Raw genomic sequence first — 57671 nt, forward strand, 5'->3', positions numbered from 1 at the left:
TCTTTCTGTAAATAGCTTTTTTGTCATTTTGAACTTTCTCCGATCCCAATTTTCTCTCATTATACAAGAAATACCCTATAGAATAGACTTTTTTTCAGTGTCTATTCTATAGGGTACATTTTAAATTGTCATGCTTTTTCTTTTATATCTATATTTTTAAACCTAATACAGAACATTTTACTCGGGAAAGAGCTTTTTCATTTGTTGAAACCACTTATGTCCTTATATAAAAAGCTCTTTACTAATAAGTAATGTAATTACTGCGTTTTTCAAATTAGTAAAGAACTTTTTATCCCGGCTCAATTTTTCGTAAGATGTCTTTATTACTTGATTGGAGGCTATTTTTGCTTTGTTCATATCTCCTAATCAGCCATTTCCCAAAATTGAGATGCTACTTTGGAAATTCTTTGGTCTTTTAATTTTACTATTACAGGCTCTAACTGAAAATCAAATTGTTTCAATTCAAAAAGCGTTGTATGTTCTAAAAATGATGATGTGTAATCCATTCTTGGAATAACGGATAATCCTAGTCCTCTACTAACAAGTGCTACAACCATCCTTATATCTTTACACTCGATAATGATATTTGGCTTGACTTGATGTTCATCAAATACTTTGAAAAGGTCTTCATTGAAGGAGAGTCCTTCCATTGCTCCTAGCATAATGAATGGAAACTGGGCAATCTGTTCAATCGTCACATGCTGTGATGAAAACGATGCTGCCCAACTTGATGGAATAATCACAGCGGTTGGTTGTTTTTTTAATATTTTCATCGCATATTGTTCACTATTGCCCAATCGTAAAAGTAAGGCAACATCAATTTCTCTTTGTTCTAGTCTTTTTAATAATTCTTCTGAATTTCCAGTTACTATTTTTATTTTGACATTAGGGTATTGTGTTCTAAACGTACTAACATAGTCAATGAGCATATTCGAACATGTAGACGATACACCGATACTTACTGTTCCGCCTATACCTTGTTCAATTTCTTGAATTTGCTGCTTTACATCTTGAATTTGCATTAACATTTGATTGGCATATTGGTATAGTATTTCACCTGTTGCTGTAAGCTCCCATTTTTGACGATATCGATGAATTAAAGTTGTGCCAAAATCAGTTTCAAGCTTTTTTAATAATTGGCTAAGTGGGGGCTGCGCGATATGGAGCACTTCTGCTGCCTTAGAAATGCTTCCTTGTTTCACAATTTCTTTAAAGTAATATAATTGCCTGAAATCCATTGTATCTCTCCATCATATGTTTTTTGATATAATTAGTTTATCATATATATATTTTTCATATGTCGAATTTAGCGTTATATTTAATTCTATAGCTATAGTCTTTATATTGATAATATTAACTAGAAAGTGAGAGATACTATGAATCATTGGAGCAGAACCTTGAAGCGCATCATCTTATACGTGCTCGGGTTATTTTTTATGTCGATTGGCATTAGCATGTCGATTCAAGCAGGATTTGGTGTATCGCCTGTGTCATCATTAGCATATGCAAGTACGCTAACGATTGGTTTATCGGTTGGTGTGACAATGGCGCTTGCAAATGTTTTATACATTATTATTCAAGTGATATTAAGTAAACGAATGGAGTTAAATGAATTTGTGAGTCAATTCATTATTTCGTTTTTATTTGGTTTTTTCATGGATGCAACGCTCTTCCTTGTACAACTTTTCCCTCCACCTGAAACTCTCCTTGCTCGAAGTGTATATTTAATTGTTAGTTTATTTGTTATAGCGGTCGGTTTAATGGGCTATACAACAGCGAAACTGCCATTAATGCCGTATGATGCGTTAACTTATGCAATTAGTGAAAAATTTAACTTAAAATTCGGTAAAGCAAAAATTTTGAGCGATTTAATAAACATTTGTGTGGCTGGTGCAATCTGTATAGTTTTCATTCAATCATTAGGCTCAATCGGAATCGGCACATTAATTGCCGCCTATTTTATCGGCAAAATTTTAGGGTGGATGATACCGTATTATCAACCACCTCTCCAACAATGGGTATTTAAAACAGAAAAGGCTGTCTAAGGAATCATAATAAAGTACAGGAAAAATAGATGAATCAAATTCCTCAGCCGAAATCAAATAATGAATTTTACACCTTACCAAGTATCAGTCCACATTAGGAATGGCACTTCTTTATTACTGCCTTTTCTTTGACCTTCTATCACTTTGGTTAAATGATAAAACAAACATTGTATTAAAACTAACCTGCCGTTTAGTTAAAGAAGGATCTTTAAACAACTTTTTTATATTTTAAAAAACTTTATTGCTACTTAACACTATTTCATACCATCTTTTCAAACAATTATTTCAAATAAATTTTAGTGCTAGTATACAAAACTCTGTAATTATAAAATAAAAAAGCATGACATAAAATTGTCATGCTTTTTCTTTTCTATCTATATTTTCAAACCTAATACAGCACATTTTACTCGGGAAAGAGCTTTTTCATTTGTTAAAACCACTTAATTCTCAAACACAAAATTAATCTTATTATCTTTCCACTCTAACTTCGCATCAAACGTTTTCTCGCCTTTTTTAAAGCCTTTAATTAAATCGGTCTTCTCACCTTTTAATAGTTTCGTCATGTTTTTTTGCGAAATAGCTTTGCTTAAAATCTTCTTCGAGATGGTAAAGTCACATTGTGTTGTATTGTAGTTAGAACAACCGTAAAACGTCGACTTATCAATAACATCGCCATCGCATTTTTTACAGTTCCCGACCTTTTTACCTGTTGTAAATTTCGATCCTTTTCGTTCAATCGATTCAACATGTAATCCGGTGAAATCCCATTTCTCCGACATTTCTACCGCATCTTCAATAATTTTAGCTGATAGCTTTTTCGTTTGCTCCATAAATGTCGCTGGTGAAGCTGTACCTTCTCCAATTTCCGCAAGGCGTTGCTCCCATTTTGCTGTCATTTCTGGTGAAGCTAGTATTTTATCACCGATTGCTGTAATTAATACTTTCCCTTTATCGGTTGCGTACACTTGGTTTTTCTGTACATCTATATATTTACGGTCTTTCAGCATCGTAATGATACCGGCGCGAGTCGCTTCCGTACCTAAACCTTCTGTTTTCTTCAATACTTTCTCAAGCTCTTCATTCTCTAAATACTTACCGGCCGTTTTCATTAACGTAATAAGTTGTCCTTCTGTATAACGTTTCGGTGGCTGTGTTTTCCCCTCTTTCACTTTCACCTTTACAACTTTCCCTTGTTCACCTTCAGCTACAATTGGAAGAATCGTTTCGTCATCTTTATCGTCTTGGAAAATGACTTTACGCCATCCTTCTTGAATTTGTTGTTTTCCTTTCGAAATGAACGCAGCACGTTCGTCTACAAGAGTTGTAATCGTTGTGTAGTCAAAGATTGCTACTTCATAATGCGCCGCAATCAGCCTTCTTACGATCATATCGTAAATTTTCTTTTCATCACCTGATAGTTTGCTTGGATTTGTAACTTGCTCTGTCGGTATAATTGCGTAGTGATCTGTAACTTTCTTTTCATTCACATAACGCTTATTATTCATAATCGATTCAATTGGTGCTGGCAATAAACCTTTATATTCATCAAACTGACTTAACTTCTGTAAAATATCAGGGAACGTCGCTGCCTCTCCTTGTGTAACATAGTTAGAATCCGAACGAGGGTAAGAGACTATCCCTTTTTGATATAGTGCTTGTGTTATATCAAGCGTCTTTTTCGGTGAAAATTTAAAGGCTTTATTCGCTGTCGCTTGCAGTGCTGATAAATTAAATAAAAACGGCGGCTGAAACTCTTTACGCTCCGTTTTCATTTCTTTTACTACAGCCAGTTTATTTTGACAAAACGCTGCAATTTTATTTGCCAAATCAGGATCATTTAAGCGGGACTCATTATCTTTCTCCCATTTCCCCTCATACTTCTTTCCTTCTATATTAAAGGTTGCGAATACTTCCCAAAACGGCTCTGATTTAAAGTTTTCAATTTCCTTCTCACGCTTTACAATGAGTGCTAATGTTGGTGTTTGTACACGACCAGCGGAAAATACATCGTTCATTCCTTTTTTCTTTAGCAAAATACTAAAGACACGCGATGCATTCATACCAACGACCCAGTCGGCGCAAGATCTTGTATATGCTTCGTAATACGTATTAATCGTATCTGCTTCATCTAGTAAGTTTTTAAATCCTTGATAAATAGCTTGTTTCGTTAAAGATGAAATCCAAAGACGCTTCATTGGCTTTTGCACGTTGCAAAGATTAATAATGTTTCGTACGATCAATTCCCCTTCACGACCAGCATCGCCCGCGTGAATAATTTCTGTTACCTGAGGATTATGTAACAGCTGTTTCACAACGTTAAATTGCTTATATTTTGACTTTGTTACTTCAAATTGAAAACGTTCTGGAATCATTGGTAACGTATTAAGTGACCATTTTTTCCACTCTGCATGATAATGTTCTGGATTACATAACTGCGTCAAATGACCAATTGCCCATGTACAGTACGCTCCATTTGGAAATAACTCATTTGCTTCTACTTCTAAATACCCATCTTTCCGGCGATATTTAAACTGTGAAACAAGAGCCAAACCTTGATCTGGTTTCTCGGCGATAATTAATTTCATTTTATAACTCCCTATCTGTATTCCAGTGTTACTTTCATTGTCTATATGTTTAGAAGCGATGATAAAACAACAATCTTATTTATCATTCGCGGTTTGCCTCACAAATGTGAGACCTATAATATTATACGCTTATTCTTAAGAGCTTCACAATAGAAACTCATTATATAACAACCTCTTTCGCATACTCACAAACAAAAAAGACGTCCAAAAATCGAGCGTCCTTTCCATTCACTACTATTTGCTTTCATATATTCTATAAAATTTTAAATATAACAATTTGTTATGAAGTATCGTCTGCAAAGATAACCATCATTATTTGAAAATTATATTGAACTTACCTTTTTTTTAATTGTGCAGATAATTTGCAGATATAAATAAGCATAAGTATTCTCCATTTGAACATATGATGAAATGAACGATAGGACAGGGAGGTATCATGATGCTTGCTTATACGTTAACTACCTTAACACTTTGTTGTATCTCGATTATTATTACATCATATATTTCTAAACGTAAGGATACCCTAATGGAGTATATGGTATTTATTATGTCTTTTAGTATGAGTATCGGTTTAAGCATTGGTTTTTATTTAGGTATTCTATTTAAAGGAGAATTACTATATTCTACTTTGCTTGCTATTTTGATTAGTGGTTTTATTGGTTTTTTAGTCGGTCTACGTTTTCACCTGTATACTGCCTTAGAAGGAATGTTCTCTGGATTAATGGCAAGTATGATGGGAGCTATGATTACAGAAATGCTAAACGCTCAACAAGCTCATAGTATACTGTTCATTAGCCTCTTACTTACTATAACGATAACTATGTCATGTATGATTCAGCTTTTATCTGAAACCTTCTCTACTTATATCCATCGTGGGTTTCTATTATTGCTCTCAATTGGCGTAGTAATCATTGTTTCTGTATTTATAACATTCCCAGATTATGCTCCTCCACCTTCATCCGGACACAATCAACATATGCATTAACACTTGCAAACAAAATTAATAAAGCAGACGCTTTACAAGAGGCGAATATTTTAGGTATGCAAGATGCTTTCCTTGTAACGACTGTATTAGCAATTCTCGTATTTATTATGACGTTGTTTCTTAAGAAAAAATAACACTGTGACTTCTAAATAAGAAAAAATCAGCTGCAATGCTCTTCACAAAAAAAGGTAGGTTTGTGTATAATAAGAACTAATGTTCTTTCTAGAAAGACACTAAACCTGAATTACACTCATATATCAAAAAGAAGAGGATTGATATACTATGAAAATTGATAGACCAAAAATTTCACCAGAGTTATCTTCACGGAATTTTCAAGATATTTTTTATGAAGAAGATCCAACATTAGAAATGTGTGAAATTATAGACTCCACTTTCGAAAATGAATCTGTAGATAAAGTGCGCTTATATAATGCAGTGATAAAGAATTGTAAGTTCACTAATACAGACTTTAGCAATATTGATATCACAGATGTTTGTTTTGAAAACTGCGATTTATCAAATGTTAATTTAAGCAATTCTTCTGTTCACAGAGTTGAATTTAAAAATAGTAAATTAATTGGAGTTAACTTTACAGAATCTAGCTTAGGAAATGTTAAATTTGAGAATTCAATTTTGAATTTAGCGGCATTTGGAAATTCTAAACTAGAAAAAATTATATTTAATGAAACTTCATTAAATAATGCAGATTTCTTTGACTGTAAACTAAAAAAAGTTGAATTCCAATTATGTAGCCTTGACGAAGCTAATTTTGATCAAACATCACTGAAGGGGATAGATATTAGTTCTTCTAATTTTGATACACTTACAGTTTCAGTGAACGATTTAAGAGGATGTAAAGTATCAACATATCAAGCTGTTCAGTTCGCAACTCTATTAGGATTAATAATTAAAGATTAGTATTTCGAAGGTAGCACAGAACTCTATCCCGAATCATGGACTTTTTTAAGTGTCCACGATTCGAGGTGAAGTTCAAATACATTAGTGGTTACCTTTTTCTTATTATTTAACTACGGCCTGATTTCCCTTTATATGTTCATTATTTTCGCTCATAAACTCTTCGATTTCTTCAACTGATCTAATAATATCTTTTGACAAGTTTTCATACCCGTCTTTCGTTACAAGAATATCATCTTCAATACGAATACCAATTGATTCTTCCTCAATGTAAAGGCCAGGCTCTATCGTAATGACCATACCTGCTTCTAATACTCTATCTTTATACGTTCCTACATCATGCGTATCTAAACCTAGGAAGTGACTTACTCCATGATAATAGTATTTAGATAATTCCTCGTCTTCTTGAATTAAACCAATTGCTTTACACTCTTCTGCTAATACTTTTTTTGTATGCTCATTTAATGCAGCAAACTTTAATCCTGGCTTAATAAGTTCAGTTGTTTCTTTCAATGCTTTTAACACGATATTATATATTTGTTTTTGGCGACTCGAAAACGTTCCGCTAGCTGGGAATGTGTAACTAATATCAGCATTGTAATAGTCTTTTTGAGCACCTAAATCAAGCAGTACTAAATCACCATTTTGAATTTGTGCATCATTATCTTCATAATGAAGGACTGTAGCATTTTTACCACTCGCCAAAATTGTATTGAATGCATGATGTTTAATTCCAGATGATTTAAGCCTAAAATCAAAATGAGCTTCTAATTCATATTCCATCACATCTGCTTTTGCATGCTTCAGCACGTTATAAATACCCTCTTTAGTTACAGCAATCGCTTCTTTAATGATTTCAATTTCTTCTTCCGTTTTAAACACTCGTAATTCACAAATATGCGGATATACATTACCAATTAAAACGTGTGGATACTGTTCTCTTACATATTTAGCAAACGCTAACGTTTTCGTCTCAGTACCCTTCCACTCACGACGCTCTAAATCTAAATACAGATGCTTCACATTTTCTGTGAAAAGTGTATTTGCCATTGTCTTCTCAAAGCTTTCTATATATACAACTTTTTTTATGCCTGAAATTTGTTCTGCATCTTCTTTAGAAACTGTTTTACCGTCCCATTTTTCCATTACTGGATCTGATTTTTCAATGAAAAGAGTTTCTTCCACACTATTTCCAAACTTTTTCAACATGAAAATAACATTTGGCTCATCGATTCCCGTTAAATAGTAAAAATTTCGATTCGGCACAAATTTATAATGTGCATCGGCTGACATATGAGGTGCTTGCCCAGCAAATAAAATAGTAATAGATTCATCCGGTAATGTGTTTACTAATCGTTCTCTATTTTGAGCAAAAAATGTTGATTTCATAATAATCCCCCTAGCGTTCTATGTATAATTTTGAAACTAATTATCCAATATAATTCATTCTATTATTGTTATAATTTTCCGTCAATTAATAGTGCTCATAGAGAAAAGAAAATCTTCATTACTAGGGCCCCTTCCACTCTAAATTATGCATACCACTCCACAATTTCTTGACATTTATTCCATATACTTAAAATCTCATATATATGGAAAGGAGTCTACAAAAGTGAAACATTATGTAGCAACAGGGTTAGCAATTACTTCTTTATTAATAATTACAGGATGTTCTAGCAATGCTGAAACAGCACCAGCTAAAAAAGAAACGGTGCAATCTCAGCCAAAAAATAAAGAAACAGCAACTACGATTCCGCAAAACTTCTATAAAGAAATTACATCTGGAAAAATCGAGCACATTCATGGAATTGGCTACGCGGGAAATATGCCTGGGGTTTCTATCGCAACTCACAGTGGTATAAAAGTTTATCAAAATGGTAAATGGTTTGAAACTACGACTGAGCTACATGATTACATGGGATTTCAGGCAACAAAGAATGGATTCGTTGCCAGCGGTCATCCTGAACCAGGTGCAAATTTAAAAAATCCTTTAGGGTTAATGAAAAGTTCTGATGGCGGTAATACCCTCGAAAAGCTAGCGTTTTATGGAGAATCTGATTTTCATAACCTTGCTGTCGGATATAATACGGAAGCAATTTATTTATACAATGAGCGTCCAAATTCTAAATTACAACAAGGTTTTTATTTCAGTACGAACAACGGACAAGATTGGAAAAATAGTAAATTAAACGGTCTTTCAAGTACAATTCATTCCTTTTCAGCACATCCAGATCAATCTAGTGTAGTCGCGGTAAGTGCTAAAGACGGTGTATATTTGTCTACAGATTATGGAAATACATTTGAACTATTTTCTAAACCAGTTGAATCGACCGCAGTTACATTAAGTAATGAAGACATTATCTATGCCTCTATTAATAAGCAAACTGAGCAACTAATTACGAAGAAATCAATTGCTACAAATGAAGAAACAAACTTACAGATTCCATCTTTAGATTCTAAAGATACAATTATGTACATATCACAAAATCCTCAAAATTCAGCTGAAATAGTTTTTGCTACAATGAAAGCAAATGTCTTTCTTTCTATGGATGACGGTAAAACGTGGAAGCAGATTACTAAAAATGGAACATTACAATATAACTAGTTAGAAAGGTGAATATAACGTGTTTTCAACAGTTAGCGAGTGGAGTTATCAACTCATGTCTCCTTTAATGGATATCGCGAATGCTACGAAATCAATTCCTCTTTTATTTGCGTTTTTATTAGGCATTGTAGGTACCCTTTCTCCTTGCCAATTAACAGGAAACATTAGCGCTATTACACTTTATCCCGCATTAACGGGCAGTAAAACTCCCACCTCAAAATTCGGATAGTACAAAGAAGTTAGGTGGATATCAACTGCCCGTAAATGCCCGATTGGTTCAACTAATAATCAGTGGGGGATGAACAACCCCCCCCACTGATTAAAGTTTCACTTTATGGCAATCAATCTTTACAAAAGGGACATGCATGGAAACATATATTGTTATTCATTTTAGGAAAAATAATAGCTTTTACGACACTTGGACTATTAGTATGGTTCTTAGGAAAAGAGATTCAGCAAATATTAACTTTGTATTTCCCATGGTTACGAAAAATAATTGGACCTTTATTAATTTTAATGGGGCTAATGTTGGCAGGTATTATAAAAGGAAGAAGTTTCTTCTCGATCAAATTTATACGAAAACAAAATGAGGTTGGCTCATTTTTACTTGGATTCTCTTTTCCTTAGCCTTCTGTCCGACTATGTTCGTTCTATTTTTCGGAACGTTAATCCCTTTATCTTTCTCATCTAATTATGGATACTTGTTTCCGACATTCTTTTCGATAGGAACTGCTCTACCTATCGTTGTACTTATGTTCATCATCTCCTACCTTGGATTAAATGGGACTTTACTGAAAAAGAGCCGAAAAATAGGAAAAAACATTCAGCGTATAGCCGGTGTTCTCCTTATATTAATCGGGCTTTATGATACTGTCCTATATTGGTAATACACACAAAAGGTAAGCTTCAGTGAAATGAGCTTACCTTTTGTATCATTTTATTCATTTTTTCTTTTGTTGTAGTTGGCTTAGTAAATTCGTAACAAACGCCAGAAACAGTGCGTCATTTTCTTTTTTAGGTGACCATTGCATAATAAGTTGTCGTGGAATTTTAATTTCTATCGGTTGCACGATGAAGTCATGAATAATTTGTTTATGAAGTCCTGATAATGGAACGATTGTTATTCCTTTAACTTGTAAAGCCAGTGCTAACGCCGAACTAATTGTCTCTGATTCCATCACTTTATTAACTACTATTTCATTTTTCATCAAATATGGTTCAAGTACTTCTTTACAACCAGAGAGCGGCATTATAAAAGGATAATTTTTCAACTCTTTCATTGTAAGACCAGATGGAACTGACTTAGAAGAAACCATAACATACGGATCTTCACCAATTACATCATAATGAAATCCTGGTATTAAATTTTCTTTTATAGAAATAGAAAAATCTGCACTTCCAGAAGACAGCCAATCTAACACTTCTTGATAGCTTCCTTCTCGAACTGCAAGCACATACTGACTTTGATCAAAATTACCTAGTTCGATACACTCCGCCAAACAATATACAGTAACTGAAGGATATGTAGCTAATACAATCTTATACAAGTTATTATTTTTTAATTGTAAAGCTGTTTCTTCAAGGTTTTCATACTCCATTAGAAGTCGATCTACACAAACTAAAAATTCTTTTCCATTTTCAGTTAAAACAGTTCCTTGTCTAGAGCGATCAAATAATGTTATAGCATATCGTTTCTCTAATTTGTTTACGATATGAGTTATAGCCGGCTGTGTCATATGTAACTCCTTAGCTGCTAAACTAATGCTGTTCAAACGAGCCACGTATTTAAAAACTTTAAAATCAAAAACGTTCATTCTGTTCTCCTTATATAAAAGTTATTTATATCACCTATAAATAAGCTTCATTATATTTATCAATCCACTTCATATACACTAATTATACATCATCAATATTACGAAAAAATAAACATATAAACATTAGAGGAGTGTTGATTAAATGAGTACTTACGTTTTAGTACATGGAGCATGGCAAGGTGAATGGGCATGGGATTTAGTAAAACCTCAACTAGAGGCTTTCGGACATACAGTTATTACACTAGACTTACCTGGAAGTGGGAAAGATATGACTCCCTCTCAGAATGTAACGTTAGATTCCTATGTTGATGCAGTAACTGATGCTATACATCAACAAAATGAAAATGTTATTCTCGTTGGACATAGTATGGGCGGCATTGTTATTACACAAACAGCTGAATATATACCGAATAAAATCGATAAATTAGTTTATCTTTGCGCATTCTTACCACAAAACGGTGAAAGTCTTGGTAGTAAACTAGCCGGAGAGGCTGGCCCACAATTCTCTGTAAATGAGAATGACATGACTGCAGAACTTATACCTAATCTGATTGAACAAACATTTTTAAATGCTACAGAAGACGAAGCGATTAAAGAAGCTTCTTTCAAACAAATGCGTCCTCAACCGTTAGGACCATTCCAGCAAGAGCTAAAAATTTCTGAAGAAAGCTTCGGAATTATAGATCGCATTTATATTGAAACAACTCTAGATAGAGCGATTCCGATTGATTTTCAGCGCCGAATGAATACAGAAACTCCTTGCACAAAAATAATTACTTTGGAAGCTGATCATTCACCATTCTTTTCTAAAACAACAGAACTTGTGAATCACTTACATGAATTAAGCTAAATCTTATATCTACCTTGTAGACACCCGCTTACTTTAATACGGGTGTCTACTTTTTTACACTTCTTGACATAGTCAAATAAAAAAGTTAAAATAACTATAAATTAGTAAGTAACTAATTTAAATTAAAATTAGAGGTGAACAAAATGAATAACATTTTATTCCGTATTAACGAATTATCAAAAAAAGAAAGAACATCTGGATTAACTGTTGATGAAAAACAAGAACAACAAATGTTACGTCAAAACTACACAAAAACATTTCGTGGAAGTTTAGATTCCATTTTATTAAACACAAAAATTGTCGATTCAAATGGTTTTAATGTTACACCAGTTGCATTACAAGATGCTCAAATTCGTTTGAAATTAAGCAAATGAAATCAAAGCTAAATAAACAATTGTATATAACATAAAAGAGCTGGACTTTTCATAATGAAATTCCAGCTCTTTTTCTATTTAATATTGTTGTTTTTGCAATGTAACATACGAGCGATACATTGCAATTCTCCACGATACGATCATCGCAAAGGCAAGTAAGAAAAACATCCCACTTAATTGGGTTAAATCAATCGACTGACTTAAATATGATTTCAATGCTACCCGGACAGCTAATAAACCAACTAAAATAAATATGAACGCTTTTGACGGTTTCATATATATATGTTCGCCTCTTATTTCAAACTTAGTTGTTTTAATAAGAAATATAGAGAAAATAAGTCCTACGCTAATTGCTTCTACTATCTCTAATGATGTTAACCGAAACTCTGGTAAGAAGTACATCATTGCACCGGTACTCATAAAAATTGGCGGTAATATAATTTTCTTTTTCGTTATCGGTTTTTTCGCTGACTTAAAGCGAAGAAACATTACCCCAACGGCCATACAAACTGCTACGATACTTGATAAAAGTGCTAAACTCATACTCTCCACCCCTATCTATTTAAAAGACTTTTTGAGCAAAATCATAAACCAAACAAGCCCGACACTTATAATGACATGAGCTAATCCAGCCATATGGCTTAAACCGTTAAAGTCTGTTCCGTTTACTTGTAAAATACCTCTAAATACCATTGTAGCGATTGTAAAAATTAATCCTATGTTATACACAACAAACCATGCGCGAAAACTTTTTGTTTCACGGACATTAAATACTTTAAATAGAGCCAAAGCGACCAAAAAGAATACGAAGCCGAGCACTAATACGTGTGTATGCACTAATTGCAACATAGTGGATCCTTTAATTCCTTGCGCTTTCGTATACTCTCTAGCAAATACACCTGATAATAAACCAATAATTAAGTAAATGAATGCTGCATTATATAATTTCTTCATTATATTCCTCCTGCTGTAGAACGACAATTCATATTGTCATTTTCTTTATTCACTGCAATCATTTTACGCAAAGTTTATGAACGGAATATGAACAGAAGATTACATTGCAATTTTCATACATAAAAAAGCCCTTCCACAACTATGAGTTATGGAAGGGCTTTTCACCTTATTTTAAATCTTCAATTGAGAAGGCGCCAGGCAGTAACTGTTCCACAGTCACTTCTTTTTCATCGCCTTTTACATTCGTTAGTAAAACTGGCATTTTCGGATCACAAAATTCAGCAATCACTTGTCTACAAGCACCACATGGTGAAATAGGTCCGTCCGTTTCGCCTGTAATGACTAAGTAACTAAAGTCGCGCTCACCTTCTGATACTGCTTTAAATATTGCTGTTCTTTCTGCACAGTTACATAAACCGTAAGAAGCGTTTTCTATATTACAACCAGTATAGATTTTACCTTCTTTTGTAACTAGCGCTGCACCAACAGGAAATTTAGAATACGGAATATACGCTTTCGATAACATCTTATTTGCTTCTTCGATATATTTTTTCTTATCCATATTATTTCCTCCTCAAAGTAAATGTAATTATGATTAGTCAGTAATAACTGTATGAACTAATTTAGGAGCCACTGCTGTTTCAGCGATAGAAATGTTCTCATAGATTTTTGCTTTTACATCTTCTACATTTTCGCGATTTGCATAGATCGTTACGAACGGCTCGCCTTCTTTTACTGCATCGCCAACTTTTTTACGTAACATTAATCCTACCGCTAAATCGATTTCATCTTCTTTTGTCGCACGACCTGCACCTAATAACATAGCTGCGATACCGATTTCATCTGCAACAATGTTTGAAATCACACCTGAAGTTTTTGCAGGTACATCAATTACATACTTCGCTTGTGGCATTTTTTCTGGATTGTCTACAATCGAGCTGTCTCCGCCTTGGTTGCTTAAGAACTCTTTAAATTTCTCAGTTGCTTTTCCATTTTTCATCACTTCAATTAGCATTTCACGAGCTTCTTCCAATGTATTTGCTTTTTTCGCAAGTACAACCATTTGGCTACCTAATACAAGTACTAATTCTGTTAGATCTTCTGGACCTTCGCCTTTTAAAGTATCAATTGCTTCCTTCACTTCTAGAGCGTTACCAATCGCAAAACCAAGAGGTTGTGACATATCTGAAATTACTGCCATCGTTTGACGTCCAACATTATTTCCGATACGTACCATTGCATGAGCTAATTCTTTTGCATCTTCTTCGGTTTTCATAAATGCACCAGCACCTGTTTTTACATCAAGTACGATTGCATCAGCACCAGCTGCAATTTTTTTACTCATAATTGAACTTGCAATTAGAGGAATTGAATTTACTGTTCCTGTTACATCACGTAATGCATAAATCTTTTTATCAGCAGGTGTTAAGTTTCCTGTTTGTCCGATAACAGCCACTTTGTCACGGTTTACAATATCAATGAACTGTTCTTTCGTAATTTCAACGTGGAATCCTTCTACCGCTTCTAATTTATCAATTGTCCCGCCCGTATGTCCTAAACCACGACCAGACATTTTTGCTACTGGTACATCTAAAGCAGCGACTAATGGTCCTAATACTAATGTTGTTGTATCACCAACACCGCCAGTTGAATGCTTATCTACTTTAATGCCTTCAATTGCTGATAAGTCGATTGTTTCTCCAGACTCAACCATTGCCATCGTTAAATCTGCACGTTCACGATCCGTCATATCTTTAAAGAAAATTGCCATTGCAAGTGCACTCGCTTGATAGTCAGGAATACTTCCGTCTGTATAACCGTTAATAAAGAAATTAATTTCTTCAGTTGTTAATTCTTTTCCATCACGTTTTTTCGCAATAATATCTACCATTCTCATTACAATCACCATTCCTTTTTATATTATATGAATCTGTTAAAATAATAAGCCCACGATTGTTGCTGATAAGAAACTTACTAACGTTGCACCGAAAAGTAATTTCAAACCAAATCTTGCGACTACATTCCCTTGTTTTTCATTTAAGCTCTTAACTGCCCCTGCAATAATCCCAATTGAAGAGAAGTTTGCAAATGAAACTAAGAATACAGATATAATCGCTGTCGTTCTATCTGAGAAATTAAAGTTTCCTTTTGCTAAATCTGTCATCGCAACAAATTCATTTGATACTAATTTTGTTGCCATAATATTTCCGGCATTAACTGCTTCATGCCAAGGTACACCCATAATAAATGCAAATGGTGCAAATACATAGCCAAGAATTTCTTGGAATGAGATACCGATTACACCTTTAAATACTGCATTAATGAATGCGATAAGAGCAACGAAACCAATTAACATAGCTGCTACTGTAATCGCAACTTTAAATCCATCTATAATGTATTCCCCTAATACTTCAAAGAATGTCTTTTTCTCTTCTTCTTGTACTTCTAACATATCTTCTTCTTCAGTAACTTCATACGGGTTAATGATAGAAGCAATAATGAAGCCACCGAATAAGTTAAGCACTAAAGCGGTTACAACATATTGCGGTTTTAATAACACCATATATGATCCAACGATAGACATAGATACTGTAGACATTGCAGATGCACATAATGTATACATTCTTTTCTCTGGCAATAATCCTAGTTGTTTCTTAACTGAAATAAACACTTCAGATTGTCCTAAAATCGCAGAAGCTACCGCGTTATATGATTCGAGTTTCCCCATCCCATTTACTTTACTTAATACTAGACCGATAGATTTCACAATAATAGGTAATACTTTAATGTGTTGCAAAATACCTATTAAAGCTGATATAAATACGATTGGCATTAATACACTTAAAAAGAATGAAAACTCTTTTTGATTTACTAATCCACCAAATACGAAATTCACACCATCAGCGGCATATTTTAATAATTCTCCAAAACCATCTGCTATTCCGCTAATTAATATATTCCCTACGCTTGTATTTAATAATAAAAACCCCAAAATGAATTGTAATATAACCATCGTTATGATTGGGCGATATTTGACTTTCTTTCTATCATTACTAGCAAGCCAAGCGATACCTAAAATCAATACGAGGCCTAAAACACCGATTAAGTATTTCATAAGCCGTCTCCTCCCATTCGTATCCGCTTACATTCTTTTCAATTGTTAAAGCAATAGATACACTTTACTTTAAACGTGTATCTATTGCTTTTCACACTTTATTAATTAGTAATTATCTGTAGCACCTTTTGCATCATTTAATACGATTGCAACACTAGCACTTGCTCCAACGCGAGAAGCTCCAGCCTCTACCATTTTGTCTGCATCTTCACGTGTACGAACGCCGCCAGATGCTTTCACGCCAACGTTTGGTCCAACTGTTTTACGCATTAATGCGATATCTTCTGCAGTTGCTCCGCCAGTTGAGAATCCAGTTGAAGTTTTTACGAAATCAGCGCCAGCTTTTACTGATAATTCACAAGCACGAACTTTTTCTTCATCTGTTAGAAGGCAAGTTTCAATGATTACTTTTACAAGAGCTTTTCCTTTTGCTGCTTGTACTACTTCATAAATGTCTTTTTCAACGAACTCATTGTCGCCATCTTTTAAAGCACCTACGTTGATTACCATATCAACTTCAGTTGCACCTTTTACGATAGCATCTTTTGTTTCGAATGCTTTTGTTTCAGTAGTGCTTGCTCCTAATGGGAAACCGATTACAGTACAAACGTCTACATCATGTCCAGCTAATTCTTCAGCAGCTAGCTTTACCCATGTAGGATTAATACAAACTGAAGCAAATTTGTATTGCTTTGCCTCTTCGATTACTTTCATAACATCTTCTTTTGTAGAATTTGGTTTTAAAATTGTATGGTCAATTAACTTTGCAATGTTCATTATCTTCACTCCTCATATCTTTTAACAACTTCATTCTAACTCTTAGTTGAACAAATGTAAATACACTTTTGAACTTTTGTTCATTCTTTTTTAGAAGGGAATTTCTAGTAATACATTGAAAGTAGTATAAGCTTGTAAATAAAGGATGTGAACCACTTGTTTAAGTCAAAATTCTTTATATTCACATTGCTAGTATGCACCTCACTATCCATATTTATTTTTTATAAAAGGGATGTTATTTTCCAAGAAGGAAACCCAGTTCCATTTGCTTTAGCTATGTCTAAGATGGTTATTCAAGATAAAGAAATGGTGGAAGTAGAACCGATAGATAATCAATACCCCTACTTAGTAAAGCGCGGAAAAATGGAACCTTTTATCGATATGATGGAGCAAGATGGCTGGAGTTTTGTAGATAGAGATATTATGGCTAACTCACTAATTTTTGAAAAAGGAGATCAATCAAAGAGCGTTCCTTACAAATACTTTACAAGGTACTACACATTGATTTATTCATACTAAAAATAAAAGGCTTTCTCAAAATTAATATTTTGAGAAAGCCTTTTATTTCTAACCTTTTTGATAATGTAACAATTCTTTCGCTGTATGCTGATCTATAATTAGTACATTTGCATACCCGCCACGTAACGCACCGTCAATTGCTTTTATTTTTCTATTACCACCTGCAACTAAAATAGAACGTTTCTTTAATTTAAGTTCCTCTAACTCAATTCCAATTGTACGCTTATTAATTTCTTCGCTACTAATATTTCCGTCTCCATCAAAGAAACGTGAACAAATGTCACCGACAGCTTGTTCTTTCAAAATGTTCGTTTCATCCTTATCTAAATATCCTAATCGGAATAATAACGCTTCATCACGCACTGTTCCAACAGTGAAAATTGCAATATTTGCTTGTTTCCCCATTTCAATAATGTGATGAATATGTCTATCTTGCTCCACTAATTCTTTTGTCACCGCATTATCAAATATAACTGGAAGAGGTAGATTTCTTGGCGTCGTTTGAAAAGCATCTGCAAATAACGCGATCGTTTCATTCGCATATGTATTTACACTTGAGTGACTAATGCCACCTTTTAACTGGACAACCTCTACACCTTTCACATGTTGCGGTACGATTTTTCTAGCGATTTCATACATCGTCATTCCCCAGCTTACACCAACGATATCACCAGTTTTCACTGTCTTTTCCATATACTCAGCTGCATATTTACTAATATACTCCGTAATCGTTGCATATTCTGGTACTGGAGAAAATACGACATGCGCTTCTAACAGGTTATACTTTTCTTTAAGTAAATTCCCAACGTTATCTAAGTCAGCAAATGGATCAGCTATACTAATTTGAACAAATCCTTTTTCTTTCGCATACTTCAATAATCTAGAAATCGTCGGTCTTGAAATATTTAATTTATTAGCAATTTCTTGCTGACTATAATCTGATTGATAATATAATCTTGCAACTTCAACGCTTAATTGTTGTTTATCCTTATCCATAGTAACTCATTACATATCCTTTCCTGTATTTCCTTTTCGTTACAAGCATTATACAGCTTTATGCAAAAAAATTCGACTCCCTTATTTATCAACCTAAACTTCTACTCCACTTAGGATTTACAATGAAACTTTTATTTTTTAGCTTCATACACTCGATACAAATGATCTTGAATCAGATAAAGTGAAACTTTAATCAGTGGGGGTTTTGTTCATCCCCCACTGATTATTAGCCCTCACCAATCGGGCTTTTACGGGCAGTCCGACTCCCACCTAACTCCCTCGTATTCGCCGAATTTTGAGGTGGGAGTCTTACTGCCCGCAAATAGCGGGATAAATCGATTCATATTTAATTCATTCTTTTTGTTCTTTCTGTAGTAACAATAACAAACATTAAATATCGTTTATGGAACTTCCTTAACGTACGGTAAAGCCAAGTTTTTTAATATAGAAATTCCTTAGCGTGCGAAATTCACGTTTTGATGGCGAGACCCCATCGCCATCAAGCTAAAATTTTATAGTACCCCCAGAACGAAATTTTGTGCTACTTGTAACAAAAAAGCACATTTTTTCGTTTTGGGGAGCAACCAAATTCTTAACTTGATGGTGATGGGATATTTACTTTTCTAAGCTTGATAGCGATGGACGATATCCCTATTACGTAATGATTGTTAGACGTCCAATTTGATTACACTCTTCAGCGAACCAAAGATCGCCATCCGGACAAAACGTGATACCATGTGGCTCTGCATTATTTGTAGGTATCGTATATTCCGTAATAACTCCTTCAACTGTAATACGGCTGATTTTGTTACCTCCCCATTCTGTGAACCAAAGATCTCTGTTCTTCCCAGGTATTATGGCATGAGGACGAGTGTTCGGCGTCGGTATAACAAATTCTTTGATCTCACCTTCGAACGTAATTCTACCAATTTTATTGCCTATGATTTGCACAAACCATATTGCTCCATCTGGGCCGCTCGCAATTCCAACTGGCCCGGAGTTGGGTGTTGGGATTGGATATTCTTTGACCTCACCTTTAGTGGTTATTCTCCCAATCCTATTGTTCTGATTCTGTGTAAACCATAATGCACCGTCTGATCCCAGAGTAATAAAAGAGGGAAATGATTTGGAGTTAGACAATTCAAACTCGGTGATTTCCCCTGACTTTGTTATTCTTCCGATCCTACCATTATTCATTTCTGTAAACCATATTGCTCCATCTGGTCCTTCCGTTATGCCAAAAGGTGCGGCGTTCGTTGTAGGGAGTACATATTCTTCAAAAAGACCGTTCATCGACATTTTACCGATCTTGCTTGAGTTATATTCCGTAAACCATAAGTCACCGGTCTGGTCCGAGATAATTGACATAGCTCCTGCATTTGCTGTCGGAATGGGAAAAGAATTTATTTCACCAGTAGCATTTATTCTACCAATTCGATTCCCTTTCTGTTCCGTAAACCACAATGCTCCGTCTTTTCCTACGGTTATTCCATATGGTCCTGAATCTATTTCATTGACCACATATTCTTGTATCGTGATCCTCATATCATTTCCTCCCATTGAAAATTTTGAGTCTTGTTTTTCGGTATAATTTAGTTTAAAAAAGGACATTCCTGATATTACAGTGGATGCCCTTTTTGCTAAATTATAAGATATTTTGTTAGAATTCAAAGTCTAGAATCATTTTACTGGTTTGACCTGTAAACTTATAATTATAGGACCCTTTCAGGCTTTCTAATTCACCAGTAGCTTTGATGATTGTTGCAGGAGAATCTAGATTTCCTTTATCAAATATCCCTTGCTCTATAGCTATAAATGTCCCTCGTTTTCCCTTATAAATTCCTTCGAAATGTAAAAATCCAGAAATTTTAGCAGTAGCCAAGTGACCATCATCTATAGTTGATTCTAAATAATATAATAAATATTCAACAAAAGCTTTTCCTTTTAATTCACCGTCAATATCATATTCGACATGGGCAATATTAATAGGGAAATCTTTTCTAGTGTCATTGACTGGCTTTTCATCCCATTTACTTACTGTAAATGTTACTTCCATACGCGTAAACCTCCCTTCATCATTAGATGAGTAATCTACCTCCAGTATATCACCTAAAAAGTACCATCAATAATTATATCTCATAGGAGTGTTTCTAAAGTAACGGATGCTGCTGGTAAGACCCTGTTAAGAGCAAAAGACGACTTATTTTTTGTTCTTCTTATATGACATTGAAAGTAAATTTTTATTTAACAGTTTACTTTCATTTTTATTAAAAAAGAACACGTAGAAATTACTACATGTTCTTTATGAGACGGTTCATTTTTAAATATTACGTATCTTCTAGATTTTTCTTATTATATAGTTGTGTCCTTCTATTTCTTTTCCCTCATTTCAACAGCAAAGTTCATGATCTCTTCCTCTGTTAATTTTTCTTCAGTGGTTAAGATCGGACGGATTACTCTATACGTTTCTTAATTATTTCAATTGTACTAGAAATTGTGAATTAAAAAAGAGAGCCGTAGCCCTCACTTTCAATTAATAGCAATTAAGGATGCTTCGAGGGTATTTAATAGTCTACATTTTAAGGAATGTAGGCTAAGTAATATAAGTTAATCTGTTATTAATTTTGAATAAATACCTAGATCAATAAACTTTTCATTAGATTTTTCACACTTTCTCATTGTCCCTTCGAATGTAAAGTTTAACTTTTGTAAGACTTTTATTGAATTGATGTTTTCAGATTCAACTTTTGCTTCTATTCTATTGAATTCTAAAGTACTAAACGCATAATCCATTAAAGAGAGAATGGCTTCTGGCGCATACCCCTTACCCCAAAAAGCTTTACTAATATCGTAACCAATTTCTGCTTTGGCGTTTTTGAAATCAAATGAATTATAACCACAAGAACCGATAATTTCATTTGATTCTAATTCAATTATTGAATAACGAATAGCTCTGTTTTCCCGAGATAACTTATCAAGCATTTCAATCATATCTACCGCTTGGCTTTCATCAGTAAAACTATTGATATTCATAAATTTTGTAACTTCTGGATCCGCCCAAATTGTAAACATGCTAGCTGAGTCTGATACTTTCATTTTTCTTAAAACTAATCTTTCGGTTTGTAGTTCTGTAATCAATATTTTTACCTCCATTATGTTTTTATTTTGGGGTCAAGATATTGATATCTGCGCATAGTTCAGTCCCTTCGTGTTTCAAGATAATATTATTATAAAAGCTATAAAGGATGAACCAATAAATTTCAAAAATTTGGTTATGTTACAGTTTATGATAACTGCGTAATAAAGAAAAATGAAACAATTGTATTGTGATTTTTAAACATCTTTAATTTTATTCTTATTTACCGTTCGTTGAGAGCAATTATTTTTTAGTTGCTGTATTTCCCATTGCAATAGAAATTCTATTCCAACAGTTGATTTGATTAATTACCAGAACAAGGTCAACGTATTGTTTCTCGTCATAGTGTTCACGTACTCGCTTATATAGGTCTTCAGGAACTCTTTTAGTGGGAATTAGAGTAATATGCTCAGATAGTTCAAGAGCAACTTTCTCTTCAGGTGTATAAAAATCACATTCATTCCAAGCATTCAAGCAATAAATTCGTTGTTCGGTTTCACCTATCTTACGGGCATCTGATGTATGCATATCCATGCAGAAAGCACAACCGTTAATTTGAGAGACTCTAATCTTTATAAGTTCTCTAGTAATTCGATTAATTGTAGATTTCTTAGTGTACTTCTCCATATCCATCATAATTTTCATGCCATCAGGTGCAACATCATAGTAGGAAATTCTTTGACTCATAAGGCAAGACCTCCTTTGATTTTAAGATACTTATAATTATACCTTCATACGAACATTCGTGCTATTTTTTTGTTTGTAAAGCATTCGAAATCAAAGAGAATTTCAGTTATAGACAGTGTAATTAGTTGTTTCATGGTACGTAAATATCGCAAATGAGTAACCGTATTTTCCAAACAAATATTTTCACTTTTTAATTACTTTATTATTACCGTCAGAATAAATTGAATAACTCTATTAATTTTTAAATGATTTTATTATAAATGAAACAATTTTATTATCACCAAACAACTACATAATTTTGATCAAACTTTATTCGAAAGCTACAGTGTTTTTATCTTCCTATAGTTATTTATGGGGATTTTGTTAATTTTTTCGTTTTGGAGAACAACTAATTTCTTAGCTTGATAAGCATGTGACGAGACCCCCTGCCCGTCAAGCTAAAGTTTTAATGTACCCCCAAAATAAAAATTTTCTTTCACTACAGTTAATTACTTTGAGAAGTCAGCGGATTTTTTCATTTTAGGGGGATTTTGTTTTGTTAGCTTGATAGTGATGGGATACAGCCAACATTTTGGAAGTTTTATATGCTAAGCGAATTTTAACCTAAAAAAGTCGAATTCCTGTACGTTAAGTGAAGTGGCATTTCATTCACATAATCCCTATTATCTGAAGTTAATAAAGTCTGTTACACTCTCTTCTTTAAAAACGTTTCCATAATATCCTTCTTGAATCTTTTATAATCAAGCTGAAAAGCTACATTATGCGTTTTATAGCCTGGATTAGTAGCAAAACGAAAGTCTGCAATACTTTGACCAAATCCTTCTCCTTGATCAGGAATTACTTTAATGGGTACTCTTGAAAGGCCAACAGCCTCTTGATTCAGCAAATACCACACTGTTACAAAATCATGCATAGGGCTTCCACTTATACCAGGATTAGACTTAGAGTAGAATTTATAATAATAGTCTAACATAGGTTTGATGATGAGTCCTGCAAGATCCTGTGTATTCCGATGAAATGCATCGATTTGCTGGACCATTTCGGGTGTAACAATCGCATGTTGAGTCACATTTAAAGGAATAATTGTCAAGTTCTTTGCATGCTGCAGAATTAAGTTTGCTGCATAAGGGTCTGAGTAAAAGTTAGCTTCAGCCACAGCAGTTACGTTACCTGGATAGAAAAAAGCTCCCCCCATGCAAATACATTCTCTTACGTTTCGCATTGTTTCTAAATTCAACACAAAAGTCGTAGCTAGCGAAGAAAGTCTTCCTAAATTGATAATTGTAAGATCTTCTAAATTTGATTCTATAATTTGATAAATATCATTTAAAGGATAAACTGGATATGAAATTTCAGGGGGAATGATAGGTCCTAATCCGACTTTTCCATGTACCTCAGGGAAATACTGAATCAATATACCTGTCAACGGTACAGAAGCACCAAGGAATACGGGTATCTCTTCTCTTCCCGCAATGTACTTCAAATAGTTAATATTTCTTATTGCATTTTCTCTGGATACATTTCCATAATCGGCTACAATTCCTACAAGTTGAATGTCTTTACGAAAAAAAGTGTACAGTATAGCAAACGCATCATCAATCCCCAAATCTGTAAACAGGAGAACCTTTTTTTTCATATCTCTTCCTCCAAAATCTATAGAATCCTACTTTCACTAATGATGTAGTGATCAGACTAAGCTTGTATGTATATATTTTATGTATTCTTAAAGAGTGGATTCTATTCACTTGAAATAGCTTTGCTCATCTAAATTTGATATTATGTTCAAGCGTAAGTTTCTGTTCTTAAGTTCATAGGCATGGTGTGCTATCCCATGCCCATCAACTTAAGAATTTTTTAACACCCCAAAACGAAAAAACAAGTTAAATTCTCATAGATAACTATCTTATAATTAATTATATAATTTATTTTGCAATATGATAATATAAAGATATTACACTTAAAAGAGGGGATTCAAATTGGTTAAAAACTTACCTTTACTAATAGTTATTTTAATACTAGATGTAAGTTCTTCTACATTAAGTACGAACGGATACTTTTCTCCAGTTATAGAATGGTCTTTAATGATTATAAGTATTATTTTAAACATTACTGCAGTTATAGGCTTATCACTACACGTCTTTGTATATCAACCTATGAAAAGATTTGAAAAAATTAAAATGAAATCTTCAAATAAAATAATTATATTTGAGGTAACACCACCTCGCCATCGAGTGTTGATTTAGAAAAAAGTTTAATTATAAATATTTTATGATATTCAATAAATTTAACTTATAAAAATATTTTTATTCTTATTCAACTATCCTGCCCCGTTAGTTTAAGTACATTTCTTCACAATTTTTACAGTGATAGTAACATAAATACCCAACAAAAAATCATCTCACCTCTAGAAATCTATAATGGTAGTTTTAGAATAAGTGAATAAGAGAAATAACCACCATTGATTATTTCTCTTTTCATATACATATTTATTTTTGGAAAAATAACCTAACTCCAAATACTAATAATACTGTGCCAGTAATACCCTCTATTGTACGGTTCACTTTTTCTTTTCTTAAAAAAGTTCTTAATTGACGTATTAGTGAGATATAAAGTAAATACCATATTGCTGTCAAAGTCGTAAATGTGAGTCCTAACAAAAGAAATTGGAAGAGATGACTTTGATTGCTCACAATAAATTGGGGTAGAAAACTTAGGAAAAACACAGCAGTTTTTGGGTTTAAGATTGCCGTGGTAAATCCTTGTCTAAAACTTTTAATCGTTCCAATATCCTTAGAGTTCATTTCCACTGAACCTGACATATCTTCTTTTTTAGACAAGGCACTTTTAATTGACTTTACAGCTAAGTAAATTAAGTAAAAAGCCCCAGCATATTTTATAAATGTAAATAACATAGAGAATTTCATTAGGATGGCAGAAAGTCCTAGTGTAGCCATTATTGTATGAATCATCATTCCAGATACCGTTCCTAAGACGGTCTTTATCCCACCATTTTTACCATGCGAGATAGTGTTTTTTGTAACTAAGGCAAAACCGGGACCAGGCATTATTATGATTAGGATTGCTGTGAGGATAAATAACAAATAATTTTCCATGTTCTAGTATTTCCTTTCCAATTTTTAGTTTTGCCTATAGTATAGCTTTTTTACTTAAAATATTAAATATAAAAAGCGTGATCAGGAGTTTATCGAGGTTATTAGTATCAATTTGACCAAACATTATCCTAAAGTTACATTGATAAAACAAACGGCAAACTTATGGGTAAAATTACAAGCTCGGCTCTCACAAAAAACGGGATAAAAAAATAAACAGCGGAACTAGTCCACTGTTTATTTCGTCACACCCTCATGTAATTTTTCTGTATAATCTTTTACATCCTTCCAGCTATCTTTCGCTGTATTTAAATCTTCTTTTATAAAGGTAAATTCTTCAGGGCTGATTCCTTTTACGTTTTGTAGTAAATTATTATATTTCGCACCTACCGTATACCACTGATTTGATATGTTTTGCAGTGCTGTAATTGCTGCATCAATTGTTTCTGTCATATTAGTCGTTTTATTTTTCACATCTGTCAAAATTGCCACTTCTGCTTGTGCTCCTGAAATTCTATTCTTTAAACTGGCTATTTCTCGTTCTGCATTTGCAATATCTTTTTTTGCGATCGCAATCATCGGTCCGCCCGCAAGACATGTTATTAGTGCTACGCAAAGTACGCCACCAGCAATGACCATGTCGTTACTCTTTTTAATCGAATCGTTATATGTATTTATTTGTTGCTCTAGAGCTGGAATACCAGCATTCGTACTCGCCAAAATCGAGGTTAATTGATTCGTATCCTCTTTAAAACTATTTGTGTCTTTCGCCATTCTATCGCGAAAAGCTTTCAAATTCCCTAATAGTACATCTACCTCATTTTGATTCTTTAAAATATCCGCATACAACTTTTCTAAATCCGCTTTTAATTTACCGCTATCCTTTTGATCAATCGCTGCTAACATGTCATTATAATACGCTTGAAAAGTATTATTGTAATTAATAATATTTTGATCCGTTTTCATAATTTGAGGCTTCATATTATTTAACCAATACGCCGCATTAATTTTTGCATCTCTTTGATGCTGAATCATATTTCCTTTAAACTCACTATTAATTGAACTTATTTTACTCAAATCAGTCTCTTGCTGATTTTGAATTAATTTTGCATATGAATCCATTGCGAATATGCTCGATGTCGTTTGCGCCATTACATCTTGGAATCCTGCTGGACCGAGAGAATAATTTTTTGCATTTTCTTGTAATGTTTTTACGTTTTGTTCCGCTGCAAAAGGATGTAAAGGAAGTGCATTACTCGTTGCCACCCCAGCAATCATGATCGTTAAAAGACATTTTTTATAAAATCTTTTCTGCATACTTTTCACCCATTCTCTTTATAAGGATATAAAAAAGCTCCTGCTCACAACTGAACAGGAGCTTCAACTCATTCATCAATACTTAACGCTCTAACGATTCGTATTCGATTATGCTTTTTTCGTATCTACTACTTTAATATCTTCAGCATAGATTTTTTCTGCATAGTCTTTAATGTTCTTCCAGCTATCTTTCGCAATGTTTAAATCTTCTTTAATGAAAACAAGGTCATTTGGACTAATTGAATCTACATTTTGAAGTAAAGAATTGTATTTTGATCCCATTGTGTACCATTGATTTGAAATGTTTTGCAACGCTGTAATTGCTGTATCAATTGTGTTTGTTAAATATTCAGTTTGTGTTTTAATGTTCGTTAGTCCTGCCACTTCTAATTGCGCAGTTGTAACTTGTCCTGTTATCTTTTGAATTTCTGCCTGTGCATTATCAAGCTCTTTCTTCGCTAAGACGATTCCTGCAGTACCACCACCTACTGCTGCTGTTCCACCTGCAATTAATGCGATTCCTAGCGGAGTTCCTGCTCCCGTAGCAATTACAACCGCACCACCGATAATTGCAATTGGGCCTAAAGCTGTCGCAACAGATGAACCGATAATAATTGCATTATATTTACTAATTGCTTCATTATACGTTGTAATTTGATTTTGCAGAAGCGGAATTCCAGCATCTTGACTAGCCAAGATAGATGTAATTTGATTTGCATCTCCCTTGAAATTTTGAGTATCCGACGTCATTTTATTTCGGAATTTCTTTAAGTCTTCTACTAACTTATCTACTTGCGCTTTATTTTCAGTAATACTACTTGATAATCTAGTTAGACCTTTCGTAAGAGTTGCTTTATCCTTTGCATCAACCGCAGCAACTAAAGTATCATAATAGTTTTGGAATTTCGTATTGTAATTAATGATATTTTGATTTGTTGAAATAAGCTGTGGCTTCAATACATCTAGCCATTGTTGTGCATTCCCTCTAGCTGTATCTTGATGCTGAATCACTTTACCTTTTAAAGATGTATCAACTGACGTTACGTTCCCAAAGTTAACATTACCTTGTTTAATAATTGTTAAAGCGTACAGATCCATTACTAAAGCGTTAGAACCTGTTCTTTCCATCGCATCTTTAAGGCCTTCTGGTCCTAATGAATATTCGTCATAATCATTATATGCTTTTGCTACAGCATGAACTGGAGCTTGTTTCACTGTACTTTCAGCAGCATACGTATGGGCTGGCATAATATTCCCTGCTGCAAATACTGCCATAAGTGCTGATAGAGCCATTACTTTATATGGTTTTTTTGTCATTTTTCTTCTCTCCCTATATCGCTAATTATTTTTCTGTTTAATGTACTTCAACGTTTGTAACGTAATCTTCAAATTGATTTGTTTGCTTATTCATTTCATCACTTACTTTTTTAAGTTGATTGAAATGTTTTTGAAGTAAACTACTGTCTGTATACGTGCCTTCTTCAATATTTGCTTGAATTTGGATCATATTATTGTTTAAAACTTTCCAATCCGTTAATAACGTCTCTAAAGTTGCGATTTGGCGATCAATCAGTTCCGTAAAGCTACTTACTTGATCTTCAACGAATGTGATTTGAGTCGCCTCTGATTCAGTTTGTGATAACTTTTGAATAAGTGGTAGTAGCTCTTTTTGTTTTTGCTGAATACGAAGAGCTGCTTCCCTCGTTTGACTATCTGCTGCATTTACAATTTCATTACTTAACGTACCGATAGAAACAAAATCGATTGTTTTCGTTTGTGCAGTTTGATTTGTGATTGTAAATACTTGTTTACCGATATTAATAGAACCTTTAATAATTTCTTGTGGTCTATTCAAAATAGTAGTTAGTTCAGCTTGAATTTCCCCTTGAATTCTTTTTATGTCTTCTCTTAATTTCACAATATCTCCACTTGATCCTTGCAGTGTTTTTATTGCTTCATCAGCTTTAATTGATAAGTTATTACTATCTTTGTCTAATACCGTTTTAAATCGATTTAACTCTAATAAATCTTGCTCCATACTCTCTTGAATGCTTTGGACCTGCAATTGTAATTTTCCATATGCGTTTGTAAAATCTGCTTTTGCCTGTTCATCTTCATTTACTTTTCCTGCTAGTTCATAGAGCTTACTATAATAGCTATTAAATCTAGTGCTGTATCTCATCATCTCTTGATTTAAGTCGATTAGCTTCGGATTATATTCATCAATCCACTCTCGTACATTCGCCTTTGCAAATTTTTGATGATTCGTCAAACTACTCATCGCATTTACCTTAATGTCTGGCTGTTGCAAAATAACTAATCCGTATGCTTGGATAAGTGGTGACTGTGACCCTAACATTCTAATTGAATTTGATAATGTATTTGGAGCAATTACATTTTGCACGTTTAATACTTTCACCTTTGGTTGCCCCTCTTCAGCGTAAGCGCTTACAGGAATGAAGCAACTCGTAGATACTGCTGTAACCAATAACCCTGTAATTAAAGTTTTTTTCACTTTAACCCCTCCTATGTATTAGCAACTATTACTATCGCATTTTATTATTCTATTTTCTTGCACATTATTTGAGATGGTTAAAAATAGAGAACGTTCTCACCGTGAGTCATGTACGAAACACCTCTCTCAAACTTTATTTCTACAGTACTTACTTATTGTTATAAAACATTTCATAACTTTTCACATGTGCTTAGTATGAATAACATTGTATAAAATTTCTGTTTCATCGCAATTTCCATATTCACACAGTGAATATATTACATGAAAATATTATTCATTTTAAGATAAATAACGCACGTGAATATGAAATTAAGTTTTGTTTTTATTAAAGTTTTGTACTGTAAGGTCATTTAAACACAGCTATTCATCTATCGTAAAGAAGTATTTTAATTCCCTTTATTTTCAAGACCTCATGTCCTTATTCCAAAATAAAATCCACTTAACTTCCTCCATTAAAATATCCATATATCACAACAAAAAACACTGTTTACTCACAAGAGATTATATTATAGTAATATAACTTTAAGATCTATATGCAATTATGCATAGCATATACACAAAAAGGATAGCTTCACTTTCGTGAAGCTATCCTTAAAAATCTTATTACTTTTTCAAATGATATGGAACTGTCGTAATAACAACATTTCTTTTATAGAGTAAATACGCACGAATGAGTAAACTAGACTGATTATGAAGAATGTTATGCCAACCTTTTTTCGGAATAAACTGTGGTATAACGACCGTAACTCGGTAATTTGATTCACTCGCTTTATATTGCACTGTGTCAATAAATTTTGTAAGCGGCTGAATAATGCTTCTATAATGAGAATGTAATGTAACAAGCCTTACTTCAGGTTGCCACTTCTCCCATTTCTCTTCAAATTTCTTTTCCTCTTCTCTGTCAAAAGCAACATATACAGCGATAACTTGATCTGCAGAAAGAGCCTTAGCATAGTTCAATGAATTTTCTACTACATGAGTCATACCAGCTACAGGAACGACAATTACATTCCCTTCAATCGGAACAAGTGGTTCACAAGTTTTTAAACTTAATTGATCGCCCACTGCATCATAATGCTTCTTAATTCGATGGAACAAGAAGATAATGAAAGGTAAGAAAATAAGGATTGACCAAACTTGTGCGAACTTAGTTAAAAAGAACATGCTCATAACGATAAAACTAATGACTGCACCAATTAAATTAACCGTTAATCTTAAAGCCCATCCTTCAGGCTTTTCACGAAGCCATTTTAGTACCATTCCAGTTTGAGAAAGTGTAAACGGAATAAATACCCCTACTGCATATAGCGGAATCAAGTGTTCTGTTTTCCCCTGAAAAGCTACAATTAAAATAATCGAAGAAATCCCAAGTATAATAATACCGTTTGAATAACCTAGGCGGTCTCCTCTAATCGTAAACATTCTCGGTATGAACTTATCTTTTGCAAGATTAACCGCTAATAGTGGAAATGCAGAATAACCTGTGTTAGCCGCAAGAATTAATATTAAAGCTGTTGTACCTTGTATGAAATAGTACATGAAATTACGTCCAAAAGTTTGTTCAGCAATTTGTGAAACGACTGTTACTTCCTTACTTGGATTAATTCCGTAATAATAAGCTAAAAAGACAATTCCAGAAAATAAAACTGCAAGTAATGCACCCATTGCAAGCAATGTTTTCGCTGCATTGTTAGGTGCAGGATCTTTAAAGTTTGGAATTGCGTTAGATATCGCCTCAACACCCGTTAAAGCAGAGCTTCCTGAAGCAAATGCTCGTAACAGTAAGAACAAACTAATTCCCGCAACTGGTGTTCCAATTGGCGAATGCAGCGTGGGTGAAACGTGACCAGTCAAAATATTATATATTCCTACACCAATTAATATAAATAATGCTACAACGAATAAATAAACCGGATATGCTAAAACGGAAGCTGATTCCGTTACGCCTCTTAAATTTAAGATGGTAATCAATATGACAAATATAATCGCAATGATTACATTATGTGCATGTAAACTAGGAAAAGCTGATGTGAGCGCATCTGTACCTGCGGACACACTTACTGCAACAGTTAAAATGTAATCGACTAATAAAGATCCTCCAGCTATTAATCCCGGATTCATCCCTAAATTTTCTTTTGATACAACATATGCTCCGCCGCCATGAGGGTAAGCAAAAATAATTTGTCGATAAGATAAAATAAGAGCTGTCAATAATACTAATACCCCAACAGCTATCGGAATGGAATACCAATAAGCTATTGCTCCAAGACCTGCTAGTGCAATTAATATTTGCTCTGGTCCGTATGCGACCGATGACAATGCGTCAGAAGATAAAATGGCTAGCGCCTTCGTTTTATTAAGTTTTTGCTCTCCTAACTCAGTTGATTTTAACGGTCTTCCAATTAAAAATCTTTTAATAGATGAAACCAATGCTGTCCACTCTCCAATAATTTTGTACGAACGATTCTGCTAGTTACAGCGATAAACTATTTCTTCAGAAAACAAAAATGTCTACAAGCCATAACGAAATAGACTTGTAGACATTATTTTTTTTGTCGCACAAGCTCCACCTTCCTTCTCAATATAACGCTTACGAGGTTAGCTGTCGGATTCGGGCCTATGAGTAGCCCTACCTTTTTCAAGGATTCACCCCATTGGATTATGTACTAATTCATAAGAACGGGTCCCCCGCACCATGCGGCTTCAGCGATTTAGAAAATTGAAACTGTGGATTATAATACTCCTTTATTTTCAAAAAGTAAACAAAAATTTTTAAAAAGAAAAAAATTAAAACGATTGCGCATAATCCACCGAAAAATATACATAATGAATACTAAAAATCCACAAAGGAGACCCGTATGTCTAAAGAAAAGAAGCCACTTTTTTCCGATTCCTATTTAGATGCAGTAGCAAATGAAATTAATCAGCTATATGGTAAACGTGAAAGAGAACGAAATACGACAGATAAACCGAAAAGAAACGAATAAATTGTCAAAAAGAAACAAAAAAAGGATAGCAACATTTATATTTTGCTATCCTTTACTCTTTTTCATACCATTTCTTTAGTAAAAATCATTTTTTCATATACCTTTAAATTTTGATACACAACACTTAATAAAGGCACATCTATAGACATTTCCTCTGCTAATTTCAATAAGTATCCTTGTAAATGCTTCCCTTCAATGAGCGAACCTTTTTCCATATCCCGTTGCATCGATGACTTCATATCATACGAAATTTTATCAATCGTTTTCATATGTTCCTGGGCGATATTCTCCTTAACTGGAGCCCCCATAGATTTCATGATTTGCACTGATTCTTCAAATAAGTTCCTAATAAATTCTCGGCCTCCATCACTCTCACGAATCGGTCCTATCGGCGCACGCATTAATGTTGTCACACCTGACATTACGGTGATAAATAAATATTTATGCCACATATCTTGCACAATATTTTCACTTAAAACAAAACTAGCTTTTGTATCTGCAAATGTTTTAGAAATAAGCTTTATTCTCTCTGAATCTTGAGGCTTAATTTCCCCAAATACAAGTCTGTTGGCAGCACTCGTTTGTACAACTTCTCCCTGATCGTTTAATGTCGTCTCGATAAAGCATAGACCGCCAATTACTTTCTCTTCACCGAATTCCTTTTGTAATAGTGATAAATGAGCGATACCATTTAACACTGGGATTATTACAGTATTTTTATCTACAAACGGCTTTAAATCTATGGTCGCCTCGTGTAAATGATACGCTTTTGTTGAAAATAAAATCACATCAAATGGAGTCGTTCTATCTTCTTTCGTTACCAATTTCGGTTGAAATGAAAAATCTCCATTAACACTACGAATAACAAGGCCTTTTTCTTCTAATTGCTGTTTTCTTTTGCTGCGAACGAGAAATGTAACATCTTCTCCCTTTTCTACTAATCGGCCACCGAAAAATCCGCCAACGCCCCCAGCTCCTAATACTAAAATACGCATACAACATCCCCCTTTTTCTAACACAATTATACTAATTTTAGTATACATAACATTATACATGTCCTTTGTTAAATAAGCTGAATTTTCATTCTTAGTCTAATGAACAAGAGAGGTTATTTTCAAGAAAAATTGGGCATGTTGTTTCTATAGCTTATACGGAAAGGAAACAATGTAAATGGAGGCAATACAAACAATCGAGGAAAAAGATGTAACAACAGCTATATTTCAATTTATATTCCCGTTTTCGTTTAAAACTGGATATGAACAAAATATGTTCCCTTTCTTACAAAAAAATGATTTTCGACCTTTTCGACTCGATCATCTTGAAGATGAAAATACATATTACGGGAAATTTCAAGTTTCACATCAAAATATGGAAGCATACTATCTTTCCTTTACAAATAAAATTCTCTTTCCTCATTCAGAACATCAAAAAGGATTACAGCGCTATTCTAAAGACCTTAATTTAAATGGACATTTAACAACTAACCTTATTTCCGTTCCATTCAAGATACATTCTATTGATGTAACACTTTGTCCTTATGAGCTTGGGTTCTTAACAATTCGGACAGAAATAAAAACCGCTCCTAACATGACATTATCAGAAGCGATTGAATTCGCGGCTCGCTTCCGTGTACTTGAAACTAAAAGTGATACGACTGAGACTATTTGTATTGAATGTGATGGAAAAAAATATTCACAAGTAGAAAAACTTATATTCGGTGATTTATTTCATGGTTTAACAGACTTCTTTGAGAACAAGAGATTGCGGAGTTCTTACTTTCAAACTTTCCCTTTCTTTGAAGACCAGCGAATGTATGTACAAACTCTATTATCCATAAACAAAGAGTCAGACCTTCATATAATCGATGTATATCGAGCTTCCAGTCTTTCCGGATTATCAGATGATGGTAAGCCATATATTAGTGCAAATAATGTTCCTTATATTCACGATTATTTAACAAAACATTCTTATCAAAGATGGGCTCCTAACCGTTACTTTATTATGGAAGAACATATTTTCACATGTATTACAAATGAAGGTGAACAAGCAGTCACTAAACTTGCTAGTCAAATGTACGGGGAGTTTTATTACGCTTTATTATTAAATTTATTTCATAAAGTTGTTTTATTAAAGATGGCAAACGCTTATGCCGAGTTAAATATTGAACAAGATACAAATGAAATAGAGAAATTAATTTATTCAATAAATTCGTTTACAGCTAATTATTTTTCTTTAGAATTAGTATCCCAATCACAAAGTGAAGATATTTTCTTTCGTCTAAGAAAACTTTTTAACATTGAAGTACTGTACACGAACGCGAAACAAAATCTCGATAGTTTATTTAAATATCAAGAAAATGTTGCTTCAAAAAAAGATAGCCTCTTATTATTAATTTTAACGCTCTACTCTGTTGTAGGCCAAATGTTAGGGTTTACTATGATTGATCTTTTAAGAAACACCGATTCAAACAAAATATCATCGCCTTTTGAATTTTTTGCTCTATTAATAGCGATTAGTGGCATAGTCATTTCACTTATTTTAGGTATACAAAGTTTATACCAATGGAGTGTACAACATAAACGAAGAAAAGCATGGGTAAAACAAACTGTACTTTCTGCTGTGAAAGAGAAGGATAGTACAAAGTAACTAAAAAACAGATGGCAGCACGACGCTACCATCTGTTTTCTATTATGCTTACTTACCTGCTTCGATTTTTTCTAATGTAGCAGCTACTTGCTCTTCTGTTAATTCGTGTTGCACGATATAACGATTACGTGGGTGTACACGACATTCATGAGAACATGCACGTAAATGTTTTGCTTCACTTTCTTCAGAACATAAAATTTTCTTGTTACATTCAGGGTTTGCACAGTTTACATAGCGCTCACAAGGTTCACCTGTAAAGTGATCTTTACCAACGATAACATGTTCTTTTTGGTTTACTGGTACAGCGATACGCTCATCAAATACGTAACATTGACCATCCCAAAGTTCACCTTGTACTTCTGGATCTTTTCCGTACGTTACAATTCCGCCATGAAGCTGGCTTACATCTTCATAACCTTCACGAACTAACCAACCTGAGAATTTCTCACAACGAATTCCACCTGTACAGTACGTTAAAATCTTTTTACCCTCAAGTGTTTCTTTATTTTCTCTAATCCAATCTGGTAATTCACGGAATGATTCAATATCTGGTTTAATCGCACCTTTGAAGTGTCCTAAATCAAATTCATAATCATTTCGTGCATCAATGATAACTGTATCTTCTTGTTTCATTGCCTCATAAAAATCTTTTGGTTCTAAATACTTCCCAGTAATTTCTTTCGGGTTAATGTCGTCTTCTAGACGAAGTGTAACTAACTCTGAACGAGGACGTACGTGCATTTTCTTGAATGCATGTTCATCTGCCTCATCAATTTTAAATACGATTCCAGCAAAACGTGGATCATTATTCATCGCTTCCACGTATTTTTCTGTTTGCTCAACAGTTCCAGAACAAGTTCCGTTAATTCCTTCTGTCGCTACAAGAATTCTTCCTTTTAACTCAAGTGATTTACAAAATTCTAAATGCTGTTCAGCAAATTCTTCTGGATTTTCAATTGTTGTGTACATGTAATACAGTAATACTCTATATGGTTTTGTAGTTGCCAATGTATTTCTACCACCTATCTAAATTTTAAAATCATGTATAAGTTAACGTTCATATCAAAACATATATAATAAGAAAATACATACTAAATTGTACTTAGCCTATTTTCTTCTATTTACAATTTTTTCTATAAGTTAACAAAAATAAAAACAAGATTACAGAACAAAACACTACGGTTAGGTTGTAATCCCAATATATTATATATCATACAATTTCATTTCCATCAATTAATATGATGTAATATAGGCTGTATGTTCACATAAATTTCAAAAACAGCCCTATAATTTATTATCTTCTCCCTTATTCATCAACCATAAACTCCCAAAATATTTTTGCATCGTCACACCATTCATTGCACACAGTCATATAATTTGCATTAAGGAAACTTTTATGTTCAAATGAAATTGCCACATCATATATCTAAATGTATTGAAATAATGAGTAAGAATAAAGTGAAACTTTAATCAAGTTAAGATTTCAAAGGGGAATACTACTATGAATAAAGATATAACAAAAGATAAACAAGTCCCTTCTCAAAGTACAACAGTTCAATCAGCCCATTTAGCGTTAAGTGGACAAACAAAAGGCTTTAAAAGACTGTTACCATTCTTAGGACCTGCTTTTATCGCATCAGTTGCTTATATTGATCCTGGGAACTTCGCTACAAATATCGCAGCTGGATCACAATATGGGTATTTATTGCTTTGGGTAATACTCGCTTCTAATTTAATGGCTGTATTAATTCAAACTTTATCAGCTAAATTAGGAATCGCTACTGGGAGAAATCTTCCTGAAGTAGCTCGCGAAAACTTCCCCAAACCAGTTTCCATCGGTTTATGGATACAAGGGGAACTCGTTATTATGGCTACAGATTTAGCTGAATTTATCGGGGCAGCACTTGGCTTATACTTACTATTTGGAATTCCGATGTTACCAGCTGCTTTAATTACAGCAGTTGGATCATTTATTATTCTTGAATTTCAACGCAGAGGCTTTCGTCCATTAGAAGCTATCATAACAGGTATGATTTTTATCGTTGTTATCGCTTTTGGTATCCAAGTCTTTTATGCAAAACCGGAATTAAGTCCTCTACTCTCAGGACTTTTCACTCCAAAATTCCAAGGTGTAGATAGCATCCTTTTAGCAGCTGGAATTTTAGGTGCGACAGTAATGCCGCACGCGATATATTTACATTCGGCCTTAACGCAGCGCCGTGTAGTCGGAACAAATGATGAACAAAAGAAAAAGATTTTCCGCTTCGAATTCATCGATATTATTATTGCAATGGTTATCGCTGGAGCAATTAATGCAAGTATGTTAATTGTAGCAGCTGCACTATTCTTTAAAAACGGCTTGCACGTTGAAGACCTTGATGTTGCTTTTAACCAGTTCAGTAATTTAGTCGGTCCTGTATCGGCTGCATTATTTGGAATTGGACTTTTATCAGCAGGTTTATCTAGTTCTTCTGTTGGTACGATGTCTGGTGATATTATTATGCAAGGATTCATTCGAATGCATATTCCGTTATACTTACGCCGATTTATAACAATGATTCCGCCTCTCGTTATTATCGCTTTAGGTGTAAATCCAACTTACGCTCTCGTTATGAGTCAAGTTGTCTTATCGTTCGGTATTGCCTTTGCATTAGTACCACTTATTATGTTTACAAGTAATAAGAAGATTATGGGCGCACTCGTCAACCATCGCATTACAACATTTATCGCGTGGTTAATCGCTGCACTTATTATCGCTTTAAATATTTTCTTACTGTATCAAACATTTGTAGGTTAATAAAAAAGGGTATTCCAAATTAAATTTGGAATACCCTTTTTGGATGAAATGATTTCCTTCTACTTACCACTTATGTATGTCCCTCTTTCTGGCATTATCGCACCTTTTTCAGTTCGAAAATAAAGTGGTAATCCTTCCGAAAGAAATATGCTCACCTTAGATGGATCCTGCCTTTGATGATGAATATGTAAATGCGGCTCACTTGAACTTCCTGAGTTACCGACTTGGGCAAGAAATTCTCCTTCATTTACATGTTCGCCTTCCCTCACTTTAATTGATCCTTTCTTTAAATGGGCAAGAAACAAAAATGTACCTGTTTCATCCAGTCGTAAATAAATATGATTTCCCGCCATCGATTGAAAATCATCCGATCCCGGAACTAAATCTATTTCATCATTTTTAATTGATACAACTGTCCCAGAAGCTGGTGCCATTACTTTCGCTCCATATATTCCATAATCCTCTAACTTACTACTTTTCACTTCAGCAGGTGGAATGAGAATATCGTATGCCCATCGTTCATTTGGTTTTATAACGTGATAGTTCGTTTCTAATTTATCGCCGCCCCAACCTATCAATGCTCGTTCATTCAAAGGAAAACGAACGACTACTTTAGGACTCATAGACTGTACATCTACTGGGTATGCAATTCTCCCAATGTTAGCGAACCACCCCACGGGCCAAGCTCCAATGGTAGAAAACAGAACTATTAATAGTAGCGTTCCATCTATCCGCTTTCTAAAAATGCCTTTCCAAACAAACATTACTGCTGAGCCTATTAAGAGACAAACTGAAATTACACTAAAAGCCTGTATAATCCACCACACAAAGACTGATGTAACGCCATTACCTAAATAAACTAAACTCCAACTTATAATTAAAAAAGCAACTATAATCGCTAATAAAAATCTCTTCCACATGCTGTATCCCTACTCTCCTATCTTTGTTCCCCATGATACGAAGTAAAAATTACGACATATGAAAGAAATACTTACGACTTTCTTACATTTCTTTATACCGCGGTAAAACGATAGTGAAAACCGTTTCTTTATCGTTACTACGTACAGTGATATCTCCTTTATGAAGTTCCGCTATACTTCTCGCAATTGCAAGCCCCATTCCTTTTCCACCCGTATGAGAGCTACGTGATTTTTCACCACGATAAAACTTTTCAAAAACGTAAGGAAGGTTCTCATTCGGAATGCATTGTCCAAAATTTTTAATTTCTATTTCAACATTCATATCTCTTTTAGAAACTTGAATTAAAAGCTCCTTTCCGTCTTTCCCGTACATAATACTATTACTAATTACATTTTCGAATAGCCTCACCATAACCGCTACATCCATTTCCACATGTAACACCTTATCACCTTTAATACAAAAGCTCATATCGGCATCATCTAGTTGTGGTACAAAATCAATCATGATTTGTTCAATGAACGCTTTCATATTTACTACACTTTTATGTAATTCGATCTCTCTATAATTTATTTGACAATATTCTAATAAATCATCTACTTGATTTTTCAATTCATAACTTTTTCGCTTTAATATACTTACATACTGTTCACATTCTTCTCTATTTGAATGAAGCTGATTTCCTAACAGGTCCGCGTAACCGATTAGAGATGTTACAGGTGTTCGTAAGTCATGAGAAATATTACTAATCATTTCATTTTTCATTTCTTGCGATTTTTTTTCATTCTCTATAGACTCTTTTAAACTTTTGGCCATTCTATTAACATTCGCTGCTAATTCACCAATCTCGTCATTTTTTGAAATAGGTATATGTATTTCCAAATTACCATTACTTATTTCCTTCAGACTCTTGTTAATTTCAGATAATCTTTTCATCGTTGTTTTTGTCATGAATGCAAAGTATATTGTAGTAAAAATTAAAAAAACTATTAAATATAAAAATGAATATTTTTCCTCTAACGCAGTAACATGACTATATATATTTCCAATTGCAATTTGAAACGCTATTATACTTACAGTTGCTAACAAAATGCTACATATGAATGCGATAAAAAACTTAGCTCTCATGCCTTGTAATGATTTAATTTTCAATTTTATATCCGACTCCCCAAACATTTTGAATAAACTTCGGCTCTTTTGGATTCTCTTCAATTTTATTTCTTAATCTTGCAATATGAACCATTACTGTATTATTACTTTCATAGGCCCTTTCTTTCCAAACGCTTTCATATATTTCTTCAATAGTAAACACACGATTCATTGCAGCGGCCATTAAGTACAAAATATCATATTCAGTTTTCGTAAGATTGATTGTTTCTCCATATAACATTACTGTTCTCGACACTTCATCTATTTCTAAACCTCTAATGTTTATTTCCTTTTTTATTACTTGAACAGCATTTTGATTGAAATATGTATACCTTCTTAATTGAGCTTTCACTCTTGCTATAAATTCAATTGTACTGAACGGCTTCACAATATAATCATCTGCCCCAGTACTAAATCCAACGACTTTATCTATGTCCGATGATTTCGCGCTTAAAAACATAATTGGTAAACTATATTTCTCTCTTATCCTTCTACACAATTCAATCCCATCCATTTGAGGCATCATAACATCAAGGATAGCAAGTTGAACATCATTATTATTCAATACCTCTAACGCCTCTTCTCCGTTGTCAGCACTAAAGACAGTAAAACCTTCTTGTTTTAAATTTTCATTAACGAATCGAATAATATCTCGATCATCATCTACAATTAAAATTGAGTTTTTCTCCATATCTAAACCTCTTTTTGAAATATATTCCACAATTAATTTTAACATAAATCAAAATCATCATTACACCTTGAATAATCTTTATTTTCAGATTAGATTATATAATAACAACACATTCTAGTTTCAGAAGAAATGGAGTGAAAGCATGTTTCCTATATTAAAAACCAACCGACTCATTTTACGAGAACTTACCGACGAAGATGCACCGAGTATATTACAGTGCTTTTCTAATACCGATGTCCTGCGCCATTATGGCCAAAAACCATTGCAAAATTTGGATCAAGTAAAACAAATCCTTACTAATTTTAAATTGGGGTACAACGCAAGAAGCGGCATTAAATGGGGAATCGAATTAAAAGACAAGAAAGGGCTCATCGGAACAATTGGTTTTCATGATTGGTCTTCCGAACATAAACGAGCAAATATAAGTTATGCCTTTTTGCCTGAACACTGGGGAAATGGATATGCGACTGAAGCGGTTTCTGAAGTTATATCATACGGTTTCCACACACTTCATTTAAAACGTATCGGAGCAATTGTCTTTCTTGAAAATGAGGCTTCAAATAAAGTGCTATTAAAATTAGGGTTTGAAAAAGAAGGTGTTCTAAAAAACTATATGTATCAAGATGATATCCCCTATGATACGAATTTTTATTCTTTATTAAAATCGGTTTAATAGATATAATTCCAAAAAAAGAAACCTCACTTTTAAAAGTAAGGTTTCTTTTTTGATTAATAGTTTTACTTATTATCGATATAAGCATTCTTATAAGTATAAACGCCACCAAATTGATGCTTTTCAATTCCTTTTACATAATCCCTTTGTACATAAGCGGAACCAATATGATAAAGCGGTGCTACCGCAGCGTCCTCTAATATGACCTGCTCAGCTTCTCGCAACGCTTCCCATCTTTTCTTTTGATCTAGTATAAGATCATTTTTAGCTTTTTTTATTAGCTCATCGTAATGAGGATTAGAATAATTCATTTTATTATTTGGATTACTTGTCGTAAATAGCTCTAAATAACTAATTGGATCTTTATAATCTGGTCCCCAATTTACCATAGATATATCGTAATCACCTGTTTGTTCTAATTGTAACTTTTGCTTAAATGGCTGTTGTTTAATTTGTATCGTTAATCCATGCAAATTCTTCTCTAAGTCACCTTTTATATATTCCGCCATACGTTTTGCGTTATCTTGTTCAAATGTTAAAAACTCGAGTTTTATTTGCTCTACTCCCAGTTCTTTTTTCGCTTCTTCCCAAATCTTTTTCGCATTTTGCAAATCATATGGAGAAAGATCTCCGTTTTCTTTTCTAAAATCTTTACCAGTCTCCTCATTTATATGACCAACCGGTACAAGTCCGCTTGCAGACTTTGCCCCGTTATTAATAAAGTGAGAAACGAAATCTTCTTTATTTAAAGCGAATGAGATAGACTGACGCACTTTCTTATTTGCTAACGCATTATTTTTTTCATTAAAACGTAGCATAGCAATTCCTGGATCGCTCGACATATGTAATTCCTTACTTCCTTTATACTTGTCTACAAATTGAGAATTAATAGGCACTCGATCCAAATCACCAGCTTCGTATAAATTAACAACCGTCATTGTATCTTTTACAATTTGAAAGTTTATTTCGTCTAATTTCACTTTCTTTTGATCCCAATATGTAACATTCTTCTTTAATTGAAACTCTTGTTCATGCTTCCACTTCTCTAATACAAATGGGCCGTTATATATGAGATTACTAGGTTCCAATGCATAATTCTTTCCTTGTTCTTTCAAAAATGATTCATGCTGTGGTAAGTAAATAGGTAGTGCTAACAACTGTAAAAAATAAGGAATTGGCTGTTCTAATTCCACTTCTAACTTATAATCATTTATAACTTTAACCCCAAGTTCATCAAGAGGCATTGTTCCCTTATTTATCTCTTTCGCGTTTTTCACATGAAAGAGCATATACGCATATTGAGACGCTGTTTCAGGGCTAATTGCACGTTTCCACGCAAACATAAAATCATTTGCTGTTACACTGTCTCCATTTGACCATTTTGCATCTTTACGCAAATCAAATGTATATTTTTTACCATCTTCACTTCTTTTAAACGATTTTGCTACTGCTGGAATAGGCTGATCTTGATCATCTAATACATACAACCCTTCAAATATGTTTTGCATAACGTGCGCTGATGTACCATCCATCGTTTTCGCAGTATCAAGAGAAGGAATTTCTTCTGATACCGTTACATTTAATACTTGTTTTTTTGCCTCTGTGTCACTTTTATTCGCTTTATTATTACAAGCTGTTAATAATAAAGTTGTAACAAGTGCCATTACCATTAAATGGCTCTTTTTTCGCTTCATGAATTGTTCTCCTTAAGTATAAAATATTATAAAGCGTTATATATTATAGCAGAAATATGAACAGAAAGATGCGACATTCTTTTGAATGTTTATTCGTTCAAGAAAAAAGCTATCCTTTTAAAAAAGGATAGCTTTTCCTTAATAAAATCAAAATTTATTGTCGCCTCAATTGTATGAAGGAAATGTTCTTTCGGAACTAACTCTTCTACAGAAACAGATACACGTTCGCCACAATGATTTTTAAAGCACCATCCTAAGAAATCTCTCCTTATTCTCTTTTTATCAGTGTTGACACATAAAAAGAAGTTCAGATAGAAAGTTGTATTTTACAAATCTTATACACTTAAGGATTTTGTAAGGATCAAGTAAGAAAAACGAGAGCTTTGTTTCGTATAGTCAAAATATAAAGTGAAGGAAGAGAGATTACGATAAAACCAGAATGACTGATTTTAGATAAACCTATCAATGGTTTAGACGACTCTTCTTTTCCATACTAATCATCATGTCTTTTTTTAGAGTAATAATATCAGTAGGTCCAAGTTTGGGAGATTACTTGCAGATATTTTGAAGTTTTTGCACCAGAACTTTAATTACCATACCTGTTTTTTGCCATCACATATTGGAGGTTAAAACATGAATAAAAAAAAGAAAATACAAAAATCAGTACTTTCCTTTAGCCTACTCTTTTCTTTAGGCGTTTCATCTTTCCCGCTTACAACAGCTATTCACGCAGATACACGTGAGGAACAATCTGCAGAAAAGAAACTAGTCTCTTTAACGGAGCGTACATCATTATTTTTTGAATATCTCCAGCAAGGTAAGTATGCAGAGGCACTCCAGTTGACGTCTGCTGCTTTTCAATCCAAGTTTACAGCAAACACATTACAAAATTGGTGGACACAAAGTGGGATAAAAATCATGGGAACACCTGTAATAAAAGAACGAAACTTGGTCCATCAGACGGTGGAAATTCCAGGAGCTATTGAAGGAACTACCATACCGCTACTCATTAAATTCACACCTGGCGGGAAAGTAGATGAAGTTGGGGAAAGGCCGCCCCAGGAATCTTACATTCCGCATCCTAGCTATGACCAACCTGCTTCCTATCAAGAACGTGAAATCGTCATTGGAAATTCTACTTATCCGTTACCAGCCACATTAACAGTTCCGAAACATAAGCCTGGTGAAAAGGTACCCGTAGTTGTTCTTGTTCATGGTGCTGGCATCCATGATCGCGATGCTACCTATTTGGGAACAAAAATCTTACGAGACCTTGCGGTGGGCCTTTCATCCAACGGAATTGCAGTGTTGCGCTATGAAAAACGTACCTTAGAACATGCATTAAAGATGAGTGCAGAACCTGTTACGTTAGATCGTGATACTACAGATGATGCCATATATGCAGCAAAGTCAGCAGCGCAGCAGGAAGGCATTGATCCAAATAATATTTTCATTCTCGGACATAGCCAAGGAGCTGGCACAATGCCGCGTATACTGAGCAAAGCGCCTTCCTCACTTGTTCGAGGTAGTATCTTACTCGCACCACCTGCACGCCCTTTGACTGACACTGCCATTGATGTGAGTCAATACCTTGGGGCGCCAAAGGAAGTAATCGATGAACTAAAAAGACAGTTCGCTTTTATCCTGGATCCTACTTTCAATCCTGACCATCCACCAGCTGACTACAATTTTCCGTTTCCGTCTCCTCACTTTATGTATGATGTTACTAGGTGGCGTCCAGTTGAGGAGGCAAAATCACGAAAAGAGCCTTTACTGATTCTGCAAGGGGCACGCGATTATCAAGTAACAGTAAAAGATGAATATACAAAATGGCAGGAGGGACTTTCAAACCGCGGGAATGTTCAGTTCAAAGAATACCCGAAATTGAATCATTTCTTCACGGAGGGTGACGGGGAATTGAGTCTTCCAAGTGAGTACGAAATCCCTGCAAATGTTCCCGAGTACGTCATCCAGGACATTATTACATGGGTCAATGAGACAAAAAAATAAGAAAACATCGAAAGCCTTCATGCAATCATCATTGCGTGAAGGCTTTTTTGAAACTAGTGATTTTAACTAAATCATTCTCTTCTATTTTATTAATCAACACTAATAAGAAACCTCTCCTTTCCCTCTTTTTATCAGTGCTGGCACATAAAAGAAGGTTCAGGCACAAAAATGAGCTGTGGAGAAGACTTTCTCCACAGCCTGAAAATACCTATCTTTGTAAACCTCGTTTATAACGACTTGCTTCAAATATAATACGCTCTTCATCTAACGTTTTACATTCGCCATTCCAAACGACACGCTTTCCGTTAATAATTACATCGCTAATATCTTTTCCACTAGCAGCATATACAAGATGCGATAATACTTCGTCTGCTGGTTGTAAATGCGGCTTATTAGATGGGTCAATCGTAATAAAATCGGCACACTTTCCAACCTCAAGTGATCCTGTTTGTTTCATACCGATTACTTCAGCAGCTCCTTTAGTCGCAAGTGTAAGAGCTGTTTCAACTGGTAACGCTGTTGCATCTTGGTGAATACCTTTTTGCAGTAAAGTCGCTATACGCATTTCTTCAAACATATCTAAATTGTTATTAGATGCCACACTATCTGTTGCAATTCCTACTTTCATTCCTGCTTCTAGCATCGCTTTTACATTCGCTATACCAGATCCTAGTTTTAAATTACTATTCGGGTTATGTGCCACTCGAACATCATGTTCTGCTAAATATGCACGCTCATTTTCATTTAACACTACACCGTGCGCAATAACTGTTGGGCGTTTAAACAATCCGCAACTTGCTGCATATTCTACTGGACGTTTTCCGTACTGTGCTTCAATATCACGTACTTCACGCTCTGTTTCCGAAAGGTGAATATGAACCATCGTTTGATTTTCTACTGCAATACGTGCGCATTCTTCTAACAGTTCTGTGGAACATGTATATGGACTATGCGGTGCAACCATCGTAGTTAACATACCACTTTCGTTATAGTAACGCTTCACATATTTCTCAGCTTCTTCAATTGCTTTCTTTTCATCATCTTTCGTTCCGAAGCTAAATAAAGTTCTTGAAACAGCAGCTCGCATCCCACTCCTTGATACCGTTTCCATAATTGCATCTTGATCTACTCCAATTGGATTAAACATGTCAGAAAATGATGTTGTACCACTTTTCACCATTTCAAGTAATCCTAATTCCGTACTAGCGACCGCAAGCTCTGGAGTGAACTGGCTTTCAAGTGGCCAAATTCTCGTCTCAAGCCATGGTTGTAATAACATATCGTCTCCAATCCCTCTTAAGAGACTCATTACAACGTGTGTATGTGTATTTACAAGCCCTGGTAAAACCCACTTTCCTTTCATGTCAATTACTTCATCTACTTCAAAATTATTAGCAAATTCTCCGCTATTTACATCTATAATTTGATCATTTTCTACAATGATATATCCATTTTCTATCACTTCGTTTTGTTCATTCATCGTTACGATTGTAGCGTTTACATAAGTTGTTTTCAAAAGTATTTCCCCTTTCAACTCTATGAAGTTCCCTTTAATAAGTTACCACCATTATAGTAACTTATTAAAGATTAAGAGTCAAAAGATAATTTTAATTCTTTCATTATCTTTTCCTTCAAAATGCTATATTGTTTTTCATTTGTATCTGCAAACGCTTCTTCCCGATTTGATTCCATATCCAAATAATTCAGGTTTTCATTGAATTGAGCCTCTGTAAAATCAAACCTATGTCCATCTATACAGTTATAAAAGTGCCACACCTCTCCTATTTTTGTCTTCTTGATTTGCCCTCCGCATATATCTTGAATGGCTAAAGCCGTTACACCACACTGTCCCTTTGCTGGATTTTCACTTGTCCACTTAGAGCTCGTTTCTATTGACCAAGATCTTATCAAAGCTTCATATATTTGTTTTTTCTTTACATTATCCATTTTCATCTTCCCCTACTATCAATCGTTTTACACTTCATATTGCAAAAGTGGTAAAAGACGATTTTTAAATACTGTTGATGACGTCTCTCCGATTAACTTTGCTCCCATCTTTAAATAATATCCTTTTGCATTCGGATCACTATCAATCGTAAAACTTTTTAATCCTAGTTCCTTCGCTTTTTCTATTACATTCTCCCAAAGTATTTTCCCGTAGCCTTTCCCTTTAAAACGAGGATGAATGTATAGGAAATCGAGAGCATTATCGTCACGTAAAAATGAGAAAAAACCAATCTTCGTATTATCATTTTCTAAAACATATACAAAATTATTTTTTATGTACTCTTCTGTAACTGTTAAATCTCCCTTACAAGCAAGAATAAATTCTTCGCTATAATTCCACGTTGCTTTTGAATGTAGCGCGAGTTCACTTAATTCATTTGCTTCACTTAATAACGCTTTTCTTATCTTCATGATTCTTTCTCCTTACCTTCGATATATAAACTCTTAAAGTGATTCGAAAAGTAATTTAAAAAACCTCTTATTTACGTAAATAAGAGATTACTTTTATAAATCTTTATTATAGGTAACAATTTTTTAAAAGAAAAAGAACGCCATTCCTGAAAATTGGCGTTCTTTTTCTTTTAACCTTTATGGCATATTATATTGAAAATCATTTGTTTTACTATTTTTATACTACATAACTATATAGTTTCTACTACCGCTTCAAGCATTGTTCCATTTTTAGCATAATTCGTATGCCAAGAAAAAGCTTTTTCTAAAACATGAGGCGTTTGTCCACCTCTTGTTTGTGCTTCTTCGAAATAAGCTCTTAGCTGGTCACGATACATTGGATGTGCGCAATTCTCAATAATTAGTTTCACTCTTTCTCTTGGCGCTAGTCCTCTTAGGTCAGCAAAGCCCTGTTCAGTGACGATAACATCTACATCGTGTTCAGTATGGTCTACATGAGAAACGAAAGGAACGATACTTGAAATGTTACCATCTTTTGCAATCGATTTCGTAACAAAAATCGCTAGACGTGCATTTCTTGCAAAATCACCAGAACCACCAATACCGTTCATCATTTTTGTACCTAAAACGTGAGTGGAGTTAACATTTCCGTATATATCTAATTCTAAAGCAGTATTAATCGAGATTAATCCGAGGCGGCGAATGATTTCAGGGTGATTAGAAATCTCTTGCGGGCGCATCATTAATTTGTCACGATATTTTTCAAAGTCGGAAAATACTTGTTGCATTTTCTCTTCAGAAAGCGTGATGGAGCAGCAGGAAGCAAAATTGACTTTCCCAGCATCCATTAGATCAAAGACCGCATCCTGTAAAACTTCAGAATACACTTCTAAATCTTCAAACTCCGAATCTAGCATGCCGTGCAATACTGCATTAGCAACTGAACCAATTCCCGATTGTAACGGTGCTAAACTCTTTGTTAATCGGCCTACTTTAACTTCTTCTCGAAGGAACTCTATTAAATGTTGTGCCATAATGACAGTTTCTTCATCTGGAGGAACAATTGTCGATGGTGAATCCAGTTGATTCGTAAACACAATCCCCTTCACTTTTTCTGCATCAATCGGGATACCGATCGTTCCAATTCGATCATCCGTTTTTGCAAGCGGAATCGGAAGTCTTTCCCCTTGTTTACCTGGTTCATATAAATCATGCAGCCCCTCTAGTTGCGTAGATTGAGCCATATTCATTTCAATAATAATGGACTTAGCATTTAAGGAAAATGCTAAGGAATTTCCAATTGAAGTGGTTGGAATAATCATGCCGTCTTCAGTAATCGCAACCGCTTCCAAAATAGCGACATCTATATCCATAACGTCAGCACGGAGTAGCTCTGCTGTATGAGATAAGTGCTGATCCACAAATAAAAAGTCTCCGTTATTAATTCCTTTTCGCATAGTCGCATCGGCTTGGAAAGGCAATCTTTTCCCTAAAATTCCTGCCTCAGCAAATAATTTATCTACATCCGAACCTAAGGAAGCCCCTGTATAAACATTTACTTTAAAAGATTTATCATTCTTCACTCGGTTCACCAGCGCAAACGGGACTGCTTTTACATCCCCAGCACGTGTAAATCCACTTAATCCTAAAGTCATTCCACTTTCAATCCATGAAGCTGCTTCTTCAGGTGTAACTACCCGATCTTTTAAACGTTGATCCCTGATTCTATCCAAATTATTCTCCATATGTAATCCCTCTCTTAATGAATATTCATAATTATTTTACACATTAACACTATGAAAATAGGGATTTTAGTATACAATGCCGAAAATTCAGATAAAACAGCAAATCTAGGTTCTAAAGCAGAATAATTTAGAATCCTAGAAGCTTACGAAAATAACTGGCGTATGATTGACTAACTGGTACTCTCTCTCCGTTATCCATAGAAAGTAAAAAAGTAGAATGGGTATCAGGATAAATCGCTTTAATATGATTAACATTTACAATAAATGAACGGTGACACCTAATAAATGAATCTTTCGGAAGCAAATATTCGAATTCTTGTAGAGAGTACTTATGTGTTCCTGTTAACTCTTCTGAATTCACATACGTCTTTTTATCTTTAGCCTCTAAATACATCACCTTTGAAAAAGGAACCGGAACCCATCCGTCTGTTGTTTTTAAAGTAACGACTGACTTACCATCCGTTAAAGCTGGATAAATTGCCGTCACGCAACCTTCAATCTTTCCATTATTTGAAAATGGTACGGCCATTCCATGATAAGGAATACCGAAAACATCCCGGTTAATAAATTCAGAGGCTTTTTGCTTCGTTACCATTGCTTTATGAGCAATTGTCCCTTCCTTAATAGGATCACCGGTGCTAATCTTTAAATCAATTCGTTTACTTGGCCGATAGTAAATATATTCTTTCGTATTCGAAACGGCGATTGATATTTCATCTGAAAATAATTCCCCAACAACATCTAGTAGTATACCTAATGTTTTATCTTCCATACTATAAACACCTCATTCACTATTATACTACTATTATGATTTAAAAAACCGTTCAGCATTTTGAACGGTTTTACAAACAATTTAGTTCACCTTAGCCCCATAACATCTTGCTACTGCAACTGCCTGCGCTATATCTAATTTTACATTTTTTAAATCGAAACTTTTAAAATCAACTCTATCAACTACAGCTCCTCTTAAATCTGCGCCGCTAAGTTTTACCTTGCCTAATTGTGCACCCGTTAAATCCGCTTCACGTAAATCTGCTTTTTCTAAATTACATTCATATAGGTCAGCTTCAATTAAACGTATACCCTTTAGCATTTGTTTACTTAAATTCGCAAACCTTAAATTCGTATAGGACCAATCACCCGATATTATAGTTATTCCGTCTAAATTCGCTTCTTCAAAATCAGAGCCGGTCATTTTACATTCTTCAAACTTCGATACGAATAAATTCGCACCAACAAACTTACAATTCGCAAATGTCGTTCTTTGATGGATAGAAGCGTTAAAAAGAGCACCGGTAAAATCACATTCTATGAAATTACAATTTTCAGTAGAAACTTCCGATGCATCTATCCCTCTAAAACGGCATTTTATGAAAGTACAATTCTTCAATTCCTCTTCTTTAATCAAAACATCTTGAAAATCTATTTCTACATATTCTTTATTAACAAATTCACTCATAACTATTCCTCCATCTCCTTAAAGAAACCTCACTTCAAAAAAGTGAGGTTTCTTCTCATACAATATGCTTATCTAGCCAAGAAATCAAATCTTGAAATACTTCATCTCGATTTACTTCATGGAACATTTCATGTCTTCCATTTTCATATAAACGAAGTGTTACATCTTTCACATCACATTTTTTATAATTTTCATATACTTCTTTTACACCTTTCCCCATATCCCCAACAGGATCACGATCACCTGAAAAAATATGTATCGGAAGGTTTTTCGGTGTTTTCTTGAACTCTTCTAGTTTATTTACTTCTAATACACCAGAAAATAATTCTCGATAAAAACTAGTCGTACAAATGAATCCACATAACGGATCCGCAATATATTTATCAACTTGATTATTATCTGAAGATAACCAATCAAATTTTGTACGATTTGGTTTAAAGTGTGAATTAAAGTTTCCGAAAGATAAAAAGTTTAGCATCGGACTTTTCGTTTTTGCCCCGCGTAATTTCATCTCAATTGTCGCCACTTTATGACCGATACTTCCTAAAAGCCCTGGATTTCCACCAGTTCCTGAAATAAGGAATCCATCATATAATTCCCCTTTCAGTTGTACAGCACGTCTTGATAAAAAAGAACCCATACTATGTCCAAGTAAAAATAACGGGCATGTCTGCTCTTCTTTTATCATTTCCGAAACAAAGATAACATCAGACACAGCCTGATTCCAACCTACATTTGGTTCAAAATGACCATAGTCTTCTTCTCTTTTTACTGTTTTTCCATGCCCTTTATGATCATGAGCATAAACACCATATCCTGCTTCTAATAAGGCATCAATAAATTCTGTATAAACACCTGCATGTTCTGTCATACCATGTGCAATTTGAACAATTCCCCGCGGATTTCCTTCTGGTAACCATTTACGCAAGTAAATTTCCGATTTATCCAATGCCGTAACGAAATTTTCCTGTATGCTCATTCCGACAGCCTCCAAATCTATTATGTATATCTTTTTTTATAATGAATAAACATTCATTATTCTTATTATGTATTATATGCAATTGCTTTCATTATGACAAATGATCTATTTTTCCGATTACATATTAAACTATTATCTTGACGAATTTAAAATAAAATTATATAGTTACTTACATAAAGTAATTAATATATTTTTAGGAGGTTTTAATCATGATGCCCTCACTATTTTTAGCACATGGATCACCTATGCTTGCTATTCAAGATACAGACTATACACGCTTTTTAAAGACACTTGGAGAAACATATAAACCGAAAGCTATTGTTATTTTTACCGCTCACTGGGAAAGTGAAGTATTAACGATCTCCTCTTCAGATGAAGTATATGAAACAATTTATGACTTTGGAGGTTTTCCTCCTGAGTTATACGAAATCAAATATCATGCGAAAGGCTCTTCTAGCATTGCGTCTATGCTAGAAACAAAATTTAAAAACAAAGGCATTCCAGTCCATCATAATATGACGAGAGGTTTAGATCATGGCTCATGGACACTCCTGCATCGTATGTACCCAGAAGCCAATATTCCTGTCGTACAAATATCAGTAAATCCATTCCTTCCTGCAAAAGAACAATTTGAAATTGGAGAAGCACTAAAAGGACTTGGACAAGAAGATATTTTAGTAATCGGCAGCGGAGTTACTGTTCATAATTTACGAGCATTAAAATGGAATGAAACAACTCCGGAACAATGGGCGATTGAATTTGATGATTGGATTATAAATCATATGCATACTGGCGATAAAGATGCATTGTTTAACTGGGAAAGAAATGCTCCTCATGCACAATTAGCTGTACCAAGAGCGGAACATTTTGTTCCTCTATTTATCGCGATGGGTAGTGGTGAGAACGACGGTACGGTCATTCACCGTAGCTACGAGCTTGGTACATTAAGTTATCTTTGCCTTCAATTTTAATGAAAAAGGATGAAGCAATATTGCTTCATCCTTTTTCTGTTTTTCATTCACATAGTTAACTAACTTCCAAATGTCGTTTCTCTGATACCTCTTCGTTCTTACTATGAAAATAAACCCAAATGCACGCAATAAATAATAGTGATGATGTAGAGAAGAAAACATATTGGAAGCCTGCATGAGCTGCAATTTGTCCACCAAGTACTGGCCCAATCATATTTCCTAAAAACTGAAACGATTGATTATATCCAAATATTCGTCCCGTTACATGGGTTGGTGTATGTTGTTTTAGTAGAGTTTGTACGGAAGGTAATAGTCCTGCTTGTGCAATACCTAATAAAAAGCGAAGAATTAATAGTTGCCAAGCTGAGGTTACAAATGCTTGCGGAATAAAAATAATTCCTGCCGCAAACAACGCCACAACTAACGTTTTTTGAGGTCCAATACGATCTGATAATCTACCTAACTTAGGAGCTGCCATAATAATAGCTAAACCTGTCGCAGACATGACTGCGCCTGCAATCATTTCAATATGAGCTGTTCCTGGGCCTTCTAAATTCTTTACATACAATGTAATAATAGGTTGAATTGACATGTTCGCAAGTTGAATAATAAATGTTGTTACAAATAAACTAATAATTAAATGCTTTGCTGGAACCATCGTCCATACTTTTTTCGGTTGTACTTTTTTTGCTTGAGCGGAGTGATTCTCTTCATGTAGAAAGAAAAAAACGATGAGAAAAGAAAGGAATAAAAAAGCTCCTGTAACAAGAAAAACATGGCGCATTCCAATTAACTCAGACAAATATCCTCCAAGTAACGGGCCAAGTAAAGAACCGCTCACGCCCCCAGTTGAAATTGTGGAAATTGCCCAACCTGAATGCTCTTTCGGAGTTTCTGCTGCAATAAATGTCATCGCTGTAGAAAGGAAACCTGATACCGATCCCATTAAAAACCGAAGTGCGACTAATTGATACACATCTGTCACAAACCCCATAAGCGTCATAATTATCGCCATACCAAGGCTAGCACGTATAAGCATCAATTTCCGTCCATGTATATCACCAAGCTTGCCCCATATTGGTGATACGATCGCACCCATTAAAAATGTCACACCAAATGCAAGTCCCGACCACTGTGCAATACTAGCAGTGCCGGTCACCCCTAATTCCTCAATATAAAAAGATAAAAAAGGAATTACTAAACTCATACCGGCTGCAGTGGTAAAACAACCCAGCCAACAAATCATTAAATTTCGTTTCCAGTTGGCCATTTTCACACCTTCTTTCATTAGATACCCATTCTACACCCTTTCTTGTAAAAAGTTTAGTAATTTGCTTTATACATAATAAAACTCTATCCCTTTGCATTCTTTGCAAAGGGATAGAGTTAATTATCTCCTATTGGTATTAAACGTGCATTACAGCATCGCTCGTAAAACTCAATCGGACCTGCTTGTCCTATAATTGCATACTCATATCCGATTTTCTTCATGTTATATAAACAATGATTCAATAACGTCTTCCCAACACCGTTCACACGATTATGTTTCGCTGTACCCATCGGGCCAAACAGCCCTTTCTTTCCTCTCACAACATCATAACAAGCGAAACCAATGATTTCTCCTCCTTGTTCAGCAATAAAAATAGGTAACTCTTCTTTATATGTCCGAAATCCATAATCTAAAGATTTTAACCAACGCTCCCCAAATTCATCCTTAACAAAACGTGCCAACTTTTCAAAATCAGAAGAAATCGCTTTTCTAATATTACAGCTTAAACTATTACAAATAGGATCAGATCTTGTTAATGCAACCGTCAAGTCTCTTGGTTCAGATGTAATTTGCAATACATCTTTTTTCGTCTTTTCACTTATAACCTTATTAATAACTTCATCCCCTTGAAAAATTGCATATAAAACATGCCCTTCATTTATTACTATTTGCTGAAAACGTTCCATCCGTTTCTTCGCTACTTTTAAAACTTCTATCGTCTTATTTGAAACTTTAAACTCCCCAACATTTATGTATTCTATATCATTTTCATAATATTGTTGGAGTAACGATATCTTTGCTAAAAAATCCATACCCACCGTATGAAATAAATACATATGTAACTCCGCGCAAACTCCAGTACCTTCCTTACAAGCTCCTATAAATAGATGAACTGGATGGATAATACCTTTACTACACTCAGCCTCTTCTGCTGCGATCTCCAATATTTTATATGCACGTTTTGTAAATTGGAATTCCACCATCTATATCCCTTCCCCTAATGACTTATTATCAAACCATAACCATATATAATAGAAACAATTACTCCAACCATTAATATGCCTGGAAGTAAATTTGCCACCTTAATTTTAATAACACCAAGTAAGTTCAAGCCAATAGCGGCTATCATAATACCACCTGTAGCTGTCATTTCCACTATAAATTGATTCATTAATGCTTTCGGGACCAAACTATTAATTTGTGTTGCAAAAACCGCAATACCTCCTTCGTATAAAATAACTGGAATCGCCGAAAATACTACGCCAATTCCTAAAGTTGTCGTTAATATAATAGAAATAAATCCATCAATAATCGCCTTTGTAAATAAAATATCATGATTTCCGCGAATCCCGCTGTCGAGTGCACCAAGTATCCCCATCGCACCAATTGCAAAAATTAAAGTAGCTGTTACAAACCCTTCTGATATGCTCCCTTTCCCTTTCGATCCAACTTTATTTTCTAGCCAATCTCCTAACAGCTTTAACTTTTCCTCTAGTTGTAGCCATTCCCCGATGACGGTACCAATAACTAAACTTAAAATGACAACAAGAAAACTTTCACTTTTCAATGCCATTTGAAGTCCAAGCACAGTAACCGCTAAACCGATTGCATGCATAATTGTTCCCTTCATACTTTCTGGAATCCTACTAAATAATTTTCCTAGTAAAGTACCAAATATAATACAAATCCCATTTACAACCGCTCCTAATATAACCATCTCTCGTTCTTCACCCTTCGAATTCTTTATTTCTATATTTTGGTTTATACATTGATTTACAGGTTATCTATATGTTAACTTAATATTGAGAATATTAACAAATGTTTTCACTACATAAACCGCAATTTTTTGTAGTTATACATAAAGTGAAACTTTAACTAGCGCGAGTTTTACTGCCCACAAATTGCGGTATAAACTCAAAAGGGAAGGTATTTATGAAAACTTTACTAAAACGATTTCTGTTAATAGCCTTTTGCATTACACCAATTGTTTTATTAGTTAACTACTCTTTTATTTCAAAAGCGAAAGACAAACCCGATTTGCAAAACAAATCTAGTAAAACAGCTTCAACAAGTGAAAAGAAAATAGAAGACCCGGAAATCACACTCACCTTCTCTGGTGATACAATGTTCGATTGGCAATTACGTCCCGTAATCGAAAAAAATGGGGCTGATTATCCATTCCAACACGTAAAAGAAGAAATAACGAAAGCTGATATTTCTTTTGTTAATTTAGAGTCAGCATTTACAACGAGAGAACAAAAAGTAACTGGGCAACAATTTTGGATTAAAAGTGATCCATCCACACTACAAGCCATTAAAAACACCGGATATGACATCGTGAACATTGGCAATAACCATACGCTTGATTATGGGCAAGATGGACTACTAGACACCATTTCTCACGTCGAAAAATTAAAACTACCTTACACTGGAGCCGGAAAAAATGCTGAAGATGCTTATACTGCTCGTGAACTAACTGTAAAAGGAAAAAAGTTTAAATTTCTTTCCTTTGTACGCTTTATGCCCAACTTTAATTGGGTAGCTGGTGACAATAAACCCGGCGTTGCAAACGGATATGACCTAGATCTTGTAACAAAAACGATTCAAGAGCAAAAGAAAGATGCTGATTATGTAATCGTCTATATGCATTGGGGCGTCGAAAAATCTAATCGTCCAATAGAATACCAGAAACAATATGTTCCGAAAATGGTAGAGGCGGGTGCTGATGCAATCGTTGGAAGTCACCCGCATTGGTTACAAGGATTTGAGTATTACAATAAAGTTCCTATCGCATACTCGTTAGGAAACTTTTTATTCCCGAATTATGTAAATGGAAAGAGTGCCGAAACAGGCGTATTAACTTTAACCTTTAAAGGTAAGGATGTCCAAATGTCATTCAATCCTTACATCATTCGCAACAACCAAGTTTCTCCTGTAAATGAAGAAGAAAAGAAAAAAGCACTGCAATATTTACAAACGGTTTCAACTGATGTAGAAATTGATGATACTGGGAAAATAATAAACAAACGCAACTAAACAGTACGAGATTCATTTCTCTGTAACATACATTACGGGATAGGTGATGAACATGCTGAAAAGCTTATTAGAAAATATAAGTCTGTTAGAAAACGTGTATAAAATATCTATAGCGATCCTGCTTTTATGTTCATTTTTTTCTGTTAGACTTCTAAGAAAAGTAAAGCGAGAGAGAAAACTTACTCCCTTTGAATTCACAATATATGTAATCATTCGTATTGCAATACTTTTTTGGTTAACTAGCTTTATCCTTCTTGAATATGGAGCGTATTTCGTTTAACTTTCAAAGAATAAAAAAGATAGAACAAGCAGGATTTCCCTCCGCTTGTATCTATCTTTTTTATTTCAAGTAGAATTGTATATTAACTCTTTTCTTTTATTAAATAAGTAAATCAAACAGCACAGGATTTTTATTAAGCTCCACGAATTGAATGTTATTTTCTTGAAAACGAGTAATTAAAGCTTCATAGTCTTCCTTATGCTTTAATTCTACCCCCACTAAAGCTGGACCATTTTCTTTATTATGTTTCTTAATATACTCAAAGCGAGTAATATCATCTTCCGGTCCTAATCCTTTATCAAGAAACTCTCGTAGTGCTCCTGAACGTTGCGGAAATTCAATGATGAAATAGTGCTTTAATCCTTCATGAATAAGGGATCGTTCTTTCATTTCTTGCATTCTATCAATATCATTATTTCCACCACTTAACGTGCATACAACTGTTTTTCCCTTTATTTCATCTCTGTATAGATCAAGTGCCGCAATAGAAAGCGCACCAGCTGGCTCTGCTACAATCGCATTTTTCTTATACAGTTCTAAAATCGTTGTACAAACCTTTCCCTCCGGTACTAAAACAATATCATCAATTACATCTTTACATGTTTCAAAAGTTAACCTTCCTACCTTCTTAACAGCTGCTCCATCAACA

At 34.3% G+C, this 57671-nt stretch carries 56 protein-coding genes, 1 pseudogene and 1 riboswitch (1 of these 58 running past the window's edge); of the genes and pseudogenes, 19 read left to right on the top strand and 38 right to left on the bottom strand.

The window, feature by feature from the left end:
- Window positions 1-362: 362 nt before the first annotated feature.
- Entirely contained in the window at window positions 363-1238 is an 876-nt protein-coding gene (locus ABH960_RS08375; protein ID WP_404444339.1) for a LysR family transcriptional regulator, read from the bottom strand.
- 138 nt (window positions 1239-1376) lie between these two features.
- On the opposite strand from ABH960_RS08375, the gene ABH960_RS08380 reads away from it, so the two are divergent.
- On the top strand, window positions 1377-2045 hold the full coding sequence (locus ABH960_RS08380; protein WP_404444342.1) for a YczE/YyaS/YitT family protein: 669 nt from the start codon (window positions 1377-1379) through the stop codon (window positions 2043-2045).
- A gap of 440 nt (window positions 2046-2485) precedes the next feature.
- Here the strand turns inward: ABH960_RS08380 and topB are convergent, their stop codons facing one another.
- Window positions 2486-4630: a DNA topoisomerase III gene (gene topB / locus ABH960_RS08385; protein WP_404444345.1), complete on the bottom strand. Its 2145-nt coding sequence runs from the start codon at window positions 4628-4630 to the stop codon at window positions 2486-2488.
- 439 nt (window positions 4631-5069) lie between these two features.
- On the opposite strand from topB, the gene ABH960_RS08390 reads away from it, so the two are divergent.
- Window positions 5070-5615, top strand: a complete 546-nt coding sequence (locus ABH960_RS08390) for a hypothetical protein (RefSeq protein ID WP_404444348.1) — start codon at window positions 5070-5072, stop codon at window positions 5613-5615.
- Between the two features lie 282 nt (window positions 5616-5897).
- On the top strand, window positions 5898-6533 hold the full coding sequence (locus ABH960_RS08395) for a pentapeptide repeat-containing protein (protein ID WP_002148795.1): 636 nt from the start codon (window positions 5898-5900) through the stop codon (window positions 6531-6533).
- 102 nt (window positions 6534-6635) lie between these two features.
- Here ABH960_RS08395 and ABH960_RS08400 read toward each other — a convergent pair whose 3' ends face one another.
- Window positions 6636-7919, bottom strand: coding sequence for an aminopeptidase P family protein (locus ABH960_RS08400; protein ID WP_404444352.1), 1284 nt, complete (start codon window positions 7917-7919; stop codon window positions 6636-6638).
- A 223-nt stretch (window positions 7920-8142) separates the two neighbouring features.
- Here ABH960_RS08400 and ABH960_RS08405 point away from each other — a divergent pair, with 223 nt between their 5' ends.
- The 4 genes and pseudogenes from ABH960_RS08405 to ABH960_RS08420 all read left to right on the top strand — a co-directional run bounded on the left by ABH960_RS08405 (window position 8143) and on the right by ABH960_RS08420 (window position 10022).
- Window positions 8143-9135, top strand: a complete 993-nt coding sequence (locus ABH960_RS08405) for a F510_1955 family glycosylhydrolase (RefSeq protein WP_002126844.1) — start codon at window positions 8143-8145, stop codon at window positions 9133-9135.
- Window positions 9136-9154: 19 nt separating this feature from the next.
- Window positions 9155-9319, top strand: a pseudogene (locus ABH960_RS08410) (sulfite exporter TauE/SafE family protein); the annotation flags it as partial.
- A 194-nt stretch (window positions 9320-9513) separates the two neighbouring features.
- Window positions 9514-9762 (top strand): urease accessory protein UreH domain-containing protein, encoded by a 249-nt coding sequence (locus ABH960_RS08415; protein WP_002126842.1) that lies wholly within the window; start codon window positions 9514-9516, stop codon window positions 9760-9762.
- Between the two features lie 14 nt (window positions 9763-9776).
- The gene (locus tag ABH960_RS08420) at window positions 9777-10022 is read left to right on the top strand and encodes an urease accessory protein UreH domain-containing protein (RefSeq protein ID WP_003188550.1); all 246 of its coding nucleotides are present in this window, start codon (window positions 9777-9779) and stop codon (window positions 10020-10022) included.
- Window positions 10023-10076: 54 nt separating this feature from the next.
- Here ABH960_RS08420 and ABH960_RS08425 read toward each other — a convergent pair whose 3' ends face one another.
- A complete protein-coding gene (locus ABH960_RS08425; RefSeq protein WP_001100323.1) occupies window positions 10077-10949 on the bottom strand; it encodes a LysR family transcriptional regulator in 873 nt (290 codons plus the stop codon).
- A gap of 142 nt (window positions 10950-11091) precedes the next feature.
- On the opposite strand from ABH960_RS08425, the gene ABH960_RS08430 reads away from it, so the two are divergent.
- Both ABH960_RS08430 and ABH960_RS08435 read left to right on the top strand, forming a co-directional pair.
- Window positions 11092-11799, top strand: a complete 708-nt coding sequence (locus tag ABH960_RS08430) for an alpha/beta fold hydrolase (protein ID WP_404444357.1) — start codon at window positions 11092-11094, stop codon at window positions 11797-11799.
- Between the two features lie 143 nt (window positions 11800-11942).
- Window positions 11943-12173, top strand: a complete 231-nt coding sequence (locus ABH960_RS08435; protein WP_404444360.1) for a DUF896 domain-containing protein — start codon at window positions 11943-11945, stop codon at window positions 12171-12173.
- Window positions 12174-12251: 78 nt separating this feature from the next.
- On the opposite strand, the gene ABH960_RS08440 is transcribed toward ABH960_RS08435, so the two are convergent.
- The 6 genes from ABH960_RS08440 to deoC all read right to left on the bottom strand — a co-directional run bounded on the left by ABH960_RS08440 (window position 12252) and on the right by deoC (window position 17019).
- On the bottom strand, window positions 12252-12716 hold the full coding sequence (locus ABH960_RS08440) for a CcdC family protein (RefSeq protein WP_201066847.1): 465 nt from the start codon (window positions 12714-12716) through the stop codon (window positions 12252-12254).
- A gap of 15 nt (window positions 12717-12731) precedes the next feature.
- The gene (locus ABH960_RS08445; protein ID WP_002158323.1) at window positions 12732-13127 is read right to left on the bottom strand and encodes a DUF2871 domain-containing protein; all 396 of its coding nucleotides are present in this window, start codon (window positions 13125-13127) and stop codon (window positions 12732-12734) included.
- A gap of 166 nt (window positions 13128-13293) precedes the next feature.
- On the bottom strand, window positions 13294-13689 hold the full coding sequence (locus ABH960_RS08450) for a cytidine deaminase (RefSeq protein ID WP_000358532.1): 396 nt from the start codon (window positions 13687-13689) through the stop codon (window positions 13294-13296).
- 33 nt (window positions 13690-13722) lie between these two features.
- Window positions 13723-15024 (bottom strand): pyrimidine-nucleoside phosphorylase, encoded by a 1302-nt coding sequence (locus ABH960_RS08455; RefSeq protein ID WP_002165965.1) that lies wholly within the window; start codon window positions 15022-15024, stop codon window positions 13723-13725.
- Window positions 15025-15060: 36 nt separating this feature from the next.
- On the bottom strand, window positions 15061-16242 hold the full coding sequence (locus ABH960_RS08460; protein ID WP_000876193.1) for a NupC/NupG family nucleoside CNT transporter: 1182 nt from the start codon (window positions 16240-16242) through the stop codon (window positions 15061-15063).
- Between the two features lie 105 nt (window positions 16243-16347).
- Window positions 16348-17019: a deoxyribose-phosphate aldolase gene (gene deoC / locus ABH960_RS08465; RefSeq protein WP_404444366.1), complete on the bottom strand. Its 672-nt coding sequence runs from the start codon at window positions 17017-17019 to the stop codon at window positions 16348-16350.
- A 156-nt stretch (window positions 17020-17175) separates the two neighbouring features.
- Between deoC and ABH960_RS08470 the strand changes: the two genes are divergently transcribed.
- Window positions 17176-17538 (top strand): hypothetical protein, encoded by a 363-nt coding sequence (locus ABH960_RS08470; protein ID WP_002086260.1) that lies wholly within the window; start codon window positions 17176-17178, stop codon window positions 17536-17538.
- Between the two features lie 48 nt (window positions 17539-17586).
- Here ABH960_RS08470 and ABH960_RS08475 read toward each other — a convergent pair whose 3' ends face one another.
- From ABH960_RS08475 to ABH960_RS08500, 6 genes are all read right to left on the bottom strand, one after another.
- Window positions 17587-18534, bottom strand: coding sequence for a DNA-binding transcriptional repressor DeoR (locus ABH960_RS08475; RefSeq protein WP_000356572.1), 948 nt, complete (start codon window positions 18532-18534; stop codon window positions 17587-17589).
- A 654-nt stretch (window positions 18535-19188) separates the two neighbouring features.
- Window positions 19189-20079 (bottom strand): Vgb family protein, encoded by an 891-nt coding sequence (locus ABH960_RS08480; RefSeq protein ID WP_404444369.1) that lies wholly within the window; start codon window positions 20077-20079, stop codon window positions 19189-19191.
- Window positions 20080-20194: 115 nt separating this feature from the next.
- Window positions 20195-20590, bottom strand: coding sequence for a DUF3224 domain-containing protein (locus ABH960_RS08485; protein ID WP_002141295.1), 396 nt, complete (start codon window positions 20588-20590; stop codon window positions 20195-20197).
- 551 nt (window positions 20591-21141) lie between these two features.
- Window positions 21142-21672 carry a GNAT family N-acetyltransferase gene (locus ABH960_RS08490; protein WP_404444373.1) on the bottom strand — a complete coding sequence of 177 codons (531 nt, stop codon included), beginning with the start codon at window positions 21670-21672 and terminating at the stop codon, window positions 21142-21144.
- Between the two features lie 241 nt (window positions 21673-21913).
- Window positions 21914-22357, bottom strand: a complete 444-nt coding sequence (locus ABH960_RS08495; RefSeq protein ID WP_404444376.1) for a carboxymuconolactone decarboxylase family protein — start codon at window positions 22355-22357, stop codon at window positions 21914-21916.
- Window positions 22358-23042: 685 nt separating this feature from the next.
- Window positions 23043-23993: a nucleoside hydrolase gene (locus ABH960_RS08500; RefSeq protein ID WP_002126827.1), complete on the bottom strand. Its 951-nt coding sequence runs from the start codon at window positions 23991-23993 to the stop codon at window positions 23043-23045.
- A 340-nt stretch (window positions 23994-24333) separates the two neighbouring features.
- Here ABH960_RS08500 and ABH960_RS08505 point away from each other — a divergent pair, with 340 nt between their 5' ends.
- Complete coding sequence (locus ABH960_RS08505; protein ID WP_002126826.1) at window positions 24334-24600, top strand: hypothetical protein; 267 nt, start codon at window positions 24334-24336, stop codon at window positions 24598-24600.
- A gap of 243 nt (window positions 24601-24843) precedes the next feature.
- On the opposite strand, the gene ABH960_RS08510 is transcribed toward ABH960_RS08505, so the two are convergent.
- The 5 genes from ABH960_RS08510 to ABH960_RS08530 all read right to left on the bottom strand — a co-directional run bounded on the left by ABH960_RS08510 (window position 24844) and on the right by ABH960_RS08530 (window position 31729).
- Complete coding sequence (locus tag ABH960_RS08510; RefSeq protein WP_000432973.1) at window positions 24844-25470, bottom strand: LysE family translocator; 627 nt, start codon at window positions 25468-25470, stop codon at window positions 24844-24846.
- Window positions 25471-25704: 234 nt separating this feature from the next.
- A complete protein-coding gene (gene nheC / locus ABH960_RS08515; protein WP_113938129.1) occupies window positions 25705-26784 on the bottom strand; it encodes a non-hemolytic enterotoxin NHE subunit C in 1080 nt (359 codons plus the stop codon).
- Between the two features lie 108 nt (window positions 26785-26892).
- Window positions 26893-28101 carry a non-hemolytic enterotoxin NHE subunit B gene (gene nheB / locus ABH960_RS08520; protein WP_002126822.1) on the bottom strand — a complete coding sequence of 403 codons (1209 nt, stop codon included), beginning with the start codon at window positions 28099-28101 and terminating at the stop codon, window positions 26893-26895.
- 37 nt (window positions 28102-28138) lie between these two features.
- Entirely contained in the window at window positions 28139-29299 is a 1161-nt protein-coding gene (gene nheA, locus ABH960_RS08525; protein WP_002126819.1) for a non-hemolytic enterotoxin NHE subunit A, read from the bottom strand.
- Between the two features lie 603 nt (window positions 29300-29902).
- A complete protein-coding gene (locus ABH960_RS08530) occupies window positions 29903-31729 on the bottom strand; it encodes an APC family permease (protein ID WP_002126816.1) in 1827 nt (608 codons plus the stop codon).
- A gap of 142 nt (window positions 31730-31871) precedes the next feature.
- A riboswitch (cyclic di-AMP (ydaO/yuaA leader) is annotated at window positions 31872-32018 on the bottom strand.
- Window positions 32019-32157: 139 nt separating this feature from the next.
- Here ABH960_RS08530 and ABH960_RS08535 point away from each other — a divergent pair.
- Entirely contained in the window at window positions 32158-32286 is a 129-nt protein-coding gene (locus ABH960_RS08535; RefSeq protein ID WP_002086273.1) for a hypothetical protein, read from the top strand.
- Between the two features lie 62 nt (window positions 32287-32348).
- Here the strand turns inward: ABH960_RS08535 and panE are convergent, their stop codons facing one another.
- Window positions 32349-33281, bottom strand: a complete 933-nt coding sequence (gene panE / locus ABH960_RS08540) for a 2-dehydropantoate 2-reductase (RefSeq protein ID WP_404444383.1) — start codon at window positions 33279-33281, stop codon at window positions 32349-32351.
- Between the two features lie 175 nt (window positions 33282-33456).
- Here panE and ABH960_RS08545 point away from each other — a divergent pair, with 175 nt between their 5' ends.
- Entirely contained in the window at window positions 33457-34932 is a 1476-nt protein-coding gene (locus tag ABH960_RS08545) for a hypothetical protein (protein ID WP_012260743.1), read from the top strand.
- Window positions 34933-34980: 48 nt separating this feature from the next.
- On the opposite strand, the gene trhO is transcribed toward ABH960_RS08545, so the two are convergent.
- Window positions 34981-35940, bottom strand: a complete 960-nt coding sequence (trhO, locus tag ABH960_RS08550) for an oxygen-dependent tRNA uridine(34) hydroxylase TrhO (protein ID WP_002086277.1) — start codon at window positions 35938-35940, stop codon at window positions 34981-34983.
- A 493-nt stretch (window positions 35941-36433) separates the two neighbouring features.
- Between trhO and ABH960_RS08555 the strand changes: the two genes are divergently transcribed.
- Entirely contained in the window at window positions 36434-37729 is a 1296-nt protein-coding gene (locus ABH960_RS08555) for an Nramp family divalent metal transporter (protein ID WP_113938125.1), read from the top strand.
- A 59-nt stretch (window positions 37730-37788) separates the two neighbouring features.
- On the opposite strand, the gene ABH960_RS08560 is transcribed toward ABH960_RS08555, so the two are convergent.
- The 3 genes from ABH960_RS08560 to ABH960_RS08570 form a co-directional block, all read right to left on the bottom strand.
- A complete protein-coding gene (locus tag ABH960_RS08560; protein ID WP_113938124.1) occupies window positions 37789-38649 on the bottom strand; it encodes a M23 family metallopeptidase in 861 nt (286 codons plus the stop codon).
- A gap of 82 nt (window positions 38650-38731) precedes the next feature.
- Window positions 38732-39799: a sensor histidine kinase gene (locus ABH960_RS08565; RefSeq protein ID WP_404444389.1), complete on the bottom strand. Its 1068-nt coding sequence runs from the start codon at window positions 39797-39799 to the stop codon at window positions 38732-38734.
- Window positions 39789-40487, bottom strand: a complete 699-nt coding sequence (locus ABH960_RS08570) for a response regulator transcription factor (RefSeq protein ID WP_404444392.1) — start codon at window positions 40485-40487, stop codon at window positions 39789-39791. The genes ABH960_RS08565 and ABH960_RS08570 overlap by 11 nt, the downstream gene beginning before the upstream one ends.
- Window positions 40488-40629: 142 nt before the next feature.
- Here ABH960_RS08570 and ABH960_RS08575 point away from each other — a divergent pair, with 142 nt between their 5' ends.
- Complete coding sequence (locus ABH960_RS08575; RefSeq protein ID WP_404444395.1) at window positions 40630-41160, top strand: GNAT family N-acetyltransferase; 531 nt, start codon at window positions 40630-40632, stop codon at window positions 41158-41160.
- Window positions 41161-41225: 65 nt separating this feature from the next.
- On the opposite strand, the gene ABH960_RS08580 is transcribed toward ABH960_RS08575, so the two are convergent.
- A complete protein-coding gene (locus ABH960_RS08580; RefSeq protein WP_404444398.1) occupies window positions 41226-42854 on the bottom strand; it encodes a peptide ABC transporter substrate-binding protein in 1629 nt (542 codons plus the stop codon).
- A gap of 633 nt (window positions 42855-43487) precedes the next feature.
- Here ABH960_RS08580 and ABH960_RS08585 point away from each other — a divergent pair.
- Window positions 43488-44864: an alpha/beta hydrolase gene (locus tag ABH960_RS08585; RefSeq protein ID WP_404444401.1), complete on the top strand. Its 1377-nt coding sequence runs from the start codon at window positions 43488-43490 to the stop codon at window positions 44862-44864.
- Window positions 44865-45072: 208 nt separating this feature from the next.
- On the opposite strand, the gene ABH960_RS08590 is transcribed toward ABH960_RS08585, so the two are convergent.
- The 7 genes from ABH960_RS08590 to ABH960_RS08620 form a co-directional block, all read right to left on the bottom strand.
- The gene (locus ABH960_RS08590; RefSeq protein WP_404444404.1) at window positions 45073-46398 is read right to left on the bottom strand and encodes a bifunctional S-methyl-5'-thioadenosine deaminase/S-adenosylhomocysteine deaminase; all 1326 of its coding nucleotides are present in this window, start codon (window positions 46396-46398) and stop codon (window positions 45073-45075) included.
- Between the two features lie 53 nt (window positions 46399-46451).
- Window positions 46452-46811, bottom strand: coding sequence for a YunG family protein (locus ABH960_RS08595; RefSeq protein ID WP_404444407.1), 360 nt, complete (start codon window positions 46809-46811; stop codon window positions 46452-46454).
- A gap of 27 nt (window positions 46812-46838) precedes the next feature.
- The gene (locus ABH960_RS08600) at window positions 46839-47282 is read right to left on the bottom strand and encodes a GNAT family N-acetyltransferase (RefSeq protein WP_404444410.1); all 444 of its coding nucleotides are present in this window, start codon (window positions 47280-47282) and stop codon (window positions 46839-46841) included.
- A gap of 230 nt (window positions 47283-47512) precedes the next feature.
- Window positions 47513-49027 carry a succinyl-CoA:acetate CoA-transferase ScpC gene (gene scpC / locus ABH960_RS08605; RefSeq protein WP_404444413.1) on the bottom strand — a complete coding sequence of 505 codons (1515 nt, stop codon included), beginning with the start codon at window positions 49025-49027 and terminating at the stop codon, window positions 47513-47515.
- Between the two features lie 127 nt (window positions 49028-49154).
- Complete coding sequence (locus ABH960_RS08610; protein ID WP_404444416.1) at window positions 49155-49799, bottom strand: LytTR family DNA-binding domain-containing protein; 645 nt, start codon at window positions 49797-49799, stop codon at window positions 49155-49157.
- 81 nt (window positions 49800-49880) lie between these two features.
- Window positions 49881-50486 (bottom strand): pentapeptide repeat-containing protein, encoded by a 606-nt coding sequence (locus tag ABH960_RS08615; RefSeq protein ID WP_404444419.1) that lies wholly within the window; start codon window positions 50484-50486, stop codon window positions 49881-49883.
- Window positions 50487-50541: 55 nt separating this feature from the next.
- Window positions 50542-51465 (bottom strand): alpha/beta hydrolase, encoded by a 924-nt coding sequence (locus ABH960_RS08620; RefSeq protein ID WP_404444423.1) that lies wholly within the window; start codon window positions 51463-51465, stop codon window positions 50542-50544.
- A gap of 209 nt (window positions 51466-51674) precedes the next feature.
- Between ABH960_RS08620 and ABH960_RS08625 the strand changes: the two genes are divergently transcribed.
- The gene (locus ABH960_RS08625; protein ID WP_002168652.1) at window positions 51675-52436 is read left to right on the top strand and encodes a DODA-type extradiol aromatic ring-opening family dioxygenase; all 762 of its coding nucleotides are present in this window, start codon (window positions 51675-51677) and stop codon (window positions 52434-52436) included.
- A gap of 55 nt (window positions 52437-52491) precedes the next feature.
- On the opposite strand, the gene ABH960_RS08630 is transcribed toward ABH960_RS08625, so the two are convergent.
- The 3 genes from ABH960_RS08630 to ABH960_RS08640 all read right to left on the bottom strand — a co-directional run bounded on the left by ABH960_RS08630 (window position 52492) and on the right by ABH960_RS08640 (window position 55423).
- Window positions 52492-53706, bottom strand: coding sequence for a multidrug efflux MFS transporter (locus tag ABH960_RS08630; protein ID WP_404444427.1), 1215 nt, complete (start codon window positions 53704-53706; stop codon window positions 52492-52494).
- A gap of 116 nt (window positions 53707-53822) precedes the next feature.
- Complete coding sequence (locus ABH960_RS08635) at window positions 53823-54689, bottom strand: GNAT family N-acetyltransferase (RefSeq protein WP_404444430.1); 867 nt, start codon at window positions 54687-54689, stop codon at window positions 53823-53825.
- A 14-nt stretch (window positions 54690-54703) separates the two neighbouring features.
- Window positions 54704-55423, bottom strand: coding sequence for a DUF554 domain-containing protein (locus ABH960_RS08640; protein WP_404444433.1), 720 nt, complete (start codon window positions 55421-55423; stop codon window positions 54704-54706).
- Between the two features lie 215 nt (window positions 55424-55638).
- On the opposite strand from ABH960_RS08640, the gene ABH960_RS08645 reads away from it, so the two are divergent.
- Window positions 55639-56742 (top strand): CapA family protein, encoded by a 1104-nt coding sequence (locus ABH960_RS08645; protein WP_404444436.1) that lies wholly within the window; start codon window positions 55639-55641, stop codon window positions 56740-56742.
- A 52-nt stretch (window positions 56743-56794) separates the two neighbouring features.
- Window positions 56795-57022, top strand: a complete 228-nt coding sequence (locus ABH960_RS08650) for a hypothetical protein (protein WP_033706654.1) — start codon at window positions 56795-56797, stop codon at window positions 57020-57022.
- 99 nt (window positions 57023-57121) lie between these two features.
- Here ABH960_RS08650 and ilvA read toward each other — a convergent pair whose 3' ends face one another.
- Window positions 57122-57671, bottom strand: the 3' portion of a protein-coding gene (ilvA, locus tag ABH960_RS08655; protein WP_404444439.1) for a threonine ammonia-lyase IlvA. The gene runs 713 nt beyond the window's last position; 550 of the gene's 1263 nt are visible here — the last part of the coding sequence; its start codon lies off the right edge, out of view — the gene reads right to left on this strand; its stop codon occupies window positions 57122-57124.

It is taken from the genome of Bacillus sp. RC252, from assembly GCF_044909215.1.
Taxonomy (GTDB): Bacteria; Bacillota; Bacilli; order Bacillales; family Bacillaceae_G; genus Bacillus_A; species Bacillus_A mycoides.

What these genes read in the sequence shown, in the direction of transcription:
- ABH960_RS08375 (WP_404444339.1), bottom strand. Translation starts at nt 1,238, where the DNA reads ATGGATTTCAGGCAATTATATTACTTTAAAGAAATTGTGAAACAAGGA.
- ABH960_RS08380 (WP_404444342.1), top strand. Translation starts at nt 1,377, where the DNA reads ATGAATCATTGGAGCAGAACCTTGAAGCGCATCATCTTATACGTGCTC.
- topB (WP_404444345.1), bottom strand. Translation starts at nt 4,630, where the DNA reads ATGAAATTAATTATCGCCGAGAAACCAGATCAAGGTTTGGCTCTTGTT.
- ABH960_RS08390 (WP_404444348.1), top strand. Translation starts at nt 5,070, where the DNA reads ATGCTTGCTTATACGTTAACTACCTTAACACTTTGTTGTATCTCGATT.
- ABH960_RS08395 (WP_002148795.1), top strand. Translation starts at nt 5,898, where the DNA reads ATGAAAATTGATAGACCAAAAATTTCACCAGAGTTATCTTCACGGAAT.
- ABH960_RS08400 (WP_404444352.1), bottom strand. Translation starts at nt 7,919, where the DNA reads ATGAAATCAACATTTTTTGCTCAAAATAGAGAACGATTAGTAAACACA.
- ABH960_RS08420 (WP_003188550.1), top strand. Translation starts at nt 9,777, where the DNA reads ATGTTCGTTCTATTTTTCGGAACGTTAATCCCTTTATCTTTCTCATCT.
- ABH960_RS08425 (WP_001100323.1), bottom strand. Translation starts at nt 10,949, where the DNA reads ATGAACGTTTTTGATTTTAAAGTTTTTAAATACGTGGCTCGTTTGAAC.
- ABH960_RS08430 (WP_404444357.1), top strand. Translation starts at nt 11,092, where the DNA reads ATGAGTACTTACGTTTTAGTACATGGAGCATGGCAAGGTGAATGGGCA.
- ABH960_RS08435 (WP_404444360.1), top strand. Translation starts at nt 11,943, where the DNA reads ATGAATAACATTTTATTCCGTATTAACGAATTATCAAAAAAAGAAAGA.
- ABH960_RS08440 (WP_201066847.1), bottom strand. Translation starts at nt 12,716, where the DNA reads ATGAGTTTAGCACTTTTATCAAGTATCGTAGCAGTTTGTATGGCCGTT.
- ABH960_RS08445 (WP_002158323.1), bottom strand. Translation starts at nt 13,127, where the DNA reads ATGAAGAAATTATATAATGCAGCATTCATTTACTTAATTATTGGTTTA.
- ABH960_RS08450 (WP_000358532.1), bottom strand. Translation starts at nt 13,689, where the DNA reads ATGGATAAGAAAAAATATATCGAAGAAGCAAATAAGATGTTATCGAAA.
- ABH960_RS08455 (WP_002165965.1), bottom strand. Translation starts at nt 15,024, where the DNA reads ATGAGAATGGTAGATATTATTGCGAAAAAACGTGATGGAAAAGAATTA.
- ABH960_RS08460 (WP_000876193.1), bottom strand. Translation starts at nt 16,242, where the DNA reads ATGAAATACTTAATCGGTGTTTTAGGCCTCGTATTGATTTTAGGTATC.
- deoC (WP_404444366.1), bottom strand. Translation starts at nt 17,019, where the DNA reads ATGAACATTGCAAAGTTAATTGACCATACAATTTTAAAACCAAATTCT.
- ABH960_RS08475 (WP_000356572.1), bottom strand. Translation starts at nt 18,534, where the DNA reads ATGGATAAGGATAAACAACAATTAAGCGTTGAAGTTGCAAGATTATAT.
- ABH960_RS08480 (WP_404444369.1), bottom strand. Translation starts at nt 20,079, where the DNA reads ATGAGGATCACGATACAAGAATATGTGGTCAATGAAATAGATTCAGGA.
- ABH960_RS08485 (WP_002141295.1), bottom strand. Translation starts at nt 20,590, where the DNA reads ATGGAAGTAACATTTACAGTAAGTAAATGGGATGAAAAGCCAGTCAAT.
- ABH960_RS08495 (WP_404444376.1), bottom strand. Translation starts at nt 22,357, where the DNA reads ATGAGTCAAAGAATTTCCTACTATGATGTTGCACCTGATGGCATGAAA.
- ABH960_RS08500 (WP_002126827.1), bottom strand. Translation starts at nt 23,993, where the DNA reads ATGAAAAAAAAGGTTCTCCTGTTTACAGATTTGGGGATTGATGATGCG.
- ABH960_RS08510 (WP_000432973.1), bottom strand. Translation starts at nt 25,470, where the DNA reads ATGGAAAATTATTTGTTATTTATCCTCACAGCAATCCTAATCATAATA.
- nheC (WP_113938129.1), bottom strand. Translation starts at nt 26,784, where the DNA reads ATGCAGAAAAGATTTTATAAAAAATGTCTTTTAACGATCATGATTGCT.
- nheB (WP_002126822.1), bottom strand. Translation starts at nt 28,101, where the DNA reads ATGACAAAAAAACCATATAAAGTAATGGCTCTATCAGCACTTATGGCA.
- ABH960_RS08535 (WP_002086273.1), top strand. Translation starts at nt 32,158, where the DNA reads ATGTCTAAAGAAAAGAAGCCACTTTTTTCCGATTCCTATTTAGATGCA.
- panE (WP_404444383.1), bottom strand. Translation starts at nt 33,281, where the DNA reads ATGCGTATTTTAGTATTAGGAGCTGGGGGCGTTGGCGGATTTTTCGGT.
- ABH960_RS08545 (WP_012260743.1), top strand. Translation starts at nt 33,457, where the DNA reads ATGGAGGCAATACAAACAATCGAGGAAAAAGATGTAACAACAGCTATA.
- ABH960_RS08555 (WP_113938125.1), top strand. Translation starts at nt 36,434, where the DNA reads ATGAATAAAGATATAACAAAAGATAAACAAGTCCCTTCTCAAAGTACA.
- ABH960_RS08560 (WP_113938124.1), bottom strand. Translation starts at nt 38,649, where the DNA reads ATGTGGAAGAGATTTTTATTAGCGATTATAGTTGCTTTTTTAATTATA.
- ABH960_RS08570 (WP_404444392.1), bottom strand. Translation starts at nt 40,487, where the DNA reads ATGGAGAAAAACTCAATTTTAATTGTAGATGATGATCGAGATATTATT.
- ABH960_RS08575 (WP_404444395.1), top strand. Translation starts at nt 40,630, where the DNA reads ATGTTTCCTATATTAAAAACCAACCGACTCATTTTACGAGAACTTACC.
- ABH960_RS08580 (WP_404444398.1), bottom strand. Translation starts at nt 42,854, where the DNA reads ATGAAGCGAAAAAAGAGCCATTTAATGGTAATGGCACTTGTTACAACT.
- ABH960_RS08585 (WP_404444401.1), top strand. Translation starts at nt 43,488, where the DNA reads ATGAATAAAAAAAAGAAAATACAAAAATCAGTACTTTCCTTTAGCCTA.
- ABH960_RS08595 (WP_404444407.1), bottom strand. Translation starts at nt 46,811, where the DNA reads ATGGATAATGTAAAGAAAAAACAAATATATGAAGCTTTGATAAGATCT.
- ABH960_RS08600 (WP_404444410.1), bottom strand. Translation starts at nt 47,282, where the DNA reads ATGAAGATAAGAAAAGCGTTATTAAGTGAAGCAAATGAATTAAGTGAA.
- scpC (WP_404444413.1), bottom strand. Translation starts at nt 49,027, where the DNA reads ATGGAGAATAATTTGGATAGAATCAGGGATCAACGTTTAAAAGATCGG.
- ABH960_RS08610 (WP_404444416.1), bottom strand. Translation starts at nt 49,799, where the DNA reads ATGGAAGATAAAACATTAGGTATACTACTAGATGTTGTTGGGGAATTA.
- ABH960_RS08615 (WP_404444419.1), bottom strand. Translation starts at nt 50,486, where the DNA reads ATGAGTGAATTTGTTAATAAAGAATATGTAGAAATAGATTTTCAAGAT.
- ABH960_RS08620 (WP_404444423.1), bottom strand. Translation starts at nt 51,465, where the DNA reads ATGAGCATACAGGAAAATTTCGTTACGGCATTGGATAAATCGGAAATT.
- ABH960_RS08625 (WP_002168652.1), top strand. Translation starts at nt 51,675, where the DNA reads ATGATGCCCTCACTATTTTTAGCACATGGATCACCTATGCTTGCTATT.
- ABH960_RS08630 (WP_404444427.1), bottom strand. Translation starts at nt 53,706, where the DNA reads ATGGCCAACTGGAAACGAAATTTAATGATTTGTTGGCTGGGTTGTTTT.
- ABH960_RS08635 (WP_404444430.1), bottom strand. Translation starts at nt 54,689, where the DNA reads ATGGTGGAATTCCAATTTACAAAACGTGCATATAAAATATTGGAGATC.
- ABH960_RS08640 (WP_404444433.1), bottom strand. Translation starts at nt 55,423, where the DNA reads ATGGTTATATTAGGAGCGGTTGTAAATGGGATTTGTATTATATTTGGT.
- ABH960_RS08645 (WP_404444436.1), top strand. Translation starts at nt 55,639, where the DNA reads ATGAAAACTTTACTAAAACGATTTCTGTTAATAGCCTTTTGCATTACA.
- ABH960_RS08650 (WP_033706654.1), top strand. Translation starts at nt 56,795, where the DNA reads ATGCTGAAAAGCTTATTAGAAAATATAAGTCTGTTAGAAAACGTGTAT.